The organism is Pseudothermotoga sp., from assembly GCA_025060105.1.
In the GTDB taxonomy this organism is placed as follows: Bacteria; Thermotogota; Thermotogae; order Thermotogales; family DSM-5069; genus Pseudothermotoga_A.
Genome location: JANXCS010000008.1, coordinates 57,174 through 104,914 on the forward strand (window position 1 = coordinate 57,174; position 47,741 = coordinate 104,914).

The following is a 47,741-nucleotide window of genomic DNA, read 5'->3' on the forward strand; positions in this document are numbered from 1 at the left end:
CTTGAGTTCATCAACGGCATCGAGTTTTTCCCATGTGAAATCGGGATCATTTCTACCGAAATGCCCATAAACTGCCGTTTTCTTATATATCGGCCTGCGTAGATTCAGCTTCTCAATGATCGCAAGTGGTCGAAAATCGAACACCTCGACGACAGCTTTTTTCAGGCGTTCCTCGTCAACCTTTGCGGTCCCGAACGTGTCTATCATCAACGATACAGGCCGTGCTTTACCGATCGCGTACGCAACTTGTATCAGGAAACGATCAGCTAAGCCAGCAGCAACGATGTTTTTAGCAACGTATCGTGCCATATAGTGAGCTGATCTATCCACCTTCGTGGGATCTTTGCCACTGAAAGCTCCTCCTCCGTGTGGTACCCAACCTCCATAGGTATCCACTATGATCTTTCGTCCAGTTAAACCTGTGTCTGCTGATGGACCTCCGAGTACGAACCTTCCTGTTGGGTTCACCAAGATTTTCACATCGTTTGACCAGTACTGTTCCGGTATAGTTGGTCTTATGACGTGTTCAATGAGGGCTTCTCTGAGTTCATTGATCGTCACATCCGGCTCGTGCTGAGCAGAAATGAGAATCGTATCGACTCTCACTGGTTTCAGATTTTCATCGTACTCGACAGTGACTTGAGTTTTTCCATCAGGTCTGAGAAACGGGACTATCTTCTTCTTTCGAACTTCAGCGAGTCTCATCGCGAGCTTGTGCGCGAGCATTATTGGGAGTGGCATGTACTCAGGTGTTTCGTTGGTGGCATATCCAAACATCATTCCTTGGTCTCCAGCACCGATTTTGTCGTAATCGTCATCGAGATGGTTTTTCTCTCTAACCTCCAGTGCTTTGTTCACTCCTATGGCTATATCTGGTGACTGGTTGTGAATGGAAGTCAAGACTCCACAAGTTTCACCGTCAAAACCATATTTTGCCCTGGTGTAACCTATGTCGAGGATCGTCCTTCGAACGATTTCCTGGATGTCCACATAGGCTTCCGTCGTGACTTCTCCAGCAACTATTGCAATCCCTGTGGTAACTAATGTTTCAACGGCAACCCTCGCGTTCGGATCCTGCTCTAAAATTGCATCCAGTATCGCATCTGATATCTGATCTGCCATCTTGTCTGGATGACCTTCTGTAACACTCTCACTGGTGAACAACCTCTTCATTTCTCCTCCTCCTTTGTGTGCTGTTCGTACTGTTCTTTGGTGACGAATTCTCCACCTTCAAGGCTGAAGGATCGAACTTTATAGTTCATACTGAACGTGGCACTCAGATGCAACTTGTTTGGACACTTTGAACCAACATAGATCTTATCAATTCTGTATGGAGTGCTCGGGTTGTCATAATCATTTATGAAATCGTAACCCATGCGTAAATGGCTACGGAAATATTCACCACACTTGGAACATTTGAAGTACACCACTAACGTGTTACCATGTCTGTAAAAAGGATCCAAAGCGAGGTTCTTGACTTTCTTTCGTCCGAAGAACCACACGCTTTCTACCTTCTTTCCAAAACGAATCTCAATTCATACTCAGTTTTCCAAATGTCCTCACAAACTATAACCACATTCACTCTAGAAGGAAGCTGTCCCAGCTCGGGAAACTTATTCAACTTAACAATTCTACTCCCTTTGTCTGGATAGAGCTTGTAGTAAGCGGCATATCTGTACCCATCCGAGATTGAATCTTCAGTGTAGACTGCCCACACGTTGTTGAACTCGTTTGCATGTATCTCACTGAAATTGATATGATACACTAAACTGTTGTTCAAATACAATTTCAAAGATTTCATACCGATGTTGTTCCTACCTATGATTGTCACTGCATCCAAAGCGATCTTTGGCCAATCACCTCGAAATTTGTATACTTTTCCCTCAGTGTAAGTTTGCTTCTCACCGTCTATGATCAACCCTCTCACGGTGAATCTAGCATCTGAAGGTTTTGGAACGAGTAGAAAATCAGTGGGATCGTAATGTAAAGTTTCATCCGCGTTTCTCACCTCGAAATGGCAGTGTGGCTGAGCGGCTTCCCCAGTTTGGCCAGAATAACCCACTGTTTCCTTCGCCTTGAACCAAACAGTTCTTTCGGGAAACTCTACCACGATCCTTCTTCTTCCGAACTCGCTCACGACACTGTTCACGATACCCCTGATCTTCTCGGAAAAATCACTGAGGTGGGCGTACAAGGTCCTCATACCATTTTCATGTTGGAGAACAACTACGTTACCGTATATGTCATCTTCATCTATTTCCACCCGCACGAGCCATCCATCTGCTGCAGCGAGTATTGGGACACCCGCGCGCATCTGCGTTGAAAAGTCGGCGCCCATGTGAAAATGTGGACCTCTGTTTCCAGTACCTCTGAATTCACCGAAACTGGAGGTTATCAAAAGTTGGCCATCCACAGGTGGTACGAACGTGGCTAGCACGAACACCGGTAAGATTATCAGAACCATCAGCACTGACCTTCGCACTCAACCATCCCTCCATCGAAAAGTGTTGCGAGTTTTTTCAGTACACTCTCACGAGCTTTTATTCTAACAACAACTCCGCCAGGAGTGTAAACACTTTCTTCAATTGTTATCTTTTCGCGGTACTTTTCTAACAGGTGTAAACGATCCAGTTTCACGAGAAGCTCCATTTCAATCTCTTCCCTTTCTAAGATTCGACAAACTTCTTTGAGGAGCACGTCTAATCCTTGACGCTTGAGGGCACTTATAAAAATTGCGCTTGGATAATCATCCAAAAGCCGCTGAAGATCTTCCTCACTGAGCAAATCAATCTTGTTGAAAACCAGCAACCGTTGAATTTGGTAAGCGTTTAGTTCGTTCAAGACTTCTTCAGCCACCTTTATTTTCTCTGAGAATTCTCTGTCCGAAGCATCCACAAGTAATATCACAAGATTTGAAAAGACGATTTCCTCTAGCGTTGATTTGAAAGCTTCCACGATGGAGTGTGGCACTTTCCTTATGAAACCAACAGTATCTTTGAACAATACGATTCGTCCGTTCGGTAATTTCACCCGCCTCACCACTGGCGCTAAAGTGCTGAAGAGCCTAGGACTCGCGGTGATCGAAGGATCAGCCGACAGAGCAGCCAACAAGCAAGATTTCCCAGCGTTGGTATAACCAACTATCGACACAGTTGCAAGTTCGTTGTCTAATCTGAGCTTCCGTTGCTGCTCCCTGTTCTTTCTGATTTCATCCAATTGTTTTTTCAACGCACTTATCCTTTCGCGTATCTCCCTTCTTTTCTCTTCGAGCTTTGGTTCACCTGGTCCCCTCGTTCCGATGCCACCACCCAGTCTCGACAAACTCTTACCTTCTCCAACCAATCTAGGCAGTTCGTACTGAAGCTGGGCGAGCTCAACTTGAAGTTTTCCTTCCTTCGTGGTGGCATGGCGTGCAAAAACGTCCAGAATGATCTGCGTTCTATCCCTTACAGGAACTTTGAGAATTTTCTCCAAGTTTTTGACTTGGAGTGGGGTGAGTTCACTGTCAACCACGACGTAATCGATCTTCATTCGCTCGACTTTCTCGACGAGGGATTCTACTTTGCCTCGGCCAAGATAAAAGCGCGAGTCAGGGAACTCGCGCTTCTGCTTTACAATTTCCTCAACCTTCACTCCCAGGTTGGACAGAAGATCGATCAATTCTTCACAAGACGGGCTATCGCTATCTATTGTGAGCATCAAAACTCTCTTAAAATCTGTAGTTTCACTCGTCCGCACCATCAGACTGTCCTTGCTGGGCTTCCTCCTTCTCCTTCTGCTCCGTCTTCACGAGCTTAACAAAAGACGTTGGCATAATCGTACTTATGGCGTGTTTGTAAATGAGACTCTGTTGATTTTCATTTTCAAGAAGAATGGTGTAACTGTCGAAGGAACGAATAATGCCCTTGGTTTGAAACCCATTGACCAAGTAGACTTTTACCTCGACTTTATTCGTGCGCAGAGTGTTCAAAAATCTGTCTTGAAGGTTGAACTTTTCAGCCATCCTCTAGACCCCCCAACATCATCGTAGATTTTTATATACGCATTCTCTCGCTAAAGAAACGAGTTTCTCAACTATTCCCTCATTGTTTGCATCTAGCCAGATCGCATCTTTGTACCTTCTGAACCATATGAGTTGTCTTCGGGCAAAATGGCGAGTGTTGAGCTTGATTTTTTCCACCATTCGTTCAAAGGTCTCGGTTCCTTCGAGATACTCGATGACCTCTCGATAACCAATTGTTTTCAAAGCGTTCAAATCTTTTGAGTACCCTCTGTCGAGCAAAGCTTTAACTTCCTCGATCAGCCCGTTTTTCATCATTTTTTCTACTCTCATGTTGATTCTATCATAAAGTTCTTGTCGATCTCTCGTCAGAACAACGATCACGAATTTCCCTGCAGGCTGAGCGCTCTTCCAAAGCTCCGAGATGGTCTTCCCAGTTTTGAGCCAAACTTCAAGAGCTCTCACGGTCCTTTTCAGATCATTGATGTGTATTTTCCTTGCCACTTCAGGGTCTATCTTTTCAAGCCATCTTCTGAGTGAACCAGGTTGTTGGTTTTCTTTGAGCATCAACTGTTGTCTCAACTTTTCATCGCGAGGTACTCCATCGAATATACCCCTCACCAATGCGTCCACATAAAGCCCTGTACCTCCAACCAACAGGGGTATTTTCCCCTTTTGCTTGACCCTCTCAACAGCTTGCAAAGCATCGTTTCTGAAGTTATAAACGCTGTAGTACTCATCCGGATAGATCAGATCGATCAAATGGTGAAATACCACTTCTCTCTCATGAAGTGTCGGTTTGGCTGTCCCTATATCCATGAGCTTGTATATCTGCCTCGAGTCAACTGAAACGATCTCTGCACCGATACGGAGAGCGACTTCTATAGCGATGGCAGTTTTTCCAACACCAGTTGGGCCAGTCAGTATCATCATTTCTTATTGATCACTCCATACAAAACTTGACTCTTCTTACTACCAGTTATCATGTCCACTTTGATTCTCTCAAACATAGAATCTTTTGCGTGTGCTTTCAAAACAACTTTTTTTCGAGCAACTCGGATCATCTCCCTAACGTCCGCGCCTGTCACAGTAGCATAGACAGCGAAAGGTCTCAATGGGTTCATAGAAGAAGATTCGTACACAGGATTCTCGAACATTGGATCACAGTAAACGATATCGAAGAATCCGTCGGGACAGCTCGAAAGGTAGGTTCTGAAATCACAGTTTAAAAGTTCTATTTTTGACATAGCGATATTTATCCATTCTTCTTTATCTCTGTAAGTTTTCAAACCCTCTCTCACAACTATGTATATGGGCACCGAAGCCTCTAAACCCAAAATTCTACCTTCACGAAGAAAGCCAGCCATGAGTATTGCCTCGGCTCCAAGTCCAAAGGTTGTATCCAAGATGAGTTCATCACCCTTCAAACCGAGACACTCTATGAGGTGATCTTTCAATCCTTTTTTTATGTTCCTCATCCTCACCTTTGCGGTGGATGGATGAAAGAACAGCGAACCATTTTTATATTTCACAACGATTCTGTCAGACTCAACAACGTAGCAGTAATCATCTCCAACGAAGCTCAGGAGGTTTGAATGATTTTTGCGCGAGAGGTATGGTAATCCCAGTTCTTCTGCTAATCTTCTAGCTTTCAAAACTTGTTCTTTTGCTGGCTTATGAGATGTTGTGACGAAGATCATCGCGGTTTGTTCTCCTTCAACACGTTGACTTCCTTCGCCAATTCTTCGACCTGCTTTAATAGACTGTCTCTTCTTTCCACAAGTTCAGCATTCTTCTTCGTTTCAACGACAAGATGCAGGCAAAATCCAGCCCACAGGAACATTATGACAAAAAAAGTTACAATCATCACCTTTCCTATGAAATTATCGCGACGTCTTTTTAAGTGTTTCATACACCATTCCTCATTTCAAGCCTGTACGAGCGATACCCTGAACAAAATATCGTTGTGTGAGCAAGAACAAAATCAATATGGGAAGAATCGAGAAAGTTGCCGCGGCCATGAGTAAATTGTAAACTGTGCCCACATCCGTACTGAAAGTTTGCAGCCCCACAGGCAGTGTTCTGAACTTATCTTTGTTCGTCACAATGAGCACCCACAGAAAAGCGTTCCAACTTCCCACAAATTTCAAAAGTGCTGCGGTCACTATCGCCGGTTTCGAAAGAGGCACCACGATTGTCCAAAGAAACTTCCAATGAGAACAACCATCTATCTTTGCCGCGTCCTGAAGCTCCTTTGGTAGGACCAAAAAGTGTTGTCTCAGCAGAAAGATTGCGAAAACACTGACAATCCAAGGAATTATGAGAGCATAGTACGTATCGATCCAACCTAACTTTGAAATTGTGATGAAATTGGGCACCAGTAATACTTCTCCTGGTATCATCATTGTGCTCAGAAAAACTGCAAAGACGATATTCTTTCCTGGAAAATTCATCAAAGCGAAAGCGTAAGCAGCCATCGCGCAGAGAACGATCTCCGCGAGTGTCGTCACCGTCGAAACGAAAACAGTGTTGAAGTAATAGATTCCAAAAGGTGCGCTTTTCCAAGCTGAAACGTAGTTGTGAAAAACGTTCCCAAGCATTTCTTTGAAAGTATAATCGACGCGCACAATGTAACGCTCATCTTCTAAGTACACAGGATGAACGTCTTTCAGGACAAGTTCGATCGTTTGGTTGCGTTTCAATCTTACTTCTTCCACAAAATCTGGAGCGCTAATAAGCTCCATCAAACTTTGAGTTCTAGAAAGAGCAGCCCTCAATTGACTTATTGTCTCTATCTCTTCACAAACATCCTGAAACGCCTTGAAAAATTCCTGCTCATTCAATCCAAAAGCCAACTGTTCCAACTTGCTCAAGGTAACCTTCGAGGCTACAGAGTCATCCTGTTGCAACCACTGCTTCAATTGCGAAAAGTCTTCAAACATTCGAAAGTTCAACGCTTTAGGTTTCAAAAGATTCAAGAACTGTGAAGCACTCTGTTTCAACTGTTGCGTATAGATCCTAACGTTTTCAACGCCGAGCGATTCCAATTTGGAATAAAATCTTTCATCGATCCTCTTCTCAACTCTCTCCACGAGACCTTCAAGCGGGCCTTTCAATTCCTCAGCCACAGCGATTTCCAAATCTCTCCGAATGTTCATTCGTTGCATCATAGATGAAAACACGTTTTTTCTCGCTCTTTCACTCATGAACTTGAATTTCACTTCAGATGATTCGACAGCTTCTCGTTGTACAGACTGGAAGAAATTGTGTACAAAAAGGTAGGTTCCGATTCTGTCAATAACTGTTTCTATCGGATCTATGACTCTTTGCTCGTACAGTCGGATCACGGGATTATTCCTAACAGATTCACTCAAAGCATTCGCCGAAAGTTGTTCGAGTGAATTTTTCAACAACTTCAAGAGAACCTCTAACTCAGTGAGGTCCAAAATCGCTTTCTTACCTTTTCTGAACATCGTTACGGAGGAAACAATCTCGGCACAAATTTTCTTGGCTGACTCAACGAAGTTCAGAAACTGAGATCTGTATTCCTCTGGAATCCTGGTGACATATCGTGACAAAATTTCGATCTGTTCAACAGCAGTGTTGATCGTTTTCTCGACAAGATCGATGTAATTTCGCCGATCAAGATAAGCATCTTTTCCATGCAAATACAAAGCAAAAAATTTGCTGAAAAATTCTTCTGCGTCGATGCTCTCATCCAAAAGTTGCAGTACTTCTTTTTGCTTGGTTGTTTCTCTCAGTTTATTCGCAAATTCTCCGAAAACATCACTGTCAAGTTTTCCACGGAAGAATTTCGCATCGGGTGGGAAAGAGACAGTTACGGTACCTCTGTGAACAGGATCGTCGTCTATTTGAATCCGTAGCACATTTTGTTCGAGCTCTTGTTGCAGAAGCACGAGCGCTTCTCTCAATGTCAACCCTTTCCAGTCTAAGCCACCCATGGAAACTCGAGAAACGTTGTTCTTCACATACCAAGTTCTAGAAAAATTCTTACTGGTCCAGATGGGAGGCCACCTCTCTACTTCGCTTCGCGTTTTAAAAGAGGTGGATACCATCCATGCGAAAGGCATGATCATAACAATTGCCCCTACAGAGAGCAAAAAATATATCACAAAACTCTTAAATAAGCGCCGCACTTTCTTCACCTCATGACACGTACTCCACAACGTTTCTACCCACACGGAATTGAATCAATGTGAAAATCAAAATTATAGCGAACAATACGTATGCAGCAGCACACGCAATACCCATTCTCTGTTGCACATAGAATCTATCGAAAACATAGTAAACCATTGTTAGACCACTGTTGTTGTATGGTCCTGGTAAACCACTGTAAAGAACATAAACCTCTGTAAAAACTTTGAACGCATTTATCAATGAAACGATGAGCAAAAAGAACGTTGTGGGACTGAGAAGTGGCCAAGTTATATGGAGAAATTTTTGCCAGCTGCTGGCGCCATCAACCTCGGCTGCTTCGTAGTAGGATCGATCTATGCTCTGTAATCCTGCAAGGAAGATCACCGCATCGTAACCCACAGTCCTCCATATGGACACTATCGCTACAGTGGGTATCGTCCAGCGTTCATCTTTCAGCCAAGCTATCTTTTGAATGTTGAAGAACGACAAAAAGTAGTTCAAAAGACCGTAAGCATCATCAAAGATCCATCTCCAAACGAGTGAAATGGCAACTATGGATGTCACGAACGGCACAAAGTACGCGGTTCTGAAGAATGCTCGAAGTTTTATGTTTGTGTTCAACAACAACGCGATCGCCAAAGCTAAAGCGATCGTGATGGGAACACTGAGGACAACATAATAAAGTGTATTGAACATCGCTTTGATGAACAAATTTCGGTCACGACCTTCCAGCAAAAAATTCACAATCGTGTAGAAACGAGCATCAAACGCGAGCATCAACGTTGTCGAACCAATCGCTGCTGCAACTAGCCCATACAAATGTTTAGAAATATACTGGTGAAACTTTGAAACAGTGATCACTAACAACAGTATCGAGATGCCAACTGCAATTATGCGAACCAGTTGGAAATTCAAAAAATACGCAATAGAAGTTGTGAAAAGCAACAACCAGGGCAAAATGTTCCTCCTAAAGATGCTGTACAATGCGATCACGAAGCAAGTGGACATAGCAACCAAAAAAACCGTCCAGAGTAAAGCTTCAAGAAAGCTGTGACTCATTGGTGGAAAGAATCTGAAAATCTCTCTATAGTTTTCAAATCCAGCAAAGACTGGATTCCTCATGTTTTTGAAATCCCATCTGAAAAAGCTCAGAACGAACGAGAAAGCAACGGGCCAGAACACGAACGTGCCTAAGATCAAGAATGAGGGTATTAGAAACAAATAAGCTAGTATTGCTTCTCGAACTTTACCCTTCACTGAGCCCACCTTCACAGTATGTACGAGCTCAAATCTTCATCGGCAGCTATGGCTCCGATCTTTTCCCTCACGTACTTCGCATCGACGAGGATTTTCTTTTCTGAAACCTCCGGAGCCTCGAAGGCGACGTCTTCGAGAACCTTCTCCACCACGGTGTACAACCTTCTGGCTCCTATATTTTCAAGTCTTTGGTTGAGATCGTAAGCGATCTTGGCTATCTCTTCTACACCATCTTGGGTGAAGATTAATTCCACACCTTCGGTCGCTAAGAGCGCTTGATATTGCTTTGTAATTGCATTTTCAGGCTCTGTGAGGATCCTAACGAAGTCCTTCTGCGTTAACGGTGAGAGTTCCACTCTTATTGGGAATCTACCCTGCAACTCTGGTATGAGGTCTGAAGGTTTGCTCATGTGGAATGCACCAGAACCTATGAAAAGTATGTAATCTGTTCTGACAGGTCCATATTTCGTCATTATCGTGGTACCTTCGACGATTGGAAGCAAATCTCTTTGAACACCCTGTCTTGAAACGTCAGGACCGACACCAGACGACTTGATGGCTATCTTGTCAAGTTCGTCTATGAAGATGATACCTCTGTTTTGAGCTCTATCGAGCGCTTCTTGAACAGCTTTGTCCATGTCTATGAGTTTCTCTGCTTCGATGGGCAGCAAAACTTTACGAGCCTCAGCAACTGTGAGCCTTTTTCTCTGTTTCGTCTTCGGCAGCAGATTTCCAAGCATGTTACTTAAATCTATACCGAGATCCTCAAGCTCTGCAGAACCTACGATGCCCATAAAAGGAGTGGCCTCTTTTTCCACCTCAACCTCAATCAATTCATTCTCGAGCTCACCACTCCTCAGTTTCTGTCTCATCTCTTCACGCCTTTGTCTGATCAACTTTCTTTCTTCCAAACTCTGCTGAGGTTGCTGTTGTATACCGAAAAGTCCCATGAGACCCACCGATTGAGGTTTTTTACTGTCTGGAACGAGAGCATCCAAGATCCTCTCTTCCACCATCATTTCGGCTTTCTCTTTGACTTGTTCCATCATCTCTTTCTTGACCATGTTAACACTTATCTCCACCAAATCGCGTATCATTGATTCAACGTTTTTACCAACATAACCTATTTCTGTGAATCTTGTTGCTTCAACCTTCAGAAATGGTGAACCCGAAAGCTGTGCCAGCCTCCTCGCTATCTCTGTCTTTCCAACCCCAGTCGGACCAATCATGAGTATGTTCTTCGGGAGCACCTCTTTTTGCCATTTCTCAGGCAACTTCTGCCTCCTTATGCGATTCCTTATGGCTATAGCGACAGCGCGCTTGGCTTGATATTGACCAACTATGTACTTATCGAGTTCTGCGACGATCTGCTTCGGTGTGAGTTCATCAAAATTCACCACTCTGCCTCACTCCTCTACGAATTTATAATTCCTCGATCGTGATATTACTGTTGGTGAATATGCATATCTCACTTGCGATTTGCATTGATTTTTCCGCTATAGTTCTAGCATCAAGGTCTGTGTTCCTGATGAGTGCTCTAGCAGCAGCAAGTGCATATGGTGCTCCAGAGCCTATAGCTGCAACGTTGTCGTCCGGTTGAACGACTTCTCCCGTACCAGATATTATAAGCACATTGTTCCGGTCAGCCACTAACAGCAACGCTTCCAAGCGTCTCAGAATACGATCTGTGCGCCAATCCTTAGCTAACTCTACGGCTGCTTTCAACAAATTTCCTCCCCATTCCCTCAACTTTGCTTCAAAACGGTCGAACAAAGCCATCGCATCAGCAACTGAACCTGCAAAACCCGCCAAGACCTGACCATCCGCGATCTTCCTTATTTTCCTTGCCCCGTGCTTTAGCACTGTGTTACCGTAGGTCACCTGCCCGTCACCGGCCATCACCGTTCTTCCGTTCCTGGAAACGACGAGAACCGTTGTCGATCTCCATTTCATTGACTCACCTCCTCCAACGTTTCATAGATAGCGATGAATCGTGAATATCTCTCCCACAACCAAATCCGCTCTGGTACATTGTTCGCAACCTGTGAGATCTGTTGAAGAATTTGGTTGATCTTGTTCTGATCTTTGACCAGATTGGAGAGAATTTTCTGTAACTGCGATAGCATGGTGTTTGGTAAATTGGCAACCAAACTGTAGGCAACATTGAAATTACCCCTTTGGAAGGCTGATATCTCACTCTTGATGGCTTGCTTCCAATCGGCTTGCTTAAGCTGAGTTTCTATCTGAGCTGAGAATCCTTCAATTATCGCTTGTACCGTATTTATCCGAACACTTGGGACGGCTTCTTTTATGAGAGAATCGGCCACCGATTTCGAAATTTCCTTCAAATAAGAATCTATTTCACTCTTGAGTTCTATCTCACCCAACTCTTTCATTATGAGTTCTCTGCTGGTTTTGTACCTTTCTAACATGAACTTCAGAATCTCGCTCGCCGTTTGTGGATCTTTGCTTTGTAATTTTTGTGCCGCGGCGAGTAATATTGGAGCAACACCATCTGGAATTGCCCACACTCCCTTCGCTGCCATCGCTTCGCAAGCCCACACTTCTTTTGAAGCCAATCGCTTTAGGAATTCTAATGTATGTTCACTATCTAACGGTTCGAAGATCGTCATCATAACCGCTAGAGATCTGTAGATATCTTCACCTTGAGCGGCACGTGTCGTGCTTATATTTTTCCACTCAGGATATCTATTCCATGAACCAGGTAATCGATAAACGGTCGCCTCCGCCCAATGAATGAACTCGGAACGGTACTTTGCGAAGAGTTCATCCAAGTATGCTAAGCCAACCTTCACAGTTTCATCCTGTGAAAAAGGCACCAGCTGTTGTTTCAATTGTTTAACTGAGGAAGAAAGCATCGCGTACCTGGAAGCGAGAGCTTTGTAAGTGTTCCTCTCGTTGAAACTCAAAAGTGATGTTTTAAACAACGCGCAGGAATCAAGTAGTGCTTGCATGTTTGCCAGCACGTTTTCATCCAGTAAGGCTCTTAAATCGATGAAATAAGCTAGATCTGAGCTTCTGTACTGCGGTGCGATGATCTTTTGATAGTCATCGAAATTTTGCTTCAGCACCAATGCGTTTCCTTCACGCAAAGCGTTCGTCAGAGAAACGATCCTATCATCTTTAAGACAGAGGGAAGCTAGGTAAAAGTAGGATTTACCGTAAGTGTGATTCACACGGACAGACCTCAGGAGATTCTCCACAGCGAGTTTGTAATGCTGTTGTTGAAGTTGCTCGATGTTTCTCAATCCACTTCTGATTTTTTCTAGATCACTCATGAGGCTGGTTCTTATCGAAGCTATCTGGTTTATCCTTCTTTTCTCGACCTCGATTGGGTCGAGATTGTCAACTTTGAAGTTTTCCCGCCTCAGACTAACAAACGGTCCAGATAGATCCTCCAGTTCTTTCAGTCTGTTCGTGACGTCACTCTCGAGTTGTTTCAACTTGTTCTTCTCACCGTCCAACACCGCGAGGAAATTGTAAGAGTTACTTCCGTTTTTGAAATAAACTTCGGAGATGAAGTAATTCCATTTCAAATACGCTGTAGATACAGCAGTGAACAGAACGGCGACCAAAAGTATGGCGAGTTTAAAACCACTTAACTTCACCTTCCAAATGAGAAACCCATCCTCAATCGAGTTGAAATAGACGCCAGTCGCGACCGAAGCATAGAAGATGGCAAGAAGTCCATTGGGTAAAAGATGGGCAGGAAAGCTGAAAACGCTTTGAATCATGAAACCCACAAATCCCATGCTCATAGCCAAGAACAAGAGAAAATCATCTTTTTTCCGCAACTTCTTAAAACGGTTCAACGCGTACAGAGCCAGCAAAATAGACAATGCAATGATGACACCCAATCCCAATATCCCAGTCTCACCCAGAACTTGAAAATAATCGTTGTGAGTTCTTTTGAAGTTGTTCCATACGTACACAAAGCGTGGATGTTTTTCCATAGCCCTGGCAAGACCTTCTATAGCGTAGATCTGGTAGGTACCTATTCCTGTGCCTATCAATTTGCTCATCTTCCATTGTTCAACTGCAGAAAGCCAAGCGAGGATTCTTTCTTCAGCGTTGGAAGCGAACACCTCTGGAGCGAATCTTTCAACTATCGAAACGGTACCTTTTACCGTCAAAGGATTGTCTGTATTGTAAACGACCAACACGATCGCGGACAAAACCGCAAGCGAAATGATGACAATCTTGTTGAAACGCTTGAGTTGCTCGGCTAACTGATTGTTCTCTTGCTCTTTTCTCTTCCAGTAAATCGCATAAAACAAGATGAAAATAAAAATCATGGTGATGAGTGCGATGTATTCAGAGCGTGTCTGACCTATGGCCGTTACGACCAATGCGAGAAGAAAGTAAACAGTTGAGAAGATCTTGGTCAGAATGTAATCTTTTTTCTTCGCATTCTCCCAGCCATAATCGTTCGAAACCACGAAGTAAAGGCTCACAGGTAAAAGCATGACGAGATAGTTGGTCACGAATATAACGTTGCCAACGCTCGATTTTATGGTCGTCCTATCGAACGGATTACCGATCACACCGAAGAACATACTCGTTCCCGTGTAGAAATTGATCAAACCGTCCATGGCTATGACCATGCCTGCGGCAAGAAAAGTGAGGAGTAACCTCGTAATAGAACCTTTCTTGATGATTCTGTTTGAAAAGTAAAAAGCCATGAACGCTGTCAGCAAAATGTATAAAGCATCCATGATGGAGTATTTGAAGTAATACCTGTTAACCCGAAAAACGTAGATTGTTGATAACAAAGCGATCAATGAGAATACGAACCAGAGAAGACCCGTGAAAGGTGCGTAGAATTCTAGCTCAAATTTGTTCTTTTTTGACCACTGGAGCAGGAGCACAACGATCAAAAGTAATGTGAAAGCTGTTATCGCAGCATATTTAGGCACACTGAATTCATAGGTTATACTCCTGTTCGCAAGCAACGCAACGACAATTATACCTACGTGCAACAGTGCTTCTTCGAATCTTTTCACCGTCTTCCTCCTTTCACTTGACCAGATACTTTGCTAGATAATCTATTAGGGGTGAAACCAGCAACGCAGGCAATAAGTTTCCCACCTTTATATCCCTCAACTCGAGAAGCCTCACCCCTATGGCCAGTACTATCAGGCCTCCGACACCAGTGAAGTTAGCCAAATATGTGCTGTTCGTCAGAAAAGAAAGCTGTGATGCGAGCAAAACCATACCACCTTGAACAACAAGAACCACAACGCTTGTCAACAGAACTCCGATACCATAAAGGGACGCCAACACGATCGACGAGATGAGGTCCAACACAGATTTAACATATATCAAAGTACCGTCGTTCAACAAACCAGCCCTGATCGAACCCACTATGGTCATTGGACCCACCAAAAAGAGGATGGTTGCGGTAACAAAACCTTTCGCAAATTTAACTGAATCTTTAGAGAATTTGCCAATTTTCGAGAGTTTTTCTTCAATGTCGATCGATTCTCCCACGATCGCACCGAACCCAAGGGCGAGCAAAACTACGATGAAGTTCGACGTATCTAGCGTCATCTTCACTCCAACTCCGATCGTCGTCAAGCCAACCGCTTGAAACAGCACTTTTTTTAATCCATCCGGTATCGTCTTACCTAAAGCCATTCCAAAGCAAGAACCCAACGCCACGCACACCGAGTTTACAAGAACTGAAGGATGAATTTTGAGGCACCTCCTTTCGAGTTTTATTATATATCCGTTGGAGGTGAGGTGATGGTTATACTGTTCGATGTCGGAAACACACACACGGTGTTGGGTATTTCTAAGGATGGGAGCAATTTTCAAAAATGGAGATTCTCTACACAGAGATTTGGAACAGAAGATGAACTCTTCGCCATCACGTCAGTTCTGTTCGAGCGACAGATTGGTGGTTTGCCACAGTTCGAAGGTGCAGTCATAGCATCGGTGGTTCCTTCACTGAACTACGTTTTTCAAAGGTTCATTGAAAAATACTTCGGCTTGCGGTGCGTATGGGTAGAGGCTTGTAATGGGGCGAAGATCAAATGGAACGTGAAGAACCCTTCGGAAATAGGTGCAGATCGTGTAGCTAATGTTTTTGCCGTTGCTTTTGATCACCCAGACTCAATCGTCATAGACGCTGGAACGGCGATCACCATAGACGTGATTAAAGATGGGAACTATGAAGGTGGGGTCATCATGCCGGGTTTGATGACGGCAGCTCACAGTTTGTTCGAAAAGACCGCCAAACTTCCACAAGTGGACCTCTATGTACCTTCAAACTGTGTTGGAAAAGACACAGCCGAAAACATTCGGATTGGTGTGGTGAAAGGTACAGCGTGGGCTTTGAACGGTCTGGTCAAAGAGATAAAATCTTTTTACGATAAACATCCTGTGGTTTTCCTCACGGGAGGTCAAAGTAAAGTTTTAGACAAACTCGTTAAACACGATTTTTTTGAACCAGATTTAACTTTGAAGGGGATGTTCAGATTCTGGCGAGAAACAGAACGATCGTTTTGATCAATCCATGGATCTGTGATTTTGCTGCTTACGACTTTTGGTTGAAACCTGTCGGGTTGTTGTACGTAGGTTCCGTACTGCTCCACTACGGCTTTGATGTCGTGCTGATCGATCTTTTGAACAGACACGATCCAGAGTTGAGCCTGTTCTTGAAATTGAAACCTGACAAACAATACGGCACAGGAAAGTTCTATTCTGTTGAAATTCCCAAGCCATCTCAACTGTCGTTCGTGCCGAGGAAATACAAACGTTACGGTGCCCCGAAAGAATTCTTCATCCACAAACTTCAAAAGATCAAGGAACCTGCAGCGTTCTTTGTTACATCATCGATGACTTATTGGTGGCCTGGTGTTCAGCAAACGATACAGCTGCTCAAAGAAATGTTTCCCAGAGTACCGGTGATACTCGGGGGTTTATACGCACGCATCTATCCCGAACACGCAAGTAAATACAGTGGGGCGGACATCATCTTTAGCCATGATCTTTCGAAATTAAATGAGTTGCTGTCGTTCCTTTTTGACGAAGATTTCAACGATGATCTACACGATTGGTTCGAAAGATTCGATCCAGCTTACGGTTTGTACCAGAGAGTTGGCTATTTAGTGTTTTTCACTTCACTGGGTTGTGTGTACAATTGTAGCTATTGCCTGACGCCAGCGCTCTACGGAAAGTGGACTCGAAGAACACCAGAAAAAATCGTCGAGATGGTTCGTAAGTATGTGAACATGTTCGGTGTGAAGGATGTGGTGTTCTTCGACGACGCGATATTGATAGACAAAGAAAACCATTTCAAACCATTACTCCACCGATTGATAGAAGCGAAGCTCGACGTTAGGTATCATCTTCCCAACGGAATTCATGCAAGGCTCATCGATGAAGAACTCGCTTTTCTCATGAAAAAAGCAAATTTTGTGACAATAAAACTGGGTTACGAAACATCCGGTCCGTTACAACTGAAAACGGGTGGAAAAGTGTACGATGAAGAAATTCTTAAAGCAGCACGATTACTCCTTTCTGTTGGTTTCACATCGAAAGAAGTGCAAGCTTACGTCATGGTGAACATGCCCGGACAGAGTGAACACGATGTGATCAACGCCATTGAAACTTGCAAAAAAGCTGGTATCTCGATCTCTCTGAATGAATATACCCCCATACCCGGAACCAGAGATTGGTTCGAACTGATCCAAACCAATCGGATTCAACCAGACATCGATCCCATCATGCTCAACAACACCATATTGCCATACTGGTGGAAGGCGGGGATGCACATAACAACGGTTCAGAAGTTAAAAGATCTAGCTCATGGAAGGTCTCCTATTCTTCACTCGTGACTTTCGAAGCGATCATACCTACTCCGCTTGGATAGCCTCGCTTTTGAGCCAATTCGTTAGCTAACCTTTGGAAAACAACTATACACGGTATTGGAGCGATCTCTTCGCTCAAACCTGCCTTTAAACTGATCTTCCTTTGAGCGTCCATCTCCACGTTCGTGATCAACCAAGTCTTGTCGAAACGACAGAGTTCTTGAAACATCTTCTCAGTTATGCGTTCGGTCTTGCCACGTAAATGAACAAGAGTCGTCATCGCTCCACTAACCAAAAGCTCCATGGCTCCATGGCGGAAACCTCCTCCACTGTACCAAGAACAGTTGTACCTTGCAACTTCGGCCAAGGTCAGCTGAGCCATCCTGAGAATCGGTACAGTGAAACCTCTACCAACCAGAATCAACTGATGACTCACGTTGGCTGTCTCAATATAGTTTTGAAGGTCCAATTGAAGCGCATATTCTAAGTGCTCATCGATACCTGCTAAATCGAGTTTTCGATCTAACCATTTTGAAAGGATCAAAAGCAGAGTCACTATGCTGTTGGTGAACGTCTTGGTAGAGCCCATCGCTCTCTCTTGGCCTGCGTGTATCAAGAAAACTGCATCCATCCCTAAAAATTTGGCAACGGAACTGTTGGGATTGTTCGTAACAAGAATGGATTTTTTCTTCAGCTTGGACCAATTCTCGAGGAACTTTTTCAGTTCCACCGTTTCGCCAGATTGTGAAACAAACACGAACAAATCATAAAAATCGAAGCATTTTTCATCCCAGTACCATAGTACTTCCGAAAGTTCTTCACATCTGCAATTCAAACCAAAATTGCTCGCATAAACAGTTGCATAGAGCCCCGCGTAGTGAGAAGCTCCCATCCCAAGTATCAGTACATTTTTAGGTTTATAGAAACTCGCTTTCGATCTGATCTCCTCTGCATGATCAAGTAACTCACGAACCACTCGGGGTTGCTCTAAGTAGTCTTGGGCAAAGATTGACATCGACATCTGACCTCCTCTGTTATTATGTACAATCATTTTATAACACATCAATTCAGAATCAGTTCAGCAAAAAGGCAAACACATTGTGTAAAATATATGCGACTCGAAGGGGTGATGTGTGTGCCGAGGTTGAGAGTCTATGAACTTGCAAAAAAATTGAACATGTCCACGAAGGAATTGCTTCAAGAGCTCGAGGAACTCGGCCTCGATGTCAAGAACCACATGAGTTATATAGACGAAGAGACCGTCAAGCTGTTGTTGGAACTCTTCGAGGAAGAGGAAGATGTTGAAAAGACGAAACCTGTTGCGAGATCAAAGAAGGAAGAAGACGTCGAGGAAGAAGTCATAGAAGAGATAGTCGTGACCCCAGAAGAACTTCAAATCAACACGCTCGCTCTCAAAATGGGTGTTCCCCTCAACAAAATTATCCAGGACATGTTCATGAAAGGAGTCGTCCTCAAACCGAACCAAAAACTCGATGAAAAAACGGCTAGAGAAATTGCAAAAATGCACGGCTACAGATTGAGAATCCAGCAAGAGATGAAGACTGAGCATGTGAGCGTTGAGGAGAGTAAATTGCAACAGATCGAGAAGTATTTTGAAGAGCTGTACACTAAACGGGCGAATGAACTTTCACCGAGACCCCCCGTTGTGACTGTGATGGGGCACGTGGACCACGGCAAAACAACTTTACTAGACAAAATCAGAAAAACACGTATTGCTGAACAGGAAGCTGGTGGCATAACCCAGTCGATAGGTGCGTATCAAATAACTCACAATGGCAGGAAGATAACCTTCATCGATACACCCGGTCATGAACTCTTCACTGAGATGCGCGCCAGAGGCGCTCAAGCAACGGACATCGTGGTTTTGGTCGTCGCGGCAGATGATGGTGTGATGCCACAAACGATAGAGGCATACAACCATGCCAAGGCTGCCAATGTTCCTGTGATCGTGGCAATAAACAAAATAGACAAGCCAAACGCGAACGTTGAGATGACGAAACAACAGCTTGTGTCGAAACTCAATTTAATACCGGAAGATTGGGGTGGCGACACGATTGTTGTACCGATATCTGCGAGAACGGGACAAGGTATAGATGATCTACTCGAAATGATTCTCCTGGTGGCAGACATGAAAGGGATCAAGTGCTATCCAAAAGGGCCGGCAAGGTGCGTTGTCATAGAATCGAAAGTTGAACGTGGTCTGGGTCCAGTTGCCAACGTGATAGTGAAAGATGGCATACTGAAAATCGGTGACTATGTCGTGTCAGGTCCCATTCACACCAAGGTACGAACGCTGATTGATGACAAAGGCAGACACATCAAAGCTGCCGAACCTTCTCAACCTGTTATGATCGTTGGCTTCGAAGAGTTGCCTGATCCGCGCTACACGATCTATGCTGTGGAAAATCTCGAAATTGCAAGGCAAATCAGTGAAGAAATTCGCAATCGTCTCGAGAAAGAAAAACGAGCCAAGCGTCGCGTGACACTCGAAGAACTTTTGAAGATGATGGAAGAGAAAGAAAAGAAAGAACTGAACCTCGTATTGAAAGCAGATACAGTTGGTTCCCTCAGTGCACTCCAGAGTGCGGTGGAATCGTTGAAATCTGAAGAAATAAAAGTCAACGTTGTGCACGCCGGTGTCGGTCCAGTGACGGAAAGCGACATCATGCTTGCCTCAACCTGTGACGGTGTTGTGATTGGTTTTAGAGTCAAGGTCGAATCGCAAGCTCGAAGGGTGGCAGAATCTGAAGGAGTACAGGTGAAAACCTACGAGATCATATACGATCTCATCGACAGTTTGAAACTTGCGATGGAAGGTATGCTCAAACCACAAATAATCGAGGAACTGGTGGGACGTGGAGAGATAAAGAAGGTCTTCGAAATAAAAAGAGTGGGGAAGGTTGCAGGAATTCAAATGTTGGAAGGAAAAGTGACTCGAGACAGCAAAGTCAAAGTCTACAGGAATGGTGTCTTGCTTTTTACAGATGAGATCGATAGTCTGAAACACTTCAAAGAAGACGTAAACCAGATAGAAGCACCGCAGGAATGTGGTATAAAGTTCAAATCTAGAACAGACTTTCAAGAGGGTGATGAACTGGAATTTTACCAGATCAAAGAAATCAAGAGAACTCTTTGATCAAGATCCTTTACCTTCTTGAAAGCTCGCCAAGCACTTTTCACAGATTCCGTGGACGATGAGATCGGTCCTCTTGATCAAACCAGGAGTTTGCAGAGAGACATTGTATGATACATCGTGCACGGTTCCACACACTTCACAAACGAAGTGACCGTGGTCTGATGTGTCCACATCGAAAATTGTGGTAGTCTCGGTGATGGGAATTTTCCTTATTTGGCCCATTTGTTCAAGTACATGTATTGTGTTGTATATCGTCGTGAAAGAAACACTACCAACTTTGCGCAAAACGTGTTCGTATATCTGCTGAGCTGTGGGATGAACTCTGTTGGTCTGCAAAAACCTTATGATCTCAACTCTTTGTGGTGTCACCTTCAAACCTTTGGACCTGAGCAGATCAGCAATTTGACTCGTTGTCATTTTACAACCTCCTCAAAAATTATAACACCGTTTTCATTGGTCTCGTGATTTATAATCGAGTTGGAGGTGTCATGAAATAAGACTCGCAGAGGCTGTTGAAACAATAAGACACGAAGCAGCCCCTTTGGTGGAAGCAAGGTTCAAGCAGTTCCAAGATCTCGGAAAGAACGGCTCTGAGGAACAACTCTACAGTGAACTTTGCTTTTGTATACTCACTGCGAACTGGAGTGCTAAAGGTGGTATTGAAGCACAACGATTGATAGGTACCGAAGGTTTTGTCAACATGGACGAGGAAAAATTAACTCAAATACTGGTGAAACTACACCATCGTTATCCAAAAGCTAGGGCATCTTACATCGTGAAGAACAGGTGGATTGTGGGTCGTCTCAGGTCCTTATTATCTCTACCCCCTTTACAAGCTCGAGAATGGCTGGTAAAAAATGTTTGGGGAATCGGTTACAAAGAGGCCAGTCATTTTTTGAGGAACACAGGCATCGAAGAGCTTGCGATATTGGACAGACACGTGTTGTCACTGATGGTACGGTATGGATTGATCGATTCTCTGCCGAAAGCGCTCACAAAACAAAGGTATCTGAATCTAGAGGGATTGCTCAAACAAGAGGCTGATCATTTTGGGGAGTCAGTCGGGAAGTTCGATCTGTACCTTTGGTATTTTGTGAAGAAAACTGTGGAAAAGTAGGAGGCATACGCCGATGGTGAGAGTTAGGTTTGCACCCAGTCCAACGGGATTTCTCCACGTTGGAGGAGCGAGAACAGCTTTGTTCAATTATCTTTTTGCGAAGCGGTTCAAAGGAATTTTTGTCCTCAGAATAGAAGACACCGACATCGCTCGCTCAGAACGTATCTTTGAGAGAAACTTGATGGATTCTCTCCGATGGCTCGGTATCGATTGGGATGAGGGACCAGACGTCGGAGGAGCCTATGGTCCTTACAGGCAGAGTGAGAGACTGCAGATTTACAAAGAGTACGCTGAAAAGCTGGTCAGCGAGAATAAAGCTTACAAGGTCTACGCGTATCCAGAGGAGATAGAAAGATTGAGAGAAGAACTCTTGAGCAAAAACTTACCGCCACACTATACGCGTGAGATGTTCGAGCGATTCGCAACGAAAGAGAGGATCAGAGAGTATGAAGAGAAAGGTTTGCAACCAGTCATATACTTTTCGATGCCGAGAAAGACGATCGTTCACAACGATCTCATAAAGGGTCAAGTGGTGTTCAGCGAGGGATCCGTTGGTGATTTTGTACTGCTTAGGAGCAACGGTATGCCAACGTACAACTTCGCATGTGTTGTTGATGATATGCTCATGAAGATAACCCATGTGATAAGGGGGGACGATCATTTACCGAACACCGTTAAGCAACTGGCTCTGTACGAAGCTTTCGGTGTTGAACCCCCTCAAATCGGTCACGTATCGATGATCTTAGGACCAGATGGAAAGAAATTGAGTAAACGTCATGGTGCAACCTCAGTCGAAGAATTCCGTGCGAGAGGATACCTACCAGAAGCAGTGGTGAACTATCTTGCACTGCTTGGTTGGTCTCCTCCTGACGCTCAAGAAATAATGTCAATGGACGAAATGATAGAGAAGTTTTCCATAGATCGTGTCAGCAAAAATCCGGCCATATTCGACCCCGGGAAATTGAAATGGATGAACGGACATTACATAAGAAAGTCTACCGTTCAGAGGATTGTAGAGTTGTTGATTCCCTACATAGAAGCAAGAAAATGGACTTACAAAAATAGAGATTGGCTCGAGCGTGTGTTGCTCTCAGTTCGAGATCGTCTGCACACGCTCGAAGAATTCACAGAGCTTGCAGATTTCTTCTTCGTCAGACCTGAAGTAATCGTAGAAGTCGATGAACAAGTTCGTCAAGGATTGCTTGAGTGCGCGCTCAGGTTAGAAAGAAATGGTGAGCTCTCGAAAGAGCAACTCGTGGCTGTGTTCCGTGAAGTGGTCAAACAATTGAAGCTGAACGCTAAAGATTTCTACATGGCCCTCAGAAAGGCTCTAACAGGTAAAAACGAGGGACCAGAATTGGTGGATATTGTAACAATACTTGGAGCGTTAGAAACCGCATCTAGAATCAAGAAAGCATTGGGGGTAGAATGATGCTTCTCAGAAACACCTTGACAGGTCAACTCGAAAGGTTTGAACCGATCGAACCGGGAACGGTGAGGATGTACGTCTGTGGTCCCACCGTGTACGGGCTCATACACGTTGGAAATGCCAGACCAATGGTTGTGTTCGATGCTCTTAGAAGATACTTTGAGTACAAAGGTTATCGCGTGCTCATGGTACAGAATTTCACCGACATAGATGATAAGATCTTAAAACGCGCTGACGAATGGGGTGTTGACTACAAGCAAGTTGCGGAAACTTTCATTCAAGAGTATTGGAGAGATGCTGCAGCTCTTGGTGTGAGGGCTCCCAATTTTGCTCCCAAAACATCCGATTTCATACCAGAAATCGTGAGAGCGATAGAATTGTTGATAAAGAAAGGACATGCGTACATCTCCGATGGGGACGTTTATTTCGACGTGAAGAGCTTTCCAAAGTACGGAGAACTTTCCCATCGCAGCCTAGATGAGATGATCGCTGGTGCGAGGGTTGAAGTCAGTGAGAAAAAGAGATTCCCTCTCGATTTTGCACTCTGGAAGGCAGCCAAACCGGGAGAACCTGCTTGGGATAGTCCATGGGGTAAGGGAAGACCCGGTTGGCATATAGAATGCACTATCATGTCAACTAAACTTTTGGGTTCCACTTTAGACATTCATGCAGGTGGAGAAGATCTCATCTTTCCCCACCACGAAAACGAAAAGGTGCAGAGTGAAGCGCTCACGGGTAAACAGTTCGTTCGTTATTGGCTTCACAACGCACTGGTGAGAGTCTCCGGAGACAAGATGAGCAAATCTTTGGGCAACATTTTCGTCTTGAGAGAGGCACTCAAACGGTTCGGCGCTGATGGTTTGAAACTGTACTTTCTCTCTAAGCACTACAGAAGTCCCATAGACTTTTCCATAGAAGCTTTGGAAGCGAGCACTAAAGCTGCAAAGAGGATCAACGAGAGTTTCAAGAGACTTGAATCGAAGTTTCCCTCCATCCCTGTTCCTCCAAACGATGGTTGGATGAACGAACAGAGGCAGAGGTTCACGGAAGCCTTAGATGATGACTTCAACACACCGAGAGCGATCGCCCAGATTTTTGACCTAGTAGCGGAGTTGAACAAACTCATCGATGAATCTAGAGAAAGACAAGCTTTGAAGGTCTATCACCTTTTAAGAAGGGAATTTTGCCCGGTACTGGGCTTGTTCGAAGCTGGAACTCAACCATTGAACATCGACGTTGATCCGTTCATACAGTTGATTCTCGAATTGCGAAATGAGTTGAGGCGAAGAAAATTGTATGATCTGGCTGATGAAGCGAGGAAGAGACTGAAGGATCTTGGTGTGGAGATCCGTGACAATCTCGACGGCTCGACTTATTCCTTCATTGAGGAGGTATGAGCAATGTGGGAGCACGTGAGACTCATCGATCCTGAAATATATCAAATCATCGTTGGTGAACTTAAGAGGCAGGAATACGGCCTTGAACTGATCGCATCAGAGAATTTCGTTTCCCCAGCAGTAATGGAAGCTATGGGCAGTGTCCTCACGAACAAGTACGCAGAAGGCTATCCAGGAAAACGTTACTATGGTGGATGTGAATGGGTTGATAAGGCCGAAGAAATCGCTAGAGAGAGAGCCAAACAATTGTTTAAAGCACAGTATGCGAATGTTCAACCACATTCAGGTTCGCAGGCAAACATGGCCGCATATCTGGCTGTTGCCGAACCCGGAGATGTACTCATGGGGATGAGTCTCTCACACGGGGGACATCTCACACACGGTGCAAACGTGAACTTTTCTGGAAAATTTTTCAAGGTGGTTCAGTATGGTGTGGATCCAGAAACGGAAATGATAGATTACGATGCCGTCATGAAGTTGGCTCAGGAGTACAAACCAAAAATCATAGTAGCTGGTGGAAGCGCATATTCGAGGATAATAGATTTCAAGAGATTCAGGGAAATTGCGGATGAAGTTGGAGCGTACCTCATCGTGGATATGGCCCATTTCGCTGGATTGGTCGCCGCGGGACTTTATCCGAATCCGGTGGAATATGCACACATCGTAACTTCCACAACCCACAAAACCTTGAGAGGTCCAAGGGGTGGTCTCATACTCACGAACGATCCGGAACTCTACAAGCAGATCAACAAATGGGTCTTTCCCGGAACGCAAGGTGGACCGCTCATGCACGTGATTGCCGCAAAGGCTGTGTGTTTCAAGGAAGCCCTCAGTCCAGGTTTCGTCGAATATCAAAAACACATAGTCGCGAATGCAAAAACACTCGCTGAGGAATTGTCGAAGCTCGGCTTGAGAATCGTTTCAGGCGGTACCGACACTCATTTGATGCTCGTCGATCTGACATCTACGAACGTGACAGGTAAGGCAGCAGAGAGAGCTCTCGAAAAATGCGGAATAACAGTGAATAAAAACACAATTCCCAAAGAAACTAGATCTCCCTTCGTTGCCAGCGGAATACGTATAGGTACCCCTGCTGTCACAACGAGGGGCATGCGTGAAACCGAGATGAAACACATAGCTCTTTTGATACACAAGGTCTTATCAAACATCCTCGATGAAGAAGGGAACATCTCAGACTCCGTTCAAAGCGAGGTTCAAATGCAAGTCAAGCAACTGTGTGAGAGATTTCCACTCTACGTGGACAAGATAAACTTTTAAAAATTGGAGCGATAAAGTTCGACGATGTAGTCTGTCGCTACGTCTAGACTGACTTCTATTTGTGTGAATTTATCTAGTATTTTCACGTGAGCAACTGAGCGTGACAATTCTTCATCACCGAGTATCAAAGCCACTTTGGCTCCGAGTTTATCTGCATGTCTCAACTGAGCGGTGAGTTTCCTGTCACTCACGTCTGTTATTGTGGGAACACCTCTTTTCCTCAGTTCCTCGGCGATTTTGAATCCTTCGATGGAGGACTTCTCGCCGATGCAAACAACGTAGGCGAAACAAGCTTTTTTTTGAGGAACCTGAATACCGTGAATCTTCAGCGCTAATATGAGTCTTTCTATTCCGCATGCAAAACCAAGAGCTGGTGTGCTCTGACCACCGAGCTCTGCAAACAAACCATCGTATCTACCACCTGCCAGGATTGTGTTTTGGGCTCCAAGCTCTTTATGTCTTATCTCGAAGACGGTTCTGTTGTAATAATCTAACCCTCTCACGAGGGTACCATCTTCGACGAAATTGATCCCCAGTTCGTACAACCTTTTCTTCAATGCATCGTAGTGAGATTGACACTCTTCACACAAAAATTCGAAAGATTTCGGAGCACGTTCAGCAACTGCCACATCTATCTTGCAGTCAAGCAATCTGAGCACGTTGGTTTCCATCCGTCTTTTACAATCTTCACACAATTCGTCAACGTGCGATTCGTAGTATTCCTTCAATTTCTGCCTATACACTGGCCTGCACTTTGGACAACCTATCGAATTCAAATGTAGAACACGATCGCGCACGCCGATCTTGTTTAAAAAATGTTCAGCGAGCAACAATATTTCAGTATCGGAAGATGGATGTGCGGAACCTATCAACTCAACTCCGAATTGGTGAAACTGTCTGAGACGACCCGCTTGAGGCCTCTCGTAACGAAACATGGGACCGATGTAGAAAAACCTTTGGGGTAAACCTGCGTTCAACATGGAGTTCTCTATGAAAGCTCTCACCGTGGGTGCCGTGCCCTCAGGTCTCAAGGTGATGCTCCGACCGCCTTTATCTATGAATGTGTACATTTCTTTTTGAACTATATCGGTGTCTTCACCAACACTCCTCACGAACAACTCCGTAGGCTCAATGATGGGTGTCCTCAACTCACGATAACCATAAAGATTCGCCACGATGCGCGCATTTTCCTCGATGAAATACCAATAGTCGATTTCGTCACCGAATATGTCCTGTGTTCCCTTTATTTTTTCGTACCTCAATTCAATGCTCCCTCCTCTGCTTCATGATAGCACGACACCGATTCTTCGAAAAGTGTCCAAAACATCCTTATCTTCCACAATTTGACTCAACTGATGAAGATCTTTGATAGGACGATTGAGGATTATTTTACTAGCTCTTTTTTCACCGATACCTGGAATACATCTGAGTTCTTCGTGACTGGCTTCGTTCAAATAGAAAGGAAATCTCAATGCTGTGAGAGATCTTGGACCGTGGTCAACTACTACCACATCTATGGGTTTTTCAACCTCTCCCGGTATACCAACCAAGAAGGGGTACGTACCGAGCTGCCTTGCGAAAGTGAACTTGCCTTCTCGATACTCCGGATAGACCTTTCTTAAGATACTACCCACCGGCACAACTCGCTTGAACATAGGTATGTCTATTTCTCGCCTGATGAGTTCTTTGTAGAATCTGTACAGTCTGGAATCCGGACCTTTTAACTTTTTCAGTTGGGCGTACCTCCAGAGAGGTGTACCAGGTTCCACGATGACTTGCCTGATGTTGATTCTCCTGACAAGTAAACCACTATCCAAGATCTTTCTGAGCCAACTGAAGTTTTCTTCGTAAGTCAATCTTGTTTCACCTATCAAACCATACAACAGATTGATACCAGGTAAAAGCTTCGGAACACCCTCAACTCTAACGCCACCTATTTGATTTACTATTTCGATGGCTCTGAGGACTCGCTCCGGATCAATCATGATGTTGTTTTTCTTGAGAACGTTCTTATCAAAGCTTTCGACACCAAAGGACAAAACATCCGCTGGTGTATTCCATTTAACCATGATTTCTAAAATCTTGTAGCACTCTTTTTCATGATCGACAATGTACATTGGATTAGCATTGTCGTGGTGCAGTACCTCAAGATTCAGACAGCTGTTTCTTATACCTTGATACAATTCTTCGAAAACTTCCGGAACAGGTTTCCCCCCATTTCTGTCCGAGTAATAAGCCAAAACGTTGGCAGAACGTCCAAACCTGAACGCTCTGCAACCTTGCTTGTAAAGCTCTCTAACTTCCTCTATGACATCTTCAACGGGCCTTGAAGTGAACTTCGGATAGAACACGGGCTCTATGCAAAAAGAACAATGAGTGATCCTCTCACAGCCTCTGGAAAGTTCTAATTCACATAAAATGTTTGGATAACGAGGATGTTGCCTTACCAAGGAAGCTCCAAGTAAACTTGCTTCTCTCACAAGTGCCCAATCGTTGGGAAACTTCTTCTTTTCAAAAAGAACGTTGTACAATTCCACAGCCAAATCTGGCCCGAGACGAATGTCTGCTTTTAAGGCGGAGGTTTTTGCGAAGGATCCACCCTCAGTTGCTTGAAACTGTGCGTATGGACCAGCAAGTAGGCGCAAGCATGAATCTGAGCAACTGGTGAAGATCCTTTCTACCTCGTGAGGCTTTATCGGTTCTCCTCCAACGTATCTTCCCGGTACTGCCACACCACCAACGATCAAAACTAGATCATAGTTTTTGATCGGTTTAAGATCCGTCCAAGTTCTGATCTGATCTATGGTGAAGTAATCAACAGAGAAAGATTTCATCATCAGTACTCCTGCGGCGTACCTCACGTAATGACTCACATAAGGAGGAACTCCCAAAGCAGCAGGTTCGTCAACGTAACCATCAACGATCAATGCGCGCATCGAACAAAATCATTTCTCCTTGGTCAGCAAAACCTTCACTTCTTCGAGCACGTTTGGATCCTGAGCGACCAGATATAGATAATAATCTTTTCCCCTGATTCTGAGAAGTTGCTCGTTCTGTTCAGTGTTGACCGTCACTTCTTTCGAGGAGCACACCATCTTTATGACAGATCCTGACTTGTAGTTCGCGATGATCATGACAACATGTTCTTCGCCTATCTTCAATCTCGAGACCGTGTACCAGTTAACGTTCGCCAATATCAGCTTGATCTCATTCGGTAAATTCACACTCTCTCCAGTGGGACTGATGCCGTAACGTTGAGCAACTTGCTCAAAACTTTCTTTCAAAGTTTCAACGTGTTCGTAAGTGAGCTCGGTTGTGACACCGTTGAAAACTCTCGTTATTTTCTCTGGCAAACCAGATTCTTTTATAAAAGCTGTGAAGAGTCCTGAATTCGATTCAACGATCACCTTGTACTTGCCGTCAAGCTTTTCTACTTTAGATGCTCCTTGCTCTTGAAGCTGTCTTACGAATAGGTCCTCAAGGTCGAGTATCTCCAGTGGGGAATTGCGGTAATTGTTCGGTTGACCCAAAATGAAAAAACCTGAGCGCTTTGCCCAAACCAAAAACACAGGATCTAAAACGTGAACGATCTTATCGTTGGGCCATCTGTACACCATCTCTATACGGTTCTTTCCAGTTGGTCCTTTTTCAACCACGACCCTTCTTCCAAAATATGAGGCGTTCAAATACAATTCAATGAAAGATTGTGCAAACAGTACAGTCGCTATGGTGAAGAGCAAAAAAAACAGCGTTTTCTTCATCGGTGTATGCTCTCCCAGTTTATTCAGAATCCGTCTCCCACCAGTTTGACTAAACTCAGATAATCGAACAGCTCAGAAACCACTCTGTTTTCCTCGGTGATGGGTTTGATATTCTGTTTCGGGATCACGTTGAAAATCACATAGAAAACTGTAGCGAACATGGCTACACCTAGAGCGAGTTCCCAGAGAATTTTGCGAGGCTTGATGAGTCTTCTCATGATCTTTTCTTCGAGCTTTGGGCTCGGCTTGTAGTCGTACCTTGCTCGAAAAACTTTCAGAACTTCAAAGTAGATCTCAAGGTCTTTCTTTGTGTTGGCGTCCAAAGATTCTTGGTCAAGCTCGCCATCAAGAAAATCGTTGAACTTTTCCTCACTCATTCACTGGCCTCCTCCAGCAACTTCTTCAACCTTTTTCTCGCATAATGTAGACTACTTTTGACACTCCCTATAGGTTTCGAAACTATATTGCTTATCTCTTCATAACTCAAGCCATCCACGTCGCGTAGCTTTATCAGCAACCTATCTTCAGGTGATAGTTTATCTAAAGCGTTCATGATCCTCTCGTATTCGAGTTCACCCGTAACGGAAGTTTCGGTGTCTGAATCGGAAACCGGATGTTGTGTTGGATGTTCCTCATCTTCTGAAAAATCCGTCAAAACTTCGCTCCTTCTTTTGTACCTGGCAAGATAATCTTTGCACACATTGACTGCGATTCTATATATCCACGTTGAAAGTTTTGAATCTCCCTTAAACTTCTTTATACTTTTGAATATCCTGAGCATCACATCTTGTACCACATCGTCAACGTCATCCGAACCAATGTAAGATCTTGCGATCGAACCTATCTTTCCTGCGTACTCTCTATAAAGAATTCTAAAAGCTTTTTCATCACCACGTCTCAATCCCTCGATGAGTTCCTCGTCGCGCATCCTCTTCCTCCTATTTTGACCAACCCACGCCGTTCAGAGTTCACGACATATAACACGGTTGTCTTCACAAAAAGGTTTTCCAACCATGCTCAAAATTCTCTCGCCAACGGGATTCATGACACCAGCTAAATAATCCGCCACGTGTAGATGGAGACACTTCACACTTTCGAGGTTACGTATCCCTCCAGTGCCCATTTCCGAAAAGATCCTTCTGATCGTTTCTTTCTCTAAAACGTCGTTTCTGAGTTTTCTGATGACATCGTGCGCTTGAATGTATGATCTTTTAAACTCCTGATCTTGTTCTATCATTGATTCGAACTTCTTGATCCAACCGTTCGCTTCGAGCCTTGAAACTTCCTTGACCAATTTGGGACACACAAGCCAAAAAAGCGTAGGAAAAGGCTTCCCATCGATTTCACAATCGTTTTCTATAACAACGGGAAATCCATAATTGCATCTCATTACGATGCGCCTCACACCAGAGATTTTTCTCTTCAATTGTTTTTCAAGCATCAACATTTCTTCATAACGAACGCTTTCCAACCTTCCAGCTCAGCCTCCTCATCGATTTTCAAACCACGCTGCAATGCGAATGTACTCACTCTCTCTGTATCGATGGCGAAGATACCTGAAACGATCACCACTGAATGGTTATGCATCACTTTTTCTATTCGTTCCAAAAGTTTCAACACCAAATCAGTCGTCAAATTTGCAACTATCAGATCAAACTTACCGTCCACATTTTCCAAAAGATCCGAAAGTTTCACCTCTATTTTAACTCGATTTATGCGTGAAAACTTTGAGGCTATCTCAACAGCTACAGGATCGTTGTCAACGGCGATCACCTTTCTTGCGCCGAGTTTTTTGGCGACGATGGAGAGAATCCCAGTGCCACAGCCTACATCGAGCACTCGATCGCCACTTTTTAAGTAATTGTACATCAAGCGTGCGACTAGTTTGGTCGTCGGATGATCCCCCGTGCCAAAGGCCACACTGGGTTTCATCTTGATGATGATCGCATCTTTCCTCAACTTATGTGTTGGGTCTATCCAAATTCCAGGAGCGATTTCGAAAGGTTTGAGCTGCAAATACTTGAACCAATCACGTTCTTGACTTATTCTCTTCTGAACCAGTTCACAACCGAGTCTCTGGCACAGTTCATCGATGATGGTTTCGTCATCAGTGTAAACTCGAGCGAAATTCCCATCGTCGGTAGACTCTATTGCAAAATTCAGAAAATTAAGACCCAGAAGAAGATTTTCAACTTCTTCTGGGTCAGGGCAAGTGAGCAACCATTCAGTTACACTCCTGGTCTTCACAAACTTCCCTCTAGGCCCTTTCTTATGAAATTCGGCAGCACGAAACACGCTTTATGCAACTCTTCGTTGTAATATTTCAGATTTTGAGACATGGCCTTCGCCGCCTCGTATCTGTAATCTTTCAACGGATCGAGCCCTTTGGAAGCAAACATGTACAACCAAAAACCTGAAGGATAGGTCGTCATGAATCCGCAGTAAACCCTCACTACTGGGAAAACGCTTTTGATACGCCTGTAAGCGATCTTCGCCCAGCTGAAGTCATAGAGTGCGTTCTCGCCTTCAGCGTTCAAAATTCCACCGTCTTTCAAAGCATCGAAACATGCCTTGTAGAATTCTTGAGTGAAGAGATGTCCACCTTCTCCAGCCGTCGGATCCGTCGAATCGATTATGATGACATCGAACTGGTTCTTGACTTTTTTGATGTACTCAGCTCCATTTTCGAAAACTAGTTCTACTTTATCGTTATTGAAGACTTCTCCAGTTTTCAAATACTCTTTCGAAACCTCCACAACACGCTTGTCTATCTCACACAGTACGGCCCTCTCAACTTCTGGGTGTTTCAACACTTCTCTGAGTGTTCCGCCGTCCCCACCACCTATGACGAGCACATCTTTAGGACACGGGTGTGTGAACATCGGAACGTGTGCGAGCATCTCATGGTACATGAACTCATCCTTGTCAGTCGTCATTGTGATTCCATCCAGCGCGAACACTCTACCTAGAGTGGGATTGTCGAAGATGTCAATCCTCTGGATTGGTGTTTGCTCGGAATGAACCATACGAGCGATCCTCATGAACAAACCAACGTCACCGCCGGTGTAATATTCGAAATACCACAGATGCTTACCCGCGAGCAGTTTTTCGTTCATGCCTTTGCCCCTCCTTTAACAGCTTTGTGCGAGGCTTCAGCTGGTATACCTATCATCCTATAGTCTCCCCGACGGTGTTCGAACACTTGCGTTCTTTTGGCTTTGAACACTTGTTTCAAGTACTCAAAAGCCTTCCACGGGTCTGTGTCTTCACCACACGTGAACAGATCGATAGCCGCATAACCGTATTCTGGCCAAGTATGGATCGTCAAGTGCGACTCACTGATCACCACCACGCCGCTCACTCCGTAGGGGAGGAACCTGTGGAAAGAGCTACCGACAATGGTCGCTCCTGCTATTATCGCGGCGTTCTTCATTTTTTCTTCCACGTATTCCACATCGTCGATGGCGCGCGGATCGCAGTCATAGAATTCCGCGATCAGATGCCTACCCAAGCTTTTCTCCATTTTGAATCCCTCCCCTTCAATCTATTTCAATCCAGAGGACCATAGCCTCTTTCTTTTTACTGGGATTTTTAAGCATGTGTTTCTTGTCCGCTCTGTAATAGAAACAATCTCCCTGTGAAAGCCTGTACCTCACACCATCCAACCACAGATCAACTTTACCCTGTAACACGTAACCAAACTCATCGCCTTCGTGATATCCTTCTTCTTCCGTCTGCGCTCCAGGCGCGAGCACCACAAGCGTCGGATCTATCTTCTTCGTTTCCACATCACTCATGAGTAGGAAAGAAGTCACGCCTTCTGGTTCATCGTAGAGCGGTACTCTATCTTCCTTTTTGAACACTATTTTCTCTTCCTCCTGATCAGAAAAGAACGCTTTCAAATCCGTTCCAAGGGCTCTGAGTATTTTCTCCAGTGTATCCAGAGATAGAGAAGTTTTGTTGCTCTCAAGCTGCGATATGAAACTTCTCGAAAGATCCGTTCGAGCTGCGAGCTCCTCTTGTGTTAAGCCTCTCGATAACCTGAGCCGCTTGATTTTTTCACCCACATCCATAATGACACCTCTAACACTGTGGGACGGTTTTTCCTACCCTGTTAAGTATTATAAGCACACTTAGTCAAGTTACGTAGTCATTATACGTCCATTCGTTCGCGGATGATGTGAGAACATGTTTAAGAAATGTTTAAGAGATCTCCACAGTTCTAGACTCGGTGCTACTGAATTTTCATGTCGTCTTGAATACTTGACTTCTTCTGATGTGTATCATGCACATTTTTCGGTTGTTTCTCATTCGAATGAGTGGCATATCAGCTTTGCCAATTTTCTTCAAAGGTGTATTATTGTAATTGGTATGATGAACGACCGAACGAACGAATTACGTGAATATCTGAAAAAGCTGAATTTCTCCAAAACTAAAGACACCAGAGTGCCATGGGATGTTTATTTCATGCGCATTTGTCAACTGGTGAGTGAAAGATCCACCTGTCTTCACAGGAAAGTTGGAGCAGTGATCGTGAAAGAGAACAGGATTTTAGCGACTGGCTATAACCAACCACCTTCGGGTTTTCCACACTGTGACTCGATAGGTTGTGTGAGGAACGCTTTGTCCATACCTTCTGGTAGAAATCAAGAGATTTGTTTCGGTTTGCACGCTGAACAGAACGCGTTGATGCAGGCTGCCAAATTCGGTATATCTACCAAAGGAGCAACCATCTACGTAACCACGAAACCCTGTTCCGTTTGTGCGAGATTGATCATCAACGCAGGCATATCACATGTTGTTTACCAGCATGATTATCCAGATCCCCTCACAGATTACTTTTTCAACGTGTGTGGGATATCAACCCGAAAGATGAGTGGAGGTGAAGAAGTTGAAAGTCGAGGCGTTGCTGAATTACTTGAGGAATGAAAGATGGCCTACGATTTGGTGTCCCGGCTGTGGCAACGGTATAGTTTTGAAAGCTTTTCTTCAAGCAGTACATGATTTGGGAATAAGTAAAGATAGAATGGCGGCAGTTTCGGGCATAGGTTGCTCGTCACGCGCGACAGGTTACATAGATTTCAACACACTACACACACTTCATGGAAGGGCTGTCGCATTCGCGACCGGTGTTAAACTCGCCAAGCCCGATTTTCACGTCGTCGTTTTGGGCGGTGATGGTGACTTGCTCGCTATAGGTGGTAACCACTTCATTCACGCCTGTAGAAGAAACATAGACCTCACGATCATCGTGTTCAACAATATGATTTACGGCATGACGGGTGGACAAGTTTCACCCACAACACCGGTTGAAAAAATCGCTTCCACCGCACCGTTCGGTAACACCGAACCACCGTTCGACACCGTGAAAATGGCGATAGCTGCTGGTGCCACCTATGTGGCGCGAGCAACTGTGTATCATTATCCTCTCCTTGTACAGTACATAAAGCGCGCGCTGAGTCATCGTGGTACAGCTGTGGTGGAGGCCATGACGAACTGTCACACTTACTACGGTCGTTACAACAAGATAGGTGATGCGCCACAGATGATAGAGTACTTCAAGAAAAACTCCATAACTCTTGAAAGATCGAAAAACATGAACCCAGAAGAGCTGAAAGACAAGATAATCATTGGAGAATTCCATGTGGAGGAAAAGCCAACCTTCCACGACAGATACGCAAAAATCATTGAAGCTACTGTTGGAAAGGAGTGAAAAAATGGCACTCAACGAGCCTATTGCCGTCAGGATCGCTGGGAGCGGAGGGCAAGGCAGTGTTTTGGCTGGAAGAATACTCGCCCAGGCAGCCGTTTTCGATGGCAAACACGTGGTTCAAACTCAATTGTACGGTGCTCAAGTGCGAGGTGGTATAAGCCATTGCGACGTTTTGATCAGTGATGAATGGATCGATTTTCCAGAGGCATCACAGTTCGACGTGATGTATCTGATGCACCCAGACGTTGTGAAGGCTTACTACAAATTGCTCAGAGTCAACGGTGTTGTACTGCTGGATTACACTTTTCTGCAGAGCATTCCTCAGAAAATTCTGTCTGTTACAAAGAAAATCATCGCATTACCTCTTGAAAGATTCGCCATAGAGAAATTCAAAACACCAATTGTGTCCAACATGATAGGTCTCGGTGCGCTCGTGAAAGCGACGCAAATAGTGAGCCTGGATTCACTCCGAAAAGCTGTAGAAGAGATCATCTCTGAAAGGTACGCCAAGATGAACATCGAGGCGATAGAGTATGGGTACTCGTCCGTCAATAAAGAATACAGATTCAGATCAGAACACAAAGTCAGGACACTCGGCTTTGAGTGAGATGTCTTCCTCGTTCATCCATGCAATCGAAGGTTTCGCTGAGGCAATAAAGAGAGAGCGCAACTTGAAGATACATTTTGTTGTTGGTTCAGCCGTGTTGGTTTCATCATACATGTTCGATTTGACGGCGAATGAACTACTTTGGCTCATTTTTGCGGTTTTTTCTGTTATCGGTGCGGAACTACTCAACACACTCATCGAGTCAGTTATGGACCTTTACGAAACAAAACCACATCCTGGTGTAAAATTCGTGAAAGATGTTGCCGCTGGAATCGTTCTGTGGTATTCTCTTTTTGCAATAGTTGTGGGAACGATTATACTCGGCAAAGCGTTCTTTCACTGGGATCAATCCGTGGGGAAATTTGTTGCTTTGATATCTGTTTTCTTTTTCCCGGTCATATCGTTGTTCGGGAGGTTCACAAGAGCGTGGCGCAGGAAAAAATAAAAGTTGTCGTTGTGGACGATTCAGCTTTCATGAGGATGGTCTTGAAGGATATAATCGATTCTCAACCTGATATGCGGGTGATCGGCGTTGCGAAGGATGGACTCGAGGCGTTACAGGTAATTGAGGAAAAGAAACCCGATGTCGTCACCCTAGACGTTGAGATGCCAAGAATGAATGGGATCGAAGCTTTGAGACAAATTGTTCAAAGATATCCTGTGAGGGTCATAATGGTGAGTAGTCTAACTGAAGAGGGTGCTGACATCACCATAACCGCTCTTTCAATCGGTGCGGTGGACTTTTTAACAAAGCCATCTGGATCCACCTCTCTCACGTTCAGAGAAGTTGCCGACGAACTGGTCCAGAAAATCAGAAACTCCATGTTGATCGATCCCAAGCGTGCAGCTTCGAAACTCACTTTCAAATCCATAACACCAATGGTGAAAAAAATATCCCTCACAGAACGGGCGATCGTCATAGGTTCATCAACGGGTGGGCCGAGATCTCTAGACGCGATAATACCAGCGCTCCCAGCGAATTTTCCGGCTCCAATCTTTCTGGTTCAACATATGCCACCATTGTTCACAAAATCTTTGGCGATGAGGCTCAACTCTATTTCAAAGATCCCCGTCAAGGAAGCTGAAGACGGCGAAACTGTTAAGCGAGGTGTAGTGTACGTAGCACCGGGTGATTTTCACATGGGTGTGAAAACCGTCAACTCGAACGTTCAAATATATTTGGACAAATCGGAGAAGATCAACAACGTTCGACCCGCCGTGGATTTCACATTGATGAAAGTGGCCGAGATATACAAATCCAACACGATCGCGGTGATACTCACCGGTATGGGCAGAGACGGTGCCAAAGGTGCCTTCAAGGTCAAATACTACGGTGGAAAAGTCTTAGCAGAACACGAGTCTACATGTGTAGTGTATGGCATGCCAAAAGCTGTGGTGGAGGAAGGTTACGCTGATTACGTCTTACCAGCCGATAGAATAGCGGAAAAATTGGTCGAGTTGGTTTGAAATAGACCTGCTTGCTATAATATATCAGAGATATAACAGAGGGGAGATGAGTGTGCGAAGGATTTCATGCTTTTTGTTTGTGTTCTTCTTTCTTGTCACCGCGTTCGGGGGGTTCCTGACAGTAACTTATTTCGTTCAGCAAGGTGACACACTGTACGACATCGCTCGAAAGTTCAGAGTATCTCCTTCCACGATCCTGGATTGGAACAATGTCAATCCCTTGAAATTGTCAGTTGGCCAGAAATTGATCATACCACAACCTGAAGGTATCCTGTACACAGTCAGAAGGGGTGACACTCTCTACAACATTGCCAAAGCTTTCTTCACCAGCGTTTCAGACATAAAGCAAGCGAATAACTTGACCGGCGATAACATTTCCGTCGGTCAAAAACTTTTCATCCCTACCGCCAGCATCGGTAAAGCTTTCAACATTGAAAAAGGTTACATATGGCCAACCTTCGGTGTGATATCTTCGCCTTTCGGTTGGCGCCGGCATCCTGTAACCCGGCAGATGTCCTTCCATTCCGGGATAGACATAGCAGCTCCGGAAGGTACACCCGTTTTTTCTTCCGCCCCAGGCACGGTCGTCTTCACAGGTGAAAGATCTGGATATGGTCTTTTGGTCGAAGTAAGGAGTTCTAAAGAAATATTCAGATACGCACACTTATCTAAGATCACCGTTTATGTTGGCCAAAAAGTGGATCGTGGCACACTGATCGGTAGGGTTGGTAGCACCGGGGTGAGCACAGGACCACATTTGCACTTTGAAATCGAAGTTTTGAGTAAAGAAGAAGTTGTAAATCCTCTCGCTTATTTACCTTCCACCACAAGAGTTTATGTGCTCAGGGAAGGTACAGAAGGTATGGGTGGTGAATGAACATCAACTGTGCGAAACGATCCATCTCAAAAGATCTTGCTTGAATTTTTCAGCGTTTTTTACATCTTCAAACAGCTCATGGAAAGAACCTTCGTAGACTTTGAGACACTTATCATTCACTTCGAGACTTTCGAAAAATCGCCTTGCCCCACTCGCTAAAGTCACCTTATCTTCACTGCCTACAGCAACAAAACAAGGTATTCTCACCTTGTGCGCTTCTTTCAAAGCAAGTTTGCTGTGTTTAAAAATGTCTGCAGCCAATCTGGCAGATATTTTTCTGTGAACCAACGGGTCTGACACATACTTTTGAACTGCGATGGGGTTCGTGGATAGATCGTTTGGATTTATCCCGTTGTCGAAAGTCAAATTCAATGAGAGTGCAGAAAGTATCGAAGCGATTGTCTTCAAAATGGCATTCGCATTCGCTAGTTCTAAGGCAGGCGAGGTCACTATCAATCCACTCAACTTGTTTTTTAACTGTGCATAGCGGATCGCGATGAGCCCTCCTAGGCTGTGACCCATGAGGAAACAGTTTGGATGCTTACTCACCAATTCATCGAGTATTTTGAAAATCTCCGAAAAACTTGTATGCCCACGCTTTCCTTCACTCTCCCCGTGTCCAGGCAAGTCGAACAAGGTGATACCGTAACGTGGTTGGAGCAACTCAACGAGCCACGTATACCTCTTGGAATGCTCCCCCAAACCGTGCACCAAGATTACGTGTCCATCATTTCCTTGGAACTCTTTCATCCACACGTTTCTCTTCCTCCACTAGTTCGAAATCTATTTCTCCAGTAATCTTGTCTGCTCTCAAAACCCTCACTCTGAGAGTATCGCCTATTTTGAAAATTTTTCCTGTTCTTTCACCGATCAGAATATTCTTTTTTTCGTCGTATACGTAATAATCATCCAATGTCGAAACGTGAACGAGACCAGAGATGAGTTTGTCTGGGATCTCAACGAACAATCCAAACCTCGTCACATTCGTGACCACCACTTCAAAGATTTCATCCATGTGTTTGCTTATATACTCGACCTTTTTCATTGCCAGCAGATCCCACTCCGCTTCGTCAGCGATTCTCTCTCTCCTACTGCAATGCTCAGCGACTTTCGGCAAAAGTTTTGAATAAAGCTCTATTTGCTTTTCTGTGAATTTGTTTCCCTGCTTCAAATAGAGCTTCAACAATCTGTGCACAACTAAATCGGGGTAACGTCTTATGGGTGAAGTGAAGTGAGTGTAAGCGTACGAGGCGAGTCCAAAATGACCTATGTTGGTTGGAGAATACATAGCACGCTTCATGGATCTGACCATCAACCTTTCAACACTGGAACGGAGAGGATGATCTTTCACAAGTTGGAGCACTCTTTGAAGAACACTAGAATGAACGTTCTTTGGAAATTTTATCCTCAAACCGAGCGCCTCAACATACTCTTTCAGCTGTAGTATGGTCTCTGGATCAGGTTCTTCGTGCACTCTGTACACGAACGGGAGGCCAGCGTTGTGAAAAATTTCTGCGACTGTTTCGTTCGCTTTTATCATGAATTCCTCGATCAATATTTCACCAGGCCCCCTCTTCCTCGGCACAATATCGATGACCTCGGCTTTATCATTCATCAAAACTTCCACTTCACCACCTTCTATATCCGTTATGGCACCTCTTTTTTGCCGAGCTTCTCTGAGGATCAAAGAAAGTTCATGCATCAGCTTCAACGAATCGGAAATCTCTTTTCCCAAAGCTCGCTCTACGGATTCGTCACCTTCAAGCAATTTGTTGACGATGGTGTAAGTCAATCTCTTTTTACTTCTTATCACGCTCGGTGATATGTTGAAATCGAGCACTTCCCCCTCAGTGTTTATGACCATTTCGATAGAAAAAGTGAGCCTGTCTTTCTGCTCCATCAAGCTACAGAGATTGTTCGAAAGTTTGAAAGGAAGCATCGGTACAACAACGTCCAAAAGATATACACTCGTTCCACGTCGGTAAGCTTCCTTGTCGAGAGCAGAACCTTCTTTCACATAGTGCGAAACATCGGCGATGTGAACACCCAACAGGTATCTGCCACGCGGAAGTTTTTTGATAGAGACGGCATCATCAAAATCTTTCGCATCCTCACCATCTATGGTGAAGATGACCTCATTTCTCAAATCGAGTCTACCGACAATGTCTTCCTTCCTAACATCATCTGGCAATTCTTCAAGTTCTCTCAATACCTCGTCGGGAAACCTATCGGTCAGCTCGTATTTCGCCATCACAGCCGGTATATCGGTCTTTGGATCATCCACGTTTCCAAGGACGGTTTCGATACAAGCTTCTGGATTTCTACCTTTTCTAGGCCATCTGGTTATCCTAGCTATGACACGCTGGCCAGGCCTCGCACCGTTGATGCACTCCACCGGAACGTAGAAATCGTAGTTGATTTTAGGATCATCTGGGATCACGAAGCCGAACGTTCTTCTCAAATCAAAAACACCCACGATGCGCTCCTTACCACGCTTTAGGACACGGACGATCTTCCCCATAGGTAAGTTGCGCCATTTTCCGACAATCTCTAGTAAGACCTTATCGCCGTGCATGGCGCTTGAACTAAGCTCCACAGGTATAGCTATTTCTCGCCCATCGTCAGTCGTAACGAAAGCAACACTCCCTCTCCTGGAAAACTCTATGATACCAACAGCGATGTTGCTTGACTCAGTTCGATGGTAGTAACCCTTCCCATCCCTGACCAGTTTTCCCTCCTCGAGCAGTTGTTTCACTGCATTCCGCACACTTTGTTTTTCACTTTTCGATTTCACCTTCAATGCTTTGTAGATACCTTTGAGCGTGCATTTTTGATCACTTTCAATCAACGACAAAATCGCTTCTTTGAGTTCATCCATAGACCGTGACACAAGCCTTACCCCTTTCTTTGGAAATGTACATAGCTTTGTCCGCCAGAACGATGAGCTCGTCTGGTTCAAACACTGTGTCTTCTGGATAACCTGACACACCAAAGCTCATCGTCACTCTGAATTCGAACGGATTCATCTCCACCATTCCGTAGAGTATTTTCTGACAGGCCCTCGCCGCGCTCTCCTTGTCGGTGTTAGGTAATATGATTATGAACTCTTCTCCTCCATAACGACCGATTATGTCCGTCACGCGTGTGTAGCTCTTCATCAAAGACGATATGAACTTGAGTACTTCGTCTCCGATCTTGTGTCCGTACGTATCGTTTATCTTTTTGAAATCGTCTATATCTGCCATCACGACCGAGAAATTTCCGCCGTACCTTTTGACTCTTTCGAACTCCTCGCGCAGTCTGTGCATGAAGTACCATCTGGTGTAAAGGCCCGTCAATGGGTCAGTGATACTGCGCCTGTAAAATATCGCATTCTTGAGGATATGAACCGATACTTCCTGTAAATTCAGAACGATCCTCATCAAACTCTCTCCGTACGCTTTACTGACGTACAAAGATTTGTTTGCAAGATAGATGGACAGTTTATAGTTGTATGGTAACTGTGCGATGCGATGAACTTCAAAAGGTTCGTAGGACAAAACAGGCTTTTTTGGAACTGACGATACGTTGAAACTACAAACTTCCACAACCCTTCCCGATCCATCCAGCAAAGCGAGAGAAGCTGAACTCACAGGTAACATGTTCATCATCCTGGACAAAAGAAAATCTAATATCGATTTCAACTCATCTTGCGGATCTACCACTTTGAGTGTGTCGAGCGCATACTGTGAAACTGCATAAGCATCGATGAAGTTGCTGGCGATTACTTGTAAATCCTTGATGATATTTTTAGATTCCTCTTCGCTCACTGTGGCAACCTGGATCAAACGCATGAGTTTCGTCAGTTGCGAAGACATACCTAATTTGTTTTCAAGCCAGTTGGCGGCGGAGTCAAAACCGTGTGTCCTATAAATCGTGATAGCGCGCTCTGCATAATTCAAAGCCATCAGATCTTCTTTCAAAGCTTTGTACGCCAAAGCCATACCTTCGAAAACCTGAGCGAGCGATAAAAACGCTCCACTTTTTATTTCTTCTTTCTCAAGTTTTTCGGCAAAATTGAAGAAAGATTCTCTATCGAGTAAAACTATTTTCTCTCCGAACGCTTGGCAAGCTTCCTCCATCCAGTACAAATGCTCTTTGCTCACGAACTTCTTCCAAGCTTGCAGTAATTGCTCGTCATCCTCGGCCAATATTAGATCTCTGAATTCAACGAAGGTCAGATTGTTCAGCGCAGGATTATCCTTGTTCTCAATCACCAACTGTTTCGCTTTTTCCAATTGACCACACAGCGCGTATGCTGCCACAATCGCCCTCAAACTTCGCTCTTCTATTCCAATCTGCCTCTCGATGGTTCTTTCTTTTTCGAGATCTTCTAAAGCTTCGTGTAACTGTTTGTTGTACGTATGGTACTGTGATTCAACAAAATAAGTGTAAGCTTCGGTTGCAGCATTACCAGTCATCATCGCCAAATGCCTCAATCTGTGCATGACTTGAAACATCTTTCCGACTTCAGCTTTGTATAGGCTCGTCCACATAAGATTGCTGAGAGCATTCATTGCAAGATCTTGAGAACCGATTTTGTTCGCTATTTCAACAACTTGTTCGAACAACCGCTGAGCTTCAGGAGTGGCTGTCAAACGTGTTCCAAGTAGAAGGAGCACCTCTGCAAGAACATCGTAAAAAGATCCAGTTTCAGCAAGAGTTTTCGCGTTGTTTAGTATTTCTAAAGCCTGGATTGAATCGATACCCCTGATGTGCGCGAGCAACATCAAAGCAGAAGCTTTCAACTTCTTGTGCAATGGTGAATCCCCCAGACTCGAAACTAATATCGAAAGCTCTTTCACAAGTTTTTGCTCTACTCTTTCGCCAGTCCTGAGTTTTCTCCTGATCATGTACGATATTCTGAACAATCGAGAATAAACAGTTTTACCATCAAAATCGATTTGACCTTCCAATTTGATCGCTTCACTCAATTCACCTGCCAAGACTAAAGCAGCATATCTGAAGAAGACGAATCGTTTATCTCCACTCAACATCTCAGCAAAACTTTTGAGGCGTTTCGCTTCTCCCTTAATGGCTAAGGCTTTGAAATTCAAACTGACCCAAGCATAGCTGACCCTATCTCTTGTCAGTTCTTTTGCGCGTGAAAGATAATCGATGGCTGCGGATATATCACCGTACGAAGAGATCTCCCGCCTTGCAGCCAAAAGATACAGCGCCGCAGCGGATGCAGTTTTACCAAGCATCCTCAAATGCCAAGCTCTTTTCTCTTGGCTTGAAATCTTCATCGACATAAACTGGTGTGTTCTTTCCCTGATCGACTTTTCCACATTTTCATACAACGAATGCCAGATCTCTGGAAGTGTGAATCTGAAACGATCGTTCTCAAAGTAAATCAAGCCATCCCTCATCATTTGCCGCAACGACTCGCTGAAAGATTTCGAATCCGAGGCAAGCGATTCACCGAGTACTTTAACCTCTTCGAGTGTGAATTTTTCTCCACAGAGTGCCAGCAAAGCTGCGGATGATTTTTTGTATTTTTCGACAGAAAGATCGAGAATCTGGTCCAAATTGGGTGGAAGCATCGATTCATTCACGTAGAGACGATTCTCAACGATGCTCAACCTGTTCTCTTTTGCAAGGATTTTGATCACTTCCACGATCTTTCCCGCCAAACCTTGAGTCACAGTGTGCAACCAATTCAGAAATTCGATAGGTATGCTCTTCTCATCGATGGCCAAAGATTGTGAAACCAATCTAGATGTCTCTTTAAAGTTCAGCGCCGTGAGTTCCAACTTGGCATCGATTGGTAAATCAACATCGCTGTGTAGACAAGATAGAAGGAGAATATGCCCCTTTGGGTATACGTATTCGCTCAGATTTTTTATGAGGGTCTTCAAACTCGCTTGAAGTTCGTGAGCATCGTCTACAATTAAAGCAATGGTTTCCATCTTGTTCAAAATCTTAGCCACTGTGAGGATCACTTCGTCGGACGTTAACTCTTTTGATGCCATGAATTTATCTATATTCATTTTTGTCTCTTCATCCAAAGATGAATAAATTTCATCACTGAGTAATTGAACCAAGTCCGTGACTAAGATCTCTACACTCGTGAGCCACACGCTTGGAATACCCATATGTCTCAGTCTATCTGCTACGGTGCTCAGCAGAGTGGTTTTCCCACTTCTCTGGGGCCCATAGACCAAAATGGTGTTGAGTTTAGGCTTTCTTTCATCGACGAGTTGAAGAATCCTTTCCTCTTGTTCACGGGCGAGTACAACGGGTCTGATCCTGACACGCTCGGTGAGCCCGTTGAGAAGATTGGTCGTCATCACGAAATGCAGTTTTCTTTCGGAAGGATCTTCTTGAACGAACTTGGTCACGATATCTGCGACGGATTCACTCTTAGAGAGTGAAAGGATCATCCTGCCAAACACGTAAGCTGTTGAAGCAACATTTGCAACACCATAGCGAGCGAATTCTGGAGCTACAAAAACTGACGAATCTTCAGGCAATTGTTTTGGATTGCGCCAGCACGGTGGCAACATGTAGTAGTCTTCTTTCTTCAGAAAGTCTTGTAAGCTTAGAACAGGTATCACGATCCCGTGGTGCACGAATTCTCTCAGTAGTCTCAACAAAAACTTGGCGAACTCTTCTTTTTCATTAGGATCTGTGAGATTCACTTGTTCTCCTCCGTAGTAAGCAAAGTACACCTGTGGTAATTCAGATCTGAAATCCGAGCCTTCGATCGGTACCACCGCAGGATGTTTCAACCTTGAAAGCTTCGCCAGAAAGTCCGCAAGCTCTTCTTTTCTGTCCCCCACAGCTTCCTTCTTTATGACTTTCAATCTTTTATAAACATCGTCAGCGACGACCAAAAATTCGTCTCCACTATAGGTTTGCCTGAGGAATCTGACCAACCTCATATTCGCTCCCCACTAAAGCTTCTCGAGTCAACTTCAGCACCTCATCCATCACTCTCTTGATATCAGCGTTTTTGTAGGAACACCCAGCTGCTCGTGCGTGACCCCCACCACCCAGTGCAGCAGCAATCTTGCTCACATTCAACCATTGCTTTGATCTAAAGCTCACATGAACTTCACCTTTCGGATACTCACTGAACAGAATTGCAACTTCAACACTTTTGATTGATCTGAGTTCTGAGACAAAACCACTGCTGTCGTCTTCCGTACAACCGAGCGTTGAATAATCTTCATAACTGAGCCAAGAATAAGCTAGCTTTTCCTCAATCACTGTATGGTCGATCATCCTTGCAAGTAGCTTCAATTGTTCTATCGTTTTATTCTCCAAAATCACAGATGCAACAAAATACGGTTTTGCTCCGAGTTCGACTAGTTCTGCCGCAATTTTCAGAACAGTTGCATCCGTGTTGGAATATTTGAAAAAACCCGTATCAGTTGCTATACCCAAATAGTTCGTTGTGGCAAGTTCTGAATCGTACGTGATGCCAATAGCTTTGTTGATATTATAAACCATTTGAGCGGTGGACGCACTTTTAATATCGATCAAGTTCAAATCTCCAAACATTAAATTGGTTTCATGATGATCTATAACGATCAATCTTGCCGTTCTAAGCAAACTTTGAAATCTTCCAACTCTGTCGGGAGATGAACAATCCACCACAACTATCAAATCTGGTTGAAAACCACAGAGTTGCTCGAACGTTTCTATTGAATTGACAGCGAAAAAAAGCTTGTAATAGGAGGGTATTACACTGTCAATACCTGCCCTCACATTTTTACCGATTCTTCTAAGACCTTCGGTGAGTGAAGCTACACTACTTATATCATCTCCATCCGGCATCACGTGGCCGAGAACCAGTATGTTATCCCTCGAAACAAGTTCTGAAATCACAGAACAGAATTTCGTCATCCTCCCTGCACCCACTTAGACAGATAATCTTTCACCTGTTTTTCATCATGCATTCTTCTGGTGGAGAAATCCACTGTGACGTAGTTGTCGGAACCAAGATAGAGTGTAGGTTGAACGTTCAACGTTTGAGCATAGGCGTTTGGATCATAATGGACACCGACTATCAAACCTATAAAGAAAGTGTGATCCCCCGTTCGTCTGAAATCAACGAGTTTACACTCGTACGCTCCATAACAATTGCTCAGGATTGGAACCTTGACCTTTTTACCGTTGGTGAGACTTATCTCGAAAACGTTGAGTTTGTCGATATCTCTCCCAGAGGTCTTTCCAACGAAGGAAGCCAACCTGCTTTGATCGTATCTTATGAAATTCACGGTGAACTCCTTCGATGCGAGGATCAAATCGTGGGTCAAACGCTTAGGTGAGATGGAAACACCGTACAGAGGTGGATCGTGCGACAATTGCGTATGCCAAGCTGCGGTCATCACGTTGACTCTTTCTTCGTACATACTGCATATCAACGCGACGTTCGCTGGATAATGAAGGTTGTACTTCTGTAGTGTTTCCGCAAAGACCATTTTTTCACCTCCCAACGGCCATCGAAGAGATACGATCTATGACATCGGCGAGAACCTCACACGATCGGTCAAAACCTTCTTTCGTGAGTCTCAACCGGTCATCGTGGAGTTCGAGCAATTCACCAAAAAGGTCCGAAAACAGAGCATTGGGATCGAACCATGGACAAATTTTTTTCAGTCGCCTAACACTGACACCCTCTGAGAGTCTCAAACCCATGAATATAGTTTCTTTGAGTTCCTGCACTGTATCGTTTCTCGAAAAATACTCAAATGCCAGCTCACCTCTTGAAATCCTCAAAACATAATCGTGCAAATCTGGAGTGTTAACGTACCTGATATTACCAAGATGACCACCCGCAGACACACCAACCCCAAGGTAATTCTCATTTCTCCAGTACTTGAGATTGTGCCTGCAAAATTTGTCATTTAAGGCAAAATTCGAGATTTCATATCGAAAATAACCCATAGACTGTGTTGCTTCGACGAAGCGTTCATAACGTTCCATCATGACGTCCCTTGAAGGTGTTTCCAATCTTTTCTCGTGCACTTCCAACAAGTAGATCGAAACGTGGTCTGGTTTCAGCTCCTCGATAGTTCGTATATCGTTGTTTATTGTTTCTTCACTTTCACCTGGTAGTCCCACTATAAAGTCAACGTTCATTTTTGCAAAATTTCTGGCACGCTCAAAGGCTTTGAAAAAATCACCCAAAGAATGTCTCCTACCTGCGCGTCGTAGAACTGTTTCATCCGCCGCTTGTAAACCTATGCTTACTCTGTTGACGCCCAGCAGTTTGAGTTTTTCAACAAACTCACAGTTTGGATTGATCTCAACAGTAACTTCGGGATCATTTTTCAAGCTGAAAAAATTCTGAACATGAGAAAGAGTTCTTTCTAAAAAATTGAACGGAACATCGCTTGGACTACCACCACCTATGTAGATAGTATCAATGCTCAGCGAAGAGAAGTGCTCCGACCAAAGCTTCAATTCTTTCCAAAGCGCTTCGAAGTACTCCTCCACTTTGGAAAAGTCTGTGTAAGACACGAAATCGCAATAGATACATCTACTTCTGCAGAACGGAACATGTATGTACAACCCCATACTATCAGAAACTGACTCTGAAAACAAATTTTCCATCTGCAAAGCACACACCAGCCTTGAATTTCTCTCCAAGCCATTCACCTCTGATACCAAGAGAAGGTTGATCTTGACTCAACAC

45 protein-coding genes and 1 pseudogene (1 of these 46 only partly in view) are annotated in these 47,741 nt (G+C 44.3%); 14 read left to right on the forward strand and 32 right to left on the reverse strand.

Features of this window, described 5'->3' with window-relative positions; genetic code table 11:
- The 14 genes from metK to NZ875_08195 all read right to left on the reverse strand — a co-directional run.
- On the reverse strand, positions 1 to 1,173 hold the 5' portion of the coding sequence (gene metK / locus NZ875_08130) for a methionine adenosyltransferase (protein ID MCS7175700.1). It extends 21 nt beyond the left edge of the window; 1,173 of the gene's 1,194 nt are visible here — the first part of the coding sequence; its start codon is at positions 1,171 to 1,173; the stop codon falls past the left edge of the window.
- Complete coding sequence (locus NZ875_08135) at positions 1,170 to 1,502, reverse strand: hypothetical protein (protein MCS7175701.1); 333 nt, start codon at positions 1,500 to 1,502, stop codon at positions 1,170 to 1,172. The genes metK and NZ875_08135 overlap by 4 nt, the downstream gene beginning before the upstream one ends.
- A gap of 5 nt (positions 1,503 to 1,507) precedes the next feature.
- The gene (locus tag NZ875_08140) at positions 1,508 to 2,482 is read right to left on the reverse strand and encodes a M23 family metallopeptidase (GenBank protein ID MCS7175702.1); all 975 of its coding nucleotides are present in this window, start codon (positions 2,480 to 2,482) and stop codon (positions 1,508 to 1,510) included.
- Complete coding sequence (hflX, locus tag NZ875_08145; protein MCS7175703.1) at positions 2,464 to 3,741, reverse strand: GTPase HflX; 1,278 nt, start codon at positions 3,739 to 3,741, stop codon at positions 2,464 to 2,466. The genes NZ875_08140 and hflX overlap by 19 nt, the downstream gene beginning before the upstream one ends.
- Complete coding sequence (gene hfq, locus NZ875_08150) at positions 3,725 to 4,003, reverse strand: RNA chaperone Hfq (GenBank protein MCS7175704.1); 279 nt, start codon at positions 4,001 to 4,003, stop codon at positions 3,725 to 3,727. Before hfq ends, hflX begins: the two co-directional genes overlap by 17 nt.
- An 18-nt stretch (positions 4,004 to 4,021) precedes the next feature.
- Positions 4,022 to 4,933 (reverse strand): tRNA (adenosine(37)-N6)-dimethylallyltransferase MiaA, encoded by a 912-nt coding sequence (gene miaA / locus NZ875_08155; protein ID MCS7175705.1) that lies wholly within the window; start codon positions 4,931 to 4,933, stop codon positions 4,022 to 4,024.
- Positions 4,930 to 5,700, reverse strand: a complete 771-nt coding sequence (locus tag NZ875_08160; protein MCS7175706.1) for a class I SAM-dependent methyltransferase — start codon at positions 5,698 to 5,700, stop codon at positions 4,930 to 4,932. Before NZ875_08160 ends, miaA begins: the two co-directional genes overlap by 4 nt.
- Complete coding sequence (locus NZ875_08165; GenBank protein ID MCS7175707.1) at positions 5,697 to 5,912, reverse strand: hypothetical protein; 216 nt, start codon at positions 5,910 to 5,912, stop codon at positions 5,697 to 5,699. Before NZ875_08165 ends, NZ875_08160 begins: the two co-directional genes overlap by 4 nt.
- Before the next feature lie 10 nt (positions 5,913 to 5,922).
- On the reverse strand, positions 5,923 to 8,091 hold the full coding sequence (locus tag NZ875_08170) for a carbohydrate ABC transporter permease (protein MCS7175708.1): 2,169 nt from the start codon (positions 8,089 to 8,091) through the stop codon (positions 5,923 to 5,925).
- A gap of 76 nt (positions 8,092 to 8,167) precedes the next feature.
- Positions 8,168 to 9,415, reverse strand: a complete 1,248-nt coding sequence (locus NZ875_08175) for a sugar ABC transporter permease (GenBank protein ID MCS7175709.1) — start codon at positions 9,413 to 9,415, stop codon at positions 8,168 to 8,170.
- Between the two features lie 11 nt (positions 9,416 to 9,426).
- Positions 9,427 to 10,815: an ATP-dependent protease ATPase subunit HslU gene (gene hslU / locus NZ875_08180; GenBank protein ID MCS7175710.1), complete on the reverse strand. Its 1,389-nt coding sequence runs from the start codon at positions 10,813 to 10,815 to the stop codon at positions 9,427 to 9,429.
- A gap of 22 nt (positions 10,816 to 10,837) precedes the next feature.
- Positions 10,838 to 11,368 (reverse strand): ATP-dependent protease subunit HslV, encoded by a 531-nt coding sequence (gene hslV / locus NZ875_08185; protein MCS7175711.1) that lies wholly within the window; start codon positions 11,366 to 11,368, stop codon positions 10,838 to 10,840.
- Positions 11,365 to 14,439: an O-antigen ligase family protein gene (locus NZ875_08190; GenBank protein MCS7175712.1), complete on the reverse strand. Its 3,075-nt coding sequence runs from the start codon at positions 14,437 to 14,439 to the stop codon at positions 11,365 to 11,367. Before NZ875_08190 ends, hslV begins: the two co-directional genes overlap by 4 nt.
- Before the next feature lie 13 nt (positions 14,440 to 14,452).
- Positions 14,453 to 15,130 (reverse strand): DUF554 domain-containing protein, encoded by a 678-nt coding sequence (locus NZ875_08195; protein MCS7175713.1) that lies wholly within the window; start codon positions 15,128 to 15,130, stop codon positions 14,453 to 14,455.
- Positions 15,131 to 15,181: 51 nt separating this feature from the next.
- Between NZ875_08195 and NZ875_08200 the strand changes: the two genes are divergently transcribed.
- Positions 15,182 to 15,946, forward strand: coding sequence for a type III pantothenate kinase (locus tag NZ875_08200; protein MCS7175714.1), 765 nt, complete (start codon positions 15,182 to 15,184; stop codon positions 15,944 to 15,946).
- The gene (locus tag NZ875_08205) at positions 15,937 to 17,277 is read left to right on the forward strand and encodes a radical SAM protein (GenBank protein MCS7175715.1); all 1,341 of its coding nucleotides are present in this window, start codon (positions 15,937 to 15,939) and stop codon (positions 17,275 to 17,277) included. The genes NZ875_08200 and NZ875_08205 overlap by 10 nt, the downstream gene beginning before the upstream one ends.
- Here NZ875_08205 and NZ875_08210 read toward each other — a convergent pair.
- Positions 17,261 to 18,265, reverse strand: a complete 1,005-nt coding sequence (locus NZ875_08210) for an SIS domain-containing protein (protein ID MCS7175716.1) — start codon at positions 18,263 to 18,265, stop codon at positions 17,261 to 17,263. The two genes, NZ875_08205 and NZ875_08210, sit on opposite strands and share 17 nt — an antisense overlap.
- Positions 18,266 to 18,385: 120 nt before the next feature.
- On the opposite strand from NZ875_08210, the gene infB reads away from it, so the two are divergent.
- Positions 18,386 to 20,407 (forward strand): translation initiation factor IF-2, encoded by a 2,022-nt coding sequence (gene infB, locus NZ875_08215; GenBank protein MCS7175717.1) that lies wholly within the window; start codon positions 18,386 to 18,388, stop codon positions 20,405 to 20,407.
- Here infB and NZ875_08220 read toward each other — a convergent pair whose 3' ends face one another.
- On the reverse strand, positions 20,408 to 20,824 hold the full coding sequence (locus NZ875_08220; protein MCS7175718.1) for a transcriptional repressor: 417 nt from the start codon (positions 20,822 to 20,824) through the stop codon (positions 20,408 to 20,410).
- 76 nt (positions 20,825 to 20,900) lie between these two features.
- Here NZ875_08220 and NZ875_08225 point away from each other — a divergent pair, with 76 nt between their 5' ends.
- Genes NZ875_08225 through NZ875_08240 form a run of 4 tightly spaced genes read left to right on the forward strand, consistent with a single transcriptional unit; the run spans position 20,901 to position 25,628 of the window.
- Positions 20,901 to 21,524 carry an N-glycosylase/DNA lyase gene (locus NZ875_08225; protein ID MCS7175719.1) on the forward strand — a complete coding sequence of 208 codons (624 nt, stop codon included), beginning with the start codon at positions 20,901 to 20,903 and terminating at the stop codon, positions 21,522 to 21,524.
- Positions 21,525 to 21,537: 13 nt separating this feature from the next.
- Entirely contained in the window at positions 21,538 to 22,956 is a 1,419-nt protein-coding gene (gene gltX / locus NZ875_08230; GenBank protein ID MCS7175720.1) for a glutamate--tRNA ligase, read from the forward strand.
- Complete coding sequence (cysS, locus tag NZ875_08235) at positions 22,956 to 24,350, forward strand: cysteine--tRNA ligase (GenBank protein ID MCS7175721.1); 1,395 nt, start codon at positions 22,956 to 22,958, stop codon at positions 24,348 to 24,350. Before gltX ends, cysS begins: the two co-directional genes overlap by 1 nt.
- 3 nt (positions 24,351 to 24,353) lie before the next feature.
- Positions 24,354 to 25,628 (forward strand): serine hydroxymethyltransferase, encoded by a 1,275-nt coding sequence (locus tag NZ875_08240; GenBank protein MCS7175722.1) that lies wholly within the window; start codon positions 24,354 to 24,356, stop codon positions 25,626 to 25,628.
- Here NZ875_08240 and hisS read toward each other — a convergent pair.
- From hisS to NZ875_08290, 10 genes are read right to left on the reverse strand one after another with little or no spacing between them, the layout of a single operon-like run.
- Positions 25,625 to 26,890: a histidine--tRNA ligase gene (gene hisS, locus NZ875_08245; GenBank protein MCS7175723.1), complete on the reverse strand. Its 1,266-nt coding sequence runs from the start codon at positions 26,888 to 26,890 to the stop codon at positions 25,625 to 25,627. The two genes, NZ875_08240 and hisS, sit on opposite strands and share 4 nt — an antisense overlap.
- A gap of 21 nt (positions 26,891 to 26,911) precedes the next feature.
- A complete protein-coding gene (locus tag NZ875_08250; protein ID MCS7175724.1) occupies positions 26,912 to 28,564 on the reverse strand; it encodes a radical SAM protein in 1,653 nt (550 codons plus the stop codon).
- A 9-nt stretch (positions 28,565 to 28,573) separates the two neighbouring features.
- On the reverse strand, positions 28,574 to 29,389 hold the full coding sequence (locus NZ875_08255; protein ID MCS7175725.1) for a hypothetical protein: 816 nt from the start codon (positions 29,387 to 29,389) through the stop codon (positions 28,574 to 28,576).
- A 23-nt stretch (positions 29,390 to 29,412) separates the two neighbouring features.
- Positions 29,413 to 29,766, reverse strand: a complete 354-nt coding sequence (locus tag NZ875_08260; protein ID MCS7175726.1) for a hypothetical protein — start codon at positions 29,764 to 29,766, stop codon at positions 29,413 to 29,415.
- Complete coding sequence (locus NZ875_08265) at positions 29,763 to 30,317, reverse strand: sigma-70 family RNA polymerase sigma factor (GenBank protein ID MCS7175727.1); 555 nt, start codon at positions 30,315 to 30,317, stop codon at positions 29,763 to 29,765. The genes NZ875_08260 and NZ875_08265 overlap by 4 nt, the downstream gene beginning before the upstream one ends.
- A gap of 33 nt (positions 30,318 to 30,350) precedes the next feature.
- Positions 30,351 to 30,860: a DUF501 domain-containing protein gene (locus NZ875_08270; protein MCS7175728.1), complete on the reverse strand. Its 510-nt coding sequence runs from the start codon at positions 30,858 to 30,860 to the stop codon at positions 30,351 to 30,353.
- Positions 30,830 to 31,636, reverse strand: coding sequence for a 50S ribosomal protein L11 methyltransferase (locus NZ875_08275; protein ID MCS7175729.1), 807 nt, complete (start codon positions 31,634 to 31,636; stop codon positions 30,830 to 30,832). The genes NZ875_08270 and NZ875_08275 overlap by 31 nt, the downstream gene beginning before the upstream one ends.
- Positions 31,633 to 32,505 carry a polyamine aminopropyltransferase gene (gene speE / locus NZ875_08280; protein MCS7175730.1) on the reverse strand — a complete coding sequence of 291 codons (873 nt, stop codon included), beginning with the start codon at positions 32,503 to 32,505 and terminating at the stop codon, positions 31,633 to 31,635. The genes NZ875_08275 and speE overlap by 4 nt, the downstream gene beginning before the upstream one ends.
- Positions 32,502 to 32,912 carry an adenosylmethionine decarboxylase gene (gene speD, locus NZ875_08285; GenBank protein ID MCS7175731.1) on the reverse strand — a complete coding sequence of 137 codons (411 nt, stop codon included), beginning with the start codon at positions 32,910 to 32,912 and terminating at the stop codon, positions 32,502 to 32,504. Before speD ends, speE begins: the two co-directional genes overlap by 4 nt.
- Positions 32,913 to 32,928: 16 nt before the next feature.
- Positions 32,929 to 33,462: a cupin domain-containing protein gene (locus NZ875_08290; protein ID MCS7175732.1), complete on the reverse strand. Its 534-nt coding sequence runs from the start codon at positions 33,460 to 33,462 to the stop codon at positions 32,929 to 32,931.
- A gap of 301 nt (positions 33,463 to 33,763) precedes the next feature.
- On the opposite strand from NZ875_08290, the gene NZ875_08295 reads away from it, so the two are divergent.
- The 7 genes and pseudogenes from NZ875_08295 to NZ875_08325 all read left to right on the forward strand — a co-directional run bounded on the left by NZ875_08295 (position 33,764) and on the right by NZ875_08325 (position 38,053).
- Positions 33,764 to 34,318 carry a dCMP deaminase family protein gene (locus tag NZ875_08295; GenBank protein ID MCS7175733.1) on the forward strand — a complete coding sequence of 185 codons (555 nt, stop codon included), beginning with the start codon at positions 33,764 to 33,766 and terminating at the stop codon, positions 34,316 to 34,318.
- Positions 34,281 to 35,102: a 2-oxoacid:ferredoxin oxidoreductase subunit beta gene (locus NZ875_08300; protein MCS7175734.1), complete on the forward strand. Its 822-nt coding sequence runs from the start codon at positions 34,281 to 34,283 to the stop codon at positions 35,100 to 35,102. Before NZ875_08295 ends, NZ875_08300 begins: the two co-directional genes overlap by 38 nt.
- Positions 35,077 to 35,709 carry a 2-oxoacid:acceptor oxidoreductase family protein gene (locus tag NZ875_08305; protein MCS7175735.1) on the forward strand — a complete coding sequence of 211 codons (633 nt, stop codon included), beginning with the start codon at positions 35,077 to 35,079 and terminating at the stop codon, positions 35,707 to 35,709. Before NZ875_08300 ends, NZ875_08305 begins: the two co-directional genes overlap by 26 nt.
- Position 35,710: 1 nt before the next feature.
- Positions 35,711 to 36,154 carry a diacylglycerol kinase family protein gene (locus NZ875_08310; protein MCS7175736.1) on the forward strand — a complete coding sequence of 148 codons (444 nt, stop codon included), beginning with the start codon at positions 35,711 to 35,713 and terminating at the stop codon, positions 36,152 to 36,154.
- Entirely contained in the window at positions 36,136 to 37,176 is a 1,041-nt protein-coding gene (locus tag NZ875_08315; protein MCS7175737.1) for a chemotaxis response regulator protein-glutamate methylesterase, read from the forward strand. The genes NZ875_08310 and NZ875_08315 overlap by 19 nt, the downstream gene beginning before the upstream one ends.
- Before the next feature lie 46 nt (positions 37,177 to 37,222).
- Positions 37,223 to 37,567 (forward strand): annotated as a pseudogene (locus tag NZ875_08320) (LysM peptidoglycan-binding domain-containing protein).
- A 120-nt stretch (positions 37,568 to 37,687) separates the two neighbouring features.
- Positions 37,688 to 38,053 (forward strand): M23 family metallopeptidase, encoded by a 366-nt coding sequence (locus NZ875_08325; protein MCS7175738.1) that lies wholly within the window; start codon positions 37,688 to 37,690, stop codon positions 38,051 to 38,053.
- A gap of 3 nt (positions 38,054 to 38,056) precedes the next feature.
- Here the strand turns inward: NZ875_08325 and NZ875_08330 are convergent, their stop codons facing one another.
- The 6 genes from NZ875_08330 to hemW are packed head-to-tail and all read right to left on the reverse strand — an operon-like array spanning position 38,057 to position 47,623.
- Positions 38,057 to 38,803, reverse strand: coding sequence for a lysophospholipase (locus NZ875_08330; protein ID MCS7175739.1), 747 nt, complete (start codon positions 38,801 to 38,803; stop codon positions 38,057 to 38,059).
- Positions 38,781 to 40,931 carry a ribonuclease R gene (rnr, locus tag NZ875_08335; GenBank protein ID MCS7175740.1) on the reverse strand — a complete coding sequence of 717 codons (2,151 nt, stop codon included), beginning with the start codon at positions 40,929 to 40,931 and terminating at the stop codon, positions 38,781 to 38,783. The genes NZ875_08330 and rnr overlap by 23 nt, the downstream gene beginning before the upstream one ends.
- On the reverse strand, positions 40,924 to 44,979 hold the full coding sequence (locus tag NZ875_08340; GenBank protein ID MCS7175741.1) for a diguanylate cyclase: 4,056 nt from the start codon (positions 44,977 to 44,979) through the stop codon (positions 40,924 to 40,926). The genes rnr and NZ875_08340 overlap by 8 nt, the downstream gene beginning before the upstream one ends.
- A complete protein-coding gene (locus NZ875_08345) occupies positions 44,945 to 45,946 on the reverse strand; it encodes a bifunctional oligoribonuclease/PAP phosphatase NrnA (GenBank protein MCS7175742.1) in 1,002 nt (333 codons plus the stop codon). Before NZ875_08345 ends, NZ875_08340 begins: the two co-directional genes overlap by 35 nt.
- The gene (locus NZ875_08350; protein MCS7175743.1) at positions 45,943 to 46,524 is read right to left on the reverse strand and encodes a flavin reductase family protein; all 582 of its coding nucleotides are present in this window, start codon (positions 46,522 to 46,524) and stop codon (positions 45,943 to 45,945) included. The genes NZ875_08345 and NZ875_08350 overlap by 4 nt, the downstream gene beginning before the upstream one ends.
- Before the next feature lie 4 nt (positions 46,525 to 46,528).
- Positions 46,529 to 47,623, reverse strand: coding sequence for a radical SAM family heme chaperone HemW (hemW, locus tag NZ875_08355; protein MCS7175744.1), 1,095 nt, complete (start codon positions 47,621 to 47,623; stop codon positions 46,529 to 46,531).
- Between the last annotated feature and the right edge of the window lie 118 nt (positions 47,624 to 47,741).

Excerpts from the sequence above, each read along its gene's own strand:
- NZ875_08310 (MCS7175736.1), top strand. The coding sequence starts at position 35,711 with ATGTCTTCCTCGTTCATCCATGCAATCGAAGGTTTCGCTGAGGCAATA.
- cysS (MCS7175721.1), top strand. The coding sequence starts at position 22,956 with ATGCTTCTCAGAAACACCTTGACAGGTCAACTCGAAAGGTTTGAACCG.
- NZ875_08210 (MCS7175716.1), bottom strand. The coding sequence starts at position 18,265 with ATGTCAATCTTTGCCCAAGACTACTTAGAGCAACCCCGAGTGGTTCGT.
- speE (MCS7175730.1), bottom strand. The coding sequence starts at position 32,505 with ATGAACGAAAAACTGCTCGCGGGTAAGCATCTGTGGTATTTCGAATAT.
- NZ875_08265 (MCS7175727.1), bottom strand. The coding sequence starts at position 30,317 with ATGCGCGACGAGGAACTCATCGAGGGATTGAGACGTGGTGATGAAAAA.
- hemW (MCS7175744.1), bottom strand. The coding sequence starts at position 47,623 with ATGGGGTTGTACATACATGTTCCGTTCTGCAGAAGTAGATGTATCTAT.
- NZ875_08295 (MCS7175733.1), top strand. The coding sequence starts at position 33,764 with ATGAACGACCGAACGAACGAATTACGTGAATATCTGAAAAAGCTGAAT.
- NZ875_08260 (MCS7175726.1), bottom strand. The coding sequence starts at position 29,766 with ATGAGTGAGGAAAAGTTCAACGATTTTCTTGATGGCGAGCTTGACCAA.
- NZ875_08325 (MCS7175738.1), top strand. The coding sequence starts at position 37,688 with ATGTCCTTCCATTCCGGGATAGACATAGCAGCTCCGGAAGGTACACCC.
- NZ875_08350 (MCS7175743.1), bottom strand. The coding sequence starts at position 46,524 with ATGGTCTTTGCGGAAACACTACAGAAGTACAACCTTCATTATCCAGCG.
- gltX (MCS7175720.1), top strand. The coding sequence starts at position 21,538 with ATGGTGAGAGTTAGGTTTGCACCCAGTCCAACGGGATTTCTCCACGTT.
- NZ875_08250 (MCS7175724.1), bottom strand. The coding sequence starts at position 28,564 with ATGCGCGCATTGATCGTTGATGGTTACGTTGACGAACCTGCTGCTTTG.
- NZ875_08290 (MCS7175732.1), bottom strand. The coding sequence starts at position 33,462 with ATGGATGTGGGTGAAAAAATCAAGCGGCTCAGGTTATCGAGAGGCTTA.
- NZ875_08330 (MCS7175739.1), bottom strand. The coding sequence starts at position 38,803 with ATGAAAGAGTTCCAAGGAAATGATGGACACGTAATCTTGGTGCACGGT.
- hflX (MCS7175703.1), bottom strand. The coding sequence starts at position 3,741 with ATGGTGCGGACGAGTGAAACTACAGATTTTAAGAGAGTTTTGATGCTC.
- hslV (MCS7175711.1), bottom strand. The coding sequence starts at position 11,368 with ATGAAATGGAGATCGACAACGGTTCTCGTCGTTTCCAGGAACGGAAGA.
- NZ875_08200 (MCS7175714.1), top strand. The coding sequence starts at position 15,182 with ATGGTTATACTGTTCGATGTCGGAAACACACACACGGTGTTGGGTATT.
- hfq (MCS7175704.1), bottom strand. The coding sequence starts at position 4,003 with ATGGCTGAAAAGTTCAACCTTCAAGACAGATTTTTGAACACTCTGCGC.
- rnr (MCS7175740.1), bottom strand. The coding sequence starts at position 40,931 with ATGGATGAACTCAAAGAAGCGATTTTGTCGTTGATTGAAAGTGATCAA.
- NZ875_08165 (MCS7175707.1), bottom strand. The coding sequence starts at position 5,912 with ATGAAACACTTAAAAAGACGTCGCGATAATTTCATAGGAAAGGTGATG.
- NZ875_08345 (MCS7175742.1), bottom strand. The coding sequence starts at position 45,946 with ATGACGAAATTCTGTTCTGTGATTTCAGAACTTGTTTCGAGGGATAAC.
- NZ875_08220 (MCS7175718.1), bottom strand. The coding sequence starts at position 20,824 with ATGACAACGAGTCAAATTGCTGATCTGCTCAGGTCCAAAGGTTTGAAG.
- miaA (MCS7175705.1), bottom strand. The coding sequence starts at position 4,933 with ATGATGATACTGACTGGCCCAACTGGTGTTGGAAAAACTGCCATCGCT.
- NZ875_08170 (MCS7175708.1), bottom strand. The coding sequence starts at position 8,091 with ATGCCTTTCGCATGGATGGTATCCACCTCTTTTAAAACGCGAAGCGAA.
- NZ875_08160 (MCS7175706.1), bottom strand. The coding sequence starts at position 5,700 with ATGATCTTCGTCACAACATCTCATAAGCCAGCAAAAGAACAAGTTTTG.
- speD (MCS7175731.1), bottom strand. The coding sequence starts at position 32,912 with ATGGAGAAAAGCTTGGGTAGGCATCTGATCGCGGAATTCTATGACTGC.
- NZ875_08240 (MCS7175722.1), top strand. The coding sequence starts at position 24,354 with ATGTGGGAGCACGTGAGACTCATCGATCCTGAAATATATCAAATCATC.
- NZ875_08340 (MCS7175741.1), bottom strand. The coding sequence starts at position 44,979 with ATGAGGTTGGTCAGATTCCTCAGGCAAACCTATAGTGGAGACGAATTT.
- NZ875_08255 (MCS7175725.1), bottom strand. The coding sequence starts at position 29,389 with ATGAAGAAAACGCTGTTTTTTTTGCTCTTCACCATAGCGACTGTACTG.